At 46.4% G+C, this 57,671-nt stretch carries 48 protein-coding genes, 4 tRNA genes and 2 pseudogenes (1 of these 54 running past the window's edge); 28 read left to right on the top strand and 26 right to left on the bottom strand.

The genetic code is table 11. The annotated features are described in order from the left end of the window. Positions 1–1,361, top strand: partial view of a methyl-accepting chemotaxis protein gene (locus tag AC55NX_RS13170; protein WP_496996160.1) — the 3' portion only. The gene continues 307 nt to the left of window position 1, outside the view; 1,361 of the gene's 1,668 nt are visible here — the last part of the coding sequence; its start codon lies off the left edge, out of view; the stop codon is at positions 1,359–1,361. A 156-nt stretch (positions 1,362–1,517) separates the two neighbouring features. On the opposite strand, the gene purD is transcribed toward AC55NX_RS13170, so the two are convergent. The 5 genes from purD to AC55NX_RS13145 all read right to left on the bottom strand — a co-directional run bounded on the left by purD (position 1,518) and on the right by AC55NX_RS13145 (position 8,867). Continuing rightward, a complete protein-coding gene (purD, locus tag AC55NX_RS13165; protein ID WP_496996159.1) occupies positions 1,518–2,804 on the bottom strand; it encodes a phosphoribosylamine--glycine ligase in 1,287 nt (428 codons plus the stop codon). A gap of 119 nt (positions 2,805–2,923) precedes the next feature. Next, entirely contained in the window at positions 2,924–4,516 is a 1,593-nt protein-coding gene (gene purH / locus AC55NX_RS13160) for a bifunctional phosphoribosylaminoimidazolecarboxamide formyltransferase/IMP cyclohydrolase (RefSeq protein WP_496996158.1), read from the bottom strand. A gap of 225 nt (positions 4,517–4,741) precedes the next feature. Next, entirely contained in the window at positions 4,742–5,944 is a 1,203-nt protein-coding gene (manA, locus tag AC55NX_RS13155; protein WP_496996157.1) for a mannose-6-phosphate isomerase, class I, read from the bottom strand. A gap of 242 nt (positions 5,945–6,186) precedes the next feature. After that, positions 6,187–7,824 (bottom strand): methyl-accepting chemotaxis protein, encoded by a 1,638-nt coding sequence (locus AC55NX_RS13150; RefSeq protein ID WP_496996156.1) that lies wholly within the window; start codon positions 7,822–7,824, stop codon positions 6,187–6,189. Between the two features lie 167 nt (positions 7,825–7,991). Next, positions 7,992–8,867, bottom strand: coding sequence for a LysR family transcriptional regulator (locus tag AC55NX_RS13145; protein WP_496996155.1), 876 nt, complete (start codon positions 8,865–8,867; stop codon positions 7,992–7,994). A 113-nt stretch (positions 8,868–8,980) separates the two neighbouring features. Here AC55NX_RS13145 and AC55NX_RS13140 point away from each other — a divergent pair, with 113 nt between their 5' ends. The 5 genes from AC55NX_RS13140 to AC55NX_RS13120 all read left to right on the top strand — a co-directional run bounded on the left by AC55NX_RS13140 (position 8,981) and on the right by AC55NX_RS13120 (position 15,270). Then, a complete protein-coding gene (locus AC55NX_RS13140; RefSeq protein WP_496996187.1) occupies positions 8,981–10,516 on the top strand; it encodes an NADH-quinone oxidoreductase subunit L in 1,536 nt (511 codons plus the stop codon). Further along, positions 10,513–12,951 (top strand): YbcC family protein, encoded by a 2,439-nt coding sequence (locus AC55NX_RS13135; RefSeq protein WP_496996154.1) that lies wholly within the window; start codon positions 10,513–10,515, stop codon positions 12,949–12,951. The genes AC55NX_RS13140 and AC55NX_RS13135 overlap by 4 nt, the downstream gene beginning before the upstream one ends. Then, positions 12,948–13,916: an L-threonylcarbamoyladenylate synthase gene (locus tag AC55NX_RS13130; RefSeq protein ID WP_496996153.1), complete on the top strand. Its 969-nt coding sequence runs from the start codon at positions 12,948–12,950 to the stop codon at positions 13,914–13,916. Before AC55NX_RS13135 ends, AC55NX_RS13130 begins: the two co-directional genes overlap by 4 nt. A 284-nt stretch (positions 13,917–14,200) precedes the next feature. Then, positions 14,201–14,674: a hypothetical protein gene (locus tag AC55NX_RS13125; protein ID WP_496996152.1), complete on the top strand. Its 474-nt coding sequence runs from the start codon at positions 14,201–14,203 to the stop codon at positions 14,672–14,674. 74 nt (positions 14,675–14,748) lie between these two features. After that, positions 14,749–15,270 carry a hypothetical protein gene (locus AC55NX_RS13120; protein ID WP_496996151.1) on the top strand — a complete coding sequence of 174 codons (522 nt, stop codon included), beginning with the start codon at positions 14,749–14,751 and terminating at the stop codon, positions 15,268–15,270. Positions 15,271–15,379: 109 nt separating this feature from the next. Here AC55NX_RS13120 and AC55NX_RS13115 read toward each other — a convergent pair whose 3' ends face one another. Beyond that, positions 15,380–15,757 carry a winged helix-turn-helix transcriptional regulator gene (locus tag AC55NX_RS13115; RefSeq protein ID WP_496996150.1) on the bottom strand — a complete coding sequence of 126 codons (378 nt, stop codon included), beginning with the start codon at positions 15,755–15,757 and terminating at the stop codon, positions 15,380–15,382. A 75-nt stretch (positions 15,758–15,832) separates the two neighbouring features. Between AC55NX_RS13115 and AC55NX_RS13110 the strand changes: the two genes are divergently transcribed. After that, a complete protein-coding gene (locus tag AC55NX_RS13110; RefSeq protein WP_496996149.1) occupies positions 15,833–16,585 on the top strand; it encodes an SDR family oxidoreductase in 753 nt (250 codons plus the stop codon). Between the two features lie 99 nt (positions 16,586–16,684). On the opposite strand, the gene AC55NX_RS13105 is transcribed toward AC55NX_RS13110, so the two are convergent. Beyond that, positions 16,685–17,575 carry a LysR substrate-binding domain-containing protein gene (locus AC55NX_RS13105; protein ID WP_496996148.1) on the bottom strand — a complete coding sequence of 297 codons (891 nt, stop codon included), beginning with the start codon at positions 17,573–17,575 and terminating at the stop codon, positions 16,685–16,687. Positions 17,576–17,960: 385 nt separating this feature from the next. Here AC55NX_RS13105 and AC55NX_RS13100 point away from each other — a divergent pair, with 385 nt between their 5' ends. Beyond that, positions 17,961–18,419, top strand: coding sequence for a GNAT family N-acetyltransferase (locus AC55NX_RS13100; RefSeq protein WP_496996147.1), 459 nt, complete (start codon positions 17,961–17,963; stop codon positions 18,417–18,419). 66 nt (positions 18,420–18,485) lie between these two features. On the opposite strand, the pseudogene AC55NX_RS13095 reads toward AC55NX_RS13100, so the two are convergent. After that, positions 18,486–18,599, bottom strand: a pseudogene (locus AC55NX_RS13095) (IS3 family transposase); the annotation flags it as partial. Between AC55NX_RS13095 and AC55NX_RS13090 the strand changes: the two are divergent. Both AC55NX_RS13090 and AC55NX_RS13085 read left to right on the top strand, forming a co-directional pair. Further along, positions 18,595–18,819: a hypothetical protein gene (locus tag AC55NX_RS13090; RefSeq protein ID WP_496996146.1), complete on the top strand. Its 225-nt coding sequence runs from the start codon at positions 18,595–18,597 to the stop codon at positions 18,817–18,819. The pseudogene AC55NX_RS13095 and the gene AC55NX_RS13090 sit on opposite strands and share 5 nt — an antisense overlap. Positions 18,820–19,060: 241 nt before the next feature. Beyond that, positions 19,061–19,531: a hypothetical protein gene (locus AC55NX_RS13085; RefSeq protein ID WP_496996145.1), complete on the top strand. Its 471-nt coding sequence runs from the start codon at positions 19,061–19,063 to the stop codon at positions 19,529–19,531. On the opposite strand, the gene AC55NX_RS13080 is transcribed toward AC55NX_RS13085, so the two are convergent. After that, positions 19,469–20,332, bottom strand: a complete 864-nt coding sequence (locus AC55NX_RS13080) for an EamA family transporter (RefSeq protein WP_496996144.1) — start codon at positions 20,330–20,332, stop codon at positions 19,469–19,471. The two genes, AC55NX_RS13085 and AC55NX_RS13080, sit on opposite strands and share 63 nt — an antisense overlap. Continuing rightward, positions 20,329–21,057 (bottom strand): helix-turn-helix transcriptional regulator, encoded by a 729-nt coding sequence (locus AC55NX_RS13075; RefSeq protein WP_496996143.1) that lies wholly within the window; start codon positions 21,055–21,057, stop codon positions 20,329–20,331. Before AC55NX_RS13075 ends, AC55NX_RS13080 begins: the two co-directional genes overlap by 4 nt. Positions 21,058–21,250: 193 nt before the next feature. Here AC55NX_RS13075 and AC55NX_RS13070 point away from each other — a divergent pair, with 193 nt between their 5' ends. The 3 genes from AC55NX_RS13070 to AC55NX_RS13060 all read left to right on the top strand — a co-directional run bounded on the left by AC55NX_RS13070 (position 21,251) and on the right by AC55NX_RS13060 (position 23,583). Then, positions 21,251–21,454 (top strand): hypothetical protein, encoded by a 204-nt coding sequence (locus tag AC55NX_RS13070; RefSeq protein WP_496996142.1) that lies wholly within the window; start codon positions 21,251–21,253, stop codon positions 21,452–21,454. A 168-nt stretch (positions 21,455–21,622) separates the two neighbouring features. Further along, positions 21,623–23,209, top strand: coding sequence for a hypothetical protein (locus AC55NX_RS13065; RefSeq protein ID WP_496996141.1), 1,587 nt, complete (start codon positions 21,623–21,625; stop codon positions 23,207–23,209). Further along, positions 23,206–23,583, top strand: a complete 378-nt coding sequence (locus AC55NX_RS13060; RefSeq protein WP_496996140.1) for a hypothetical protein — start codon at positions 23,206–23,208, stop codon at positions 23,581–23,583. Before AC55NX_RS13065 ends, AC55NX_RS13060 begins: the two co-directional genes overlap by 4 nt. Positions 23,584–23,891: 308 nt before the next feature. Here AC55NX_RS13060 and fis read toward each other — a convergent pair whose 3' ends face one another. The 9 genes from fis to AC55NX_RS13015 all read right to left on the bottom strand — a co-directional run bounded on the left by fis (position 23,892) and on the right by AC55NX_RS13015 (position 33,925). Further along, a complete protein-coding gene (fis, locus tag AC55NX_RS13055) occupies positions 23,892–24,188 on the bottom strand; it encodes a DNA-binding transcriptional regulator Fis (protein WP_021021668.1) in 297 nt (98 codons plus the stop codon). A gap of 25 nt (positions 24,189–24,213) precedes the next feature. Continuing rightward, positions 24,214–25,185, bottom strand: coding sequence for a tRNA dihydrouridine synthase DusB (gene dusB, locus AC55NX_RS13050; protein WP_269431953.1), 972 nt, complete (start codon positions 25,183–25,185; stop codon positions 24,214–24,216). A 140-nt stretch (positions 25,186–25,325) separates the two neighbouring features. Beyond that, positions 25,326–26,210 carry a 50S ribosomal protein L11 methyltransferase gene (prmA, locus tag AC55NX_RS13045; RefSeq protein WP_496996139.1) on the bottom strand — a complete coding sequence of 295 codons (885 nt, stop codon included), beginning with the start codon at positions 26,208–26,210 and terminating at the stop codon, positions 25,326–25,328. Positions 26,211–26,339: 129 nt separating this feature from the next. After that, the gene (accC, locus tag AC55NX_RS13040) at positions 26,340–27,686 is read right to left on the bottom strand and encodes an acetyl-CoA carboxylase biotin carboxylase subunit (RefSeq protein ID WP_496996138.1); all 1,347 of its coding nucleotides are present in this window, start codon (positions 27,684–27,686) and stop codon (positions 26,340–26,342) included. Between the two features lie 14 nt (positions 27,687–27,700). Beyond that, the gene (gene accB, locus AC55NX_RS13035; RefSeq protein WP_496996137.1) at positions 27,701–28,162 is read right to left on the bottom strand and encodes an acetyl-CoA carboxylase biotin carboxyl carrier protein; all 462 of its coding nucleotides are present in this window, start codon (positions 28,160–28,162) and stop codon (positions 27,701–27,703) included. Between the two features lie 63 nt (positions 28,163–28,225). Beyond that, positions 28,226–28,675, bottom strand: a complete 450-nt coding sequence (gene aroQ, locus AC55NX_RS13030; RefSeq protein ID WP_496996136.1) for a type II 3-dehydroquinate dehydratase — start codon at positions 28,673–28,675, stop codon at positions 28,226–28,228. Between the two features lie 549 nt (positions 28,676–29,224). After that, on the bottom strand, positions 29,225–31,174 hold the full coding sequence (acs, locus tag AC55NX_RS13025) for an acetate--CoA ligase (protein WP_496996135.1): 1,950 nt from the start codon (positions 31,172–31,174) through the stop codon (positions 29,225–29,227). A 296-nt stretch (positions 31,175–31,470) separates the two neighbouring features. Then, complete coding sequence (locus AC55NX_RS13020) at positions 31,471–32,094, bottom strand: 3'-5' exonuclease (protein ID WP_496996134.1); 624 nt, start codon at positions 32,092–32,094, stop codon at positions 31,471–31,473. Positions 32,095–32,098: 4 nt separating this feature from the next. Beyond that, the gene (locus tag AC55NX_RS13015) at positions 32,099–33,925 is read right to left on the bottom strand and encodes a DUF294 nucleotidyltransferase-like domain-containing protein (RefSeq protein ID WP_496996133.1); all 1,827 of its coding nucleotides are present in this window, start codon (positions 33,923–33,925) and stop codon (positions 32,099–32,101) included. A 243-nt stretch (positions 33,926–34,168) separates the two neighbouring features. On the opposite strand from AC55NX_RS13015, the gene AC55NX_RS13010 reads away from it, so the two are divergent. Further along, a complete protein-coding gene (locus tag AC55NX_RS13010; RefSeq protein ID WP_311846533.1) occupies positions 34,169–35,350 on the top strand; it encodes a 3-phenylpropionate MFS transporter in 1,182 nt (393 codons plus the stop codon). A gap of 106 nt (positions 35,351–35,456) precedes the next feature. Here AC55NX_RS13010 and AC55NX_RS13005 read toward each other — a convergent pair whose 3' ends face one another. Next, on the bottom strand, positions 35,457–36,785 hold the full coding sequence (locus AC55NX_RS13005) for a 6-phospho-alpha-glucosidase (RefSeq protein WP_476487590.1): 1,329 nt from the start codon (positions 36,783–36,785) through the stop codon (positions 35,457–35,459). A gap of 91 nt (positions 36,786–36,876) precedes the next feature. Further along, positions 36,877–38,433 carry an alpha-glucoside-specific PTS transporter subunit IIBC gene (locus AC55NX_RS13000; protein ID WP_476487591.1) on the bottom strand — a complete coding sequence of 519 codons (1,557 nt, stop codon included), beginning with the start codon at positions 38,431–38,433 and terminating at the stop codon, positions 36,877–36,879. Positions 38,434–38,855: 422 nt separating this feature from the next. Here AC55NX_RS13000 and AC55NX_RS12995 point away from each other — a divergent pair, with 422 nt between their 5' ends. Beyond that, positions 38,856–39,560: a GntR family transcriptional regulator gene (locus tag AC55NX_RS12995; protein ID WP_496996132.1), complete on the top strand. Its 705-nt coding sequence runs from the start codon at positions 38,856–38,858 to the stop codon at positions 39,558–39,560. A 147-nt stretch (positions 39,561–39,707) separates the two neighbouring features. Next, positions 39,708–43,187, top strand: coding sequence for a sensor histidine kinase (locus AC55NX_RS12990; RefSeq protein WP_496996131.1), 3,480 nt, complete (start codon positions 39,708–39,710; stop codon positions 43,185–43,187). A 234-nt stretch (positions 43,188–43,421) separates the two neighbouring features. Here the strand turns inward: AC55NX_RS12990 and gppA are convergent, their stop codons facing one another. Further along, a complete protein-coding gene (gene gppA / locus AC55NX_RS12985) occupies positions 43,422–44,915 on the bottom strand; it encodes a guanosine-5'-triphosphate,3'-diphosphate diphosphatase (RefSeq protein ID WP_496996130.1) in 1,494 nt (497 codons plus the stop codon). Between the two features lie 8 nt (positions 44,916–44,923). After that, positions 44,924–46,246: an ATP-dependent RNA helicase RhlB gene (gene rhlB / locus AC55NX_RS12980; RefSeq protein WP_496996129.1), complete on the bottom strand. Its 1,323-nt coding sequence runs from the start codon at positions 46,244–46,246 to the stop codon at positions 44,924–44,926. 112 nt (positions 46,247–46,358) lie between these two features. Between rhlB and trxA the strand changes: the two genes are divergently transcribed. From trxA to fre, 6 genes and pseudogenes are all read left to right on the top strand, one after another. Further along, a complete protein-coding gene (gene trxA, locus AC55NX_RS12975) occupies positions 46,359–46,685 on the top strand; it encodes a thioredoxin TrxA (protein WP_059123221.1) in 327 nt (108 codons plus the stop codon). Positions 46,686–46,881: 196 nt separating this feature from the next. Continuing rightward, positions 46,882–48,141 carry a transcription termination factor Rho gene (gene rho, locus AC55NX_RS12970; RefSeq protein ID WP_496996128.1) on the top strand — a complete coding sequence of 420 codons (1,260 nt, stop codon included), beginning with the start codon at positions 46,882–46,884 and terminating at the stop codon, positions 48,139–48,141. A 110-nt stretch (positions 48,142–48,251) separates the two neighbouring features. Then, on the top strand, positions 48,252–49,238 hold the full coding sequence (locus AC55NX_RS12965) for a hypothetical protein (protein ID WP_496996127.1): 987 nt from the start codon (positions 48,252–48,254) through the stop codon (positions 49,236–49,238). Positions 49,239–49,386: 148 nt separating this feature from the next. Further along, positions 49,387–50,838: pseudogene (ubiD, locus tag AC55NX_RS12960) on the top strand (4-hydroxy-3-polyprenylbenzoate decarboxylase); the annotation flags it as partial. 11 nt (positions 50,839–50,849) lie between these two features. Next, the gene (locus AC55NX_RS12955; RefSeq protein WP_496996126.1) at positions 50,850–51,119 is read left to right on the top strand and encodes a 2Fe-2S iron-sulfur cluster-binding protein; all 270 of its coding nucleotides are present in this window, start codon (positions 50,850–50,852) and stop codon (positions 51,117–51,119) included. A 15-nt stretch (positions 51,120–51,134) separates the two neighbouring features. Beyond that, positions 51,135–51,851 (top strand): NAD(P)H-flavin reductase, encoded by a 717-nt coding sequence (fre, locus tag AC55NX_RS12950; RefSeq protein WP_496996125.1) that lies wholly within the window; start codon positions 51,135–51,137, stop codon positions 51,849–51,851. A gap of 77 nt (positions 51,852–51,928) precedes the next feature. Here the strand turns inward: fre and pssA are convergent, their stop codons facing one another. Together pssA and AC55NX_RS12940 are read right to left on the bottom strand one after the other, a co-directional pair. Beyond that, on the bottom strand, positions 51,929–53,269 hold the full coding sequence (gene pssA / locus AC55NX_RS12945; protein WP_496996124.1) for a CDP-diacylglycerol--serine O-phosphatidyltransferase: 1,341 nt from the start codon (positions 53,267–53,269) through the stop codon (positions 51,929–51,931). Positions 53,270–53,417: 148 nt separating this feature from the next. Then, complete coding sequence (locus AC55NX_RS12940; protein ID WP_496996123.1) at positions 53,418–53,858, bottom strand: GNAT family N-acetyltransferase; 441 nt, start codon at positions 53,856–53,858, stop codon at positions 53,418–53,420. A 64-nt stretch (positions 53,859–53,922) separates the two neighbouring features. Here AC55NX_RS12940 and murB point away from each other — a divergent pair, with 64 nt between their 5' ends. Then, positions 53,923–54,969, top strand: coding sequence for a UDP-N-acetylmuramate dehydrogenase (gene murB, locus AC55NX_RS12935; protein ID WP_496996122.1), 1,047 nt, complete (start codon positions 53,923–53,925; stop codon positions 54,967–54,969). Continuing rightward, complete coding sequence (gene birA, locus AC55NX_RS12930; RefSeq protein WP_496996121.1) at positions 54,966–55,943, top strand: bifunctional biotin--[acetyl-CoA-carboxylase] ligase/biotin operon repressor BirA; 978 nt, start codon at positions 54,966–54,968, stop codon at positions 55,941–55,943. The genes murB and birA overlap by 4 nt, the downstream gene beginning before the upstream one ends. A 96-nt stretch (positions 55,944–56,039) precedes the next feature. On the opposite strand, the gene coaA is transcribed toward birA, so the two are convergent. Next, positions 56,040–56,963, bottom strand: a complete 924-nt coding sequence (gene coaA / locus AC55NX_RS12925) for a type I pantothenate kinase (protein WP_496996120.1) — start codon at positions 56,961–56,963, stop codon at positions 56,040–56,042. Positions 56,964–57,171: 208 nt separating this feature from the next. On the opposite strand from coaA, the gene AC55NX_RS12920 reads away from it, so the two are divergent. From AC55NX_RS12920 to AC55NX_RS12905, 4 genes are all read left to right on the top strand, one after another. Continuing rightward, positions 57,172–57,247 (top strand) — tRNA-Thr (locus AC55NX_RS12920). A 37-nt stretch (positions 57,248–57,284) separates the two neighbouring features. Continuing rightward, positions 57,285–57,369: transfer RNA gene (locus AC55NX_RS12915), tRNA-Tyr, on the top strand. A 38-nt stretch (positions 57,370–57,407) separates the two neighbouring features. Beyond that, positions 57,408–57,482: transfer RNA gene (locus tag AC55NX_RS12910), tRNA-Gly, on the top strand. A 12-nt stretch (positions 57,483–57,494) separates the two neighbouring features. After that, positions 57,495–57,570 (top strand) — tRNA-Thr (locus tag AC55NX_RS12905). The last annotated feature ends 101 nt before the right edge of the window (positions 57,571–57,671 follow it).

The following is a 57,671-nucleotide window of genomic DNA, read 5'->3' as shown; positions in this document are numbered from 1 at the left end:
ACCGTTTTTTCTTGGGAAATACCGGGAAGGGCATTGGTGAAAATTTCTGGGATATGAAAGATAGCAAAGGTAACTTTCTGATTCAGAATTTGATTAAGCAAGCCAAGAACGGTGGCGGATTTTCGAGCTATTTTTTCCCGAAACCCGGAGAAAAAGTTGCCTCTGAGAAGCTGAGTTATTCTCTCTATGAGCCTCAGTGGGACATGATTATCGGAATTGGATTTTATATCGATGACGTTGAAGCGATCACCGCGCAGATGACTGCAAAGTCCGAGCATGAAATGAAGCGGAGTTTTGTGTGGATGGCATCGATGGGAGCCGGTATGTTGTGCCTTGTGTCGGTGTTCACGATCTTATTTAGCCGTGGAATTTTGGGACCATTACAAAGGTTTGATCAGTCGATTGCCCGATTTGCCAATGGGGATGCCGATTTAACCGCGCGTATGGAAGCTTATCAGGTTCCTGAATATGCCTCTCTGAGCCATAACTTTAACCAGTTTGTCGAAAACCTCCAAAATATCATTCGCCAGTTGAGGTCAAACAGTGATGTGATTAGTAATGAAACCGGGTGTATGCTTGAGCGTTCTAATCAGGTTGATCAGTTATCGAACACACAACGGGAAGAAACGGAACAGGTTGCGACCGCGGTGACGGAAATGACCGCGACCGCACATGATATTTCTCAGAATGCCTCAAGTGCCGCAGCGGCTGCACAAGCTGCCGATGAGAAAGCAAAAGAAGCAATGGCGACCGTTGATTCTGCGGTTGACTCTGTTGCCGTATTAGCCGGGAAACTTGAATCTGCCAACATGGTGATGGATAAGCTCGAAAGCAATGTCAGCAACATTTCTTCTTCATTAGATGTGATTCAGGATATTGCCGAACAGACCAATTTACTGGCCCTCAATGCCGCGATTGAAGCTGCCCGGGCAGGTGAGCAGGGGCGTGGATTTGCGGTTGTTGCTGACGAAGTAAGAAAACTCGCCAGCCGGACACAACAGAGTACCGGAGACATTCATCACATCATTGAACAACTAAAAGGGGCAACCCAAGAAGCGGTCCAGTCGATGCTGGATAGTCGTTCTCAAAGTGAAGATACCGTGGCAAAAGCACACCAGGCAAGTGATGCACTGGCAGAGATCCTCGATTCTGTCAGTATGATTATGGATATGAACACATTGATTGCGACGGCAACTGAAGAGCAAAGTCAGGTGGGCCAGAATATATCTGAACGCGTTGTGATTATCTCCGAGCAAAGTTTACAAGTGGCCGAGGTTACGGATGAAAACCGTAAAGGAAGCCGTGATTTGAGAGACCAGACGCAAGAACTGAAATCACTGGTTGATCGGTTTACGGTTTAGTCGCGGGTAGATACTGACATCTCCAATCGGTCTGTTGGACAGGCCGATTTTTTATGCCTAAACAAAACCACCGCCTTGGGGCGGTGGTCAGAATGAATCAATAATTGTTACCACGAGTGGTATTGATTCAGCCAGATTCTCTCGATGTGGATGTGGCTATTGCTGCTCTCGGGCAATTGCGCGGTAGCCGATGTCACTGCGGTAGAAAACACCATCCCATTGAATCTGTTTCGCTAATGCATAAGCACGCTGTTGCGCCTCAAAGACCGTATTGCCTAATGCGGTAGCACAAAGAACACGCCCGCCATTGGTTACCACTTGGCCGTCTGCTTCGCGCGTGCCGGCATGGAAGACTTTCTCACCTTCCGTGTCTGTTTGCGGTAAGCCTGAAATGACATCACCTTTGTTGTAATCACCGGGGTAGCCACCCGCAGCTAAAACAATACCAATCGATGCGCGAGAATCCCATTTGGACTCGGCTTGATCGAGTTTGCCAGCAATTGCGGTCTGGCAAAGTTCAACTAAATCTGACTGAAGGCGCATCATGATCGGTTGCGTTTCGGGATCACCGAAGCGGCAATTGTACTCAATGACTTTAGGATTGCCCTGACCGTCGATCATCAAACCTGCATACAAAAATCCGGTATATGGATGGCCTTCCGCTGCCATGCCTTCCACGGTCGGATAGATGACCTGTTCCATGATACGGTCATGAATCTCTTGAGTGACGACGGGGGCTGGAGAGTACGCGCCCATACCACCAGTGTTTGGTCCGGTATCTTGATCGCCGACCCGTTTATGATCCTGACTGGTCGCCATTGGCAATACGTTCTTACCGTCAACCATCACAATAAAACTGGCTTCTTCGCCTTCCAGAAATTCTTCGATCACCACCCGGCTACCCGCATTGCCAAAGGCATTACCAGCCAGCATATCTTGAATCGCATCTTCTGCTTCTTGCAGTGTCATGGCAACGATCACGCCTTTCCCGGCAGCGAGGCCATCGGCTTTGACAACGATAGGTGCACCTTTTTCCCGGACATAAGCCAGTGCCGGCTCGATCTCGGTGAAGTTGGCATAATCAGCGGTCGGAATTTGATGGCGTGCCAGAAAATCTTTGGTAAAGGCTTTCGAGCCTTCGAGCTGTGCCGCGCCTTTCGTCGGACCGAAAATCGGCAGATCGGCAGCACGGAAGGCGTCAACAACACCAATCACTAACGGTGCTTCGGGGCCTACAATGGTTAAATCGATCGCGTTTTGCTGCGCGAAAGCAACCAAGCCTGCAATATCTTCAACGTCAATACCGACATTTTTGACCTTTTTCTCCAGCGCAGTGCCGGCATTACCGGGAGCGACAAAGACAGTTTCGACCTGTGGGTTTTGCGCGACTTTCCAGGAGAGTGCATGTTCACGTCCACCAGAACCGATAACAAGTACGTTCATAAAGATGAATTCCTGTGTTCAAGTTGTTTGCCTCCAGCGGAGGCAGCACGTTGAGAATGATAATGAGTCAGAGCCCTGATGAGCGAACCACGGACACTGACTCAGGTTGTGCGTCTGACTTAGTGTCTGAAATGGCGCATACCGGTAAAGACCATCGCCATACCGTGTTCATCGGCAGCAGCAATGACTTCATCATCGCGCATTGAGCCACCCGGCTGAATCACACAAGTAACACCCGCTTCCGCCGCAGCATCAATACCATCACGGAATGGGAAAAATGCGTCGGAAGCCATCACGGTTCCTTCCACTTTCAGATTTTCGTCAGCGGCTTTAATCCCGGCAATTTTCGCAGAGTAAACGCGGCTCATTTGTCCGGCACCGACACCGATAGTCATGTCTCCTTTCGCGTAGACAATCGCATTTGATTTGACATACTTGGCGACTTTCCAGCAGAACAGTGCATCTTTCAGCTCAGTTTCGGAAGGTTGGCGCTTTGAGACGATTTTCAAATCATCGACACTGACCATGCCCTGATCACGATCCTGAACCAGCAATCCGCCATTGACACGTTTAAAGTCATAACCGGTGGTTTTATCTTGCCATTGACCACAGACCAGCAAACGGACATTTTTCTTCGCTGCGACGACTTCAATCGCGTCATCGGCTACGGTGGGGGCAATAATCACTTCCACAAACTGTCGTTCAACAATTGCTTGAGCCGTGGCTGCATCCAGTTCACGGTTGAATGCGATAATACCGCCAAAAGCAGAGGTTGGGTCGGTCTGATAAGCGCGGTTATAAGCTTCGAGAACCGAGCCTCCTAAAGCGACACCACATGGGTTGGCGTGTTTGACGATCACACAAGCTGGCTCGGAGAATTCTTTCACACACTCTAAAGCAGCATCCGTATCGGCAATATTATTGTAGGAGAGGGCTTTGCCCTGAATCTGCCGAGCGGTCGCGACAGACGCTTCTTGCGGATGACTTTCGACATAGAAAGCCGCAGATTGGTGACTGTTCTCACCATAGCGCATATCTTGCTTTTTCTCGAACTGCATATTGAAGGTCCGGGGAAATTTCGAATCTGCATCGCCTTCTTTGTTCTCACCGTAAGAAGGAACCATCTTGCCAAAGTAGTTGGCGATCATGCCGTCGTAAGCAGCAGTATGTTCGAAAGCTGCAATCGCGAGATCAAAGCGTGTTTCCAGCGTGAGTGAATTGCTGTTCGCATCCATCTCGGTGATTACGCGTTGATAATCGGAAGCATTGACAATAATGGTAACATCTTTATGGTTTTTCGCGGCAGAACGCACCATCGTCGGGCCACCGATATCAATGTTCTCAACTGCGTCAGCCAGTGAACAGTCTGCTTTGGCAACGGTGGCAGCAAATGGATACAGATTAACAACCACCATATCGATGGGCTGGATACCATGTTGAGCCATGACTTCGTCGTCTTGTCCCCGACGGCCTAAAACCCCGCCATGAACTTTTGGGTGAAGAGTTTTGACACGACCATCCATCATTTCAGGAAATCCGGTGTAGTCGGAAACTTCAGTCACAGAAATACCTTGTTCAGCTAAAAGGCGGGCGGTGCCACCTGTTGACAGAATGTCAACGCCACGGTCAGCCAGTGCTTTGGCAAACTCTACAATACCAGTTTTGTCTGATACGCTGATAAGCGCACGGCGAATAGGGCGAGCGTTATTCATTGCTTCCTTCTTCCTCAAATTCACAGAGTTGATTGAACGAAATAGATGTCAAATTTTGTGGCGCACATTCTAGCGAATTAATCACTAAAAAGCTCGCGCAATCGTTTGGCATGAGCAAATTAATTCTCAATTCGTTATTTTTTCTGGGAATGAAAGTGAATCATGGCATCGAATTCAGAAGAATTGATGCCATATAAAAGGATACGGTGATATGCGTGGATATGACTAGTTATACACTCTCGCAACCCGACCGGATGCATTAATCCGATAGCTGCGGGCAGCGGCCGGAATAAACGCGGACTGACCTTTATGTAACGTGAGCGTCAGACCACTTTCATGCTGCAAGTGGGCATCTGCATCGATCGCAAAAACGATTTCTGCACTGGTGGTTGTGAGGGTAACGTCGCGCGGGGACGGATAAATTGAGAATTTAAAGTCATTGACCGGGACTGGATAATGACAAACACCCTCAGATTTTTCCGGTGCAATCAGCAGTGTGTCTTGCGGTTTAGGCGCGAATGACGTGCATTTCGCCAATTCCTCAACATCAATGTGCTTCGGGGTCAGCCCCGCTCTGAGCACATTATCTGAACTGGCCATCACTTCCAGTCCGGTTCCTTTCAGATAGGCGTGAGGGGTTTTGGCATCCAGATACATCGCTTCACCCGGTTGTAAAATCACATAATGGAGCAAAAGCGCAGAGAACAGCCCAATGTCTTCGGGATAATCTTGTGCTAAATCGAGAATCAACCGAGCGAGCGGATCATCTTGTTGATGTTGTGCTGCGTAAGCCAGCAATGCCGTAATTGCCTGTGATTTCCGTTCCCCGGACAATGACAGCAAACGAATAAAGAATGACTGAAATCCGGTTGTGCTTTTGTCCGCTTGCAGTTGCTTGACCAACGGTTCAATCGGCTGAAGATTCATCTTCGTCAGCGTCCGGAGAATGTCGTCTAACGGGCGGAATCCGTTCAGTGCGTGATAAGGTGTTAAGGCATACACCAGCTCAGGCTTGTGATTGGGATCTTTGTAGTTACGCTCGGGAGCATTGAGGGGGATGTGTTGTCGGTTCTCGCGTTCGAATCCTGTTTCCGCATCTGTTTTGCTCGGATGAACCTGAATCGAAAGCGCTTTGTCTGCCGCCAACACTTTAAACAAGAATGGCAACTCGCCATAAGCCTGATGAGTTTGTGCGGATAAACACAACGATGGATAGTGTTCAATGAACTCAGCAAGAGAGTAGTGTTGCTCACCTTCGATAAGCTGAGAGCATCCACCCGGATGCGCCCCCATCCAAATTTCAGCCTGAGGCAAATGTTCCGGATTTGGAATATTAAACAGATTGTGGATGGCGTGCGTACTTCCCCACGCATAGTGTTGAATCACATTTTGCATTAAATAGAAGGGGAGTATGGCTTTATCGTTCATGGTCATCCTGAATAAGTGACTGGTTTATAAAATAGGTATTAAATCATATTTATGGTATCCGACTTTGTACTTATATCAAATGTATGCCAATCATTGGCAGAGACATTTTTGGTGCGAGATGTCAGAACAGACCATCAGCGCATCAATTGTACTCGGTAATTGTACTCGGTAATTGTACTCGGTTTCAGTGATGATCGGCCGATTCAATACTGAATGCTTTGCCCCTTGACCGCCGGGAGTGGTTAGGTTTTGAAAACACTAAAACTCTGACTTAAGGATTGGCTGTCTTGGAGCAGTCTCTGGCTGGTGTTGCCAATATCCTGTGCGCTTTCGGTGATTTGTCGGCTGTGCTCGGCTAAATTGGTTATGTTATGACTGATATCCTGACTTGCCGAAGATTGCTGCAGACAGGCTGCTGCAATATTTTCGTTGAGTGCCTGAATCGTATGGATTTGCTCATTGATGTCATTGAGCATCTCTTGTGCTTTACGGGTTTCTTGTTGCGTTTCGAGCGACTGTTGTTTGGTTTGAGCCATGGACGAACTTAAATGACTAGCTCGTTTCTGCAAGGCCGTAATGATTTCTTCAATTTCATCAGTACTCTTTTGCGTTCGGGTTGCAAGGGTTCGCACCTCGTCAGCGACGACGGCAAATCCTCGCCCTTGTTCACCTGCGCGAGCCGCTTCAATTGCAGCATTGAGTGCCAGGAGATTGGTCTGTTCAGCGACACCACGAATGACATTCAACACTTCACCGACGTTATCCGCATCTTTAGTCAGATATTGGGTATTTTGTTCGGTTTCAGTCAGTAATTCAGACAAGGAGGTCATATATTGGGAGGCGTTGATGAGAACTTGACTACTCTCTTGGCTCTTTTGACGGGCAATTTGAGCGGAGCGGGCTGCTTCATCCGCCGCTGTTGCAACATCTTGCGTGCTTGACTGCAACTGGTTCATTGCAGAGGCCACGGAATTGGCTGCTTGTAATTGCTGTTCCGATTTTTTGATAGACTGTTCGGCAACCGCGTTGAGGTCTGTTGCGGAATGGGTGAGATTGGTAGAAATTGGCTTAATGTTTCGGATCGCGTCACAAATTTTAACGGTAAAGCGGTTGAATGCGGTTGCAATCTGGGCAAACTCATCTTTGCCATTGACGGGGAGCTGGCGGGTTAAATCTCCTTCTCCCTGAGAAATATCATTCAGGGCTTGACGGGTTGTATCGCAGGGGCGCGTGATACTGCGGATGATCAATGCTGATAATACGCTCAGGACCAACACAATCAACAATCCAGACCACAAGGCCATTGTTGTTCTCTCTGCAACCAGTTGGTCGACATCATCCACATAAATCCCCGAACCGATGATCCATCCCCAAGGTTTGAATAGTTTTACGTAAGAGACCTTTGCTACATCGGTCTCTGAACCGGGTTTGGGCCACATGTAATGGACTACGCCACCGCCTTGATTCTTGGCAACTTGCACCATCTCTAAAAAGAGCGCTTTTCCGGTCGGATCTTTGGCCTGAGAAAGGTTTTTGCCATCCAGCTGCGGTTTAAAGGGATGCATGATCATTGTGGGAGTGAGGTCGTTGATCCAGAAGTAATCATTTTTGCCATAGCGAAGATGTTTGATGGCTTGTTGTGCTTGTTGTTGTGCGACTTGACGGGTCAGCGTTCCCTCAGTTTCTAATTGGTGATAGTAAGAGAGCAAGCTATAAGTGCTTTCAATTAAATGTTGTGTCTTAATTTGCTTCTCTTCCATGAGATCATGCTTATATTCTATTAAGAGTTTGGTAAATAACATCATGATTAATAAAATATTTGCGAAGAGTAGCAGATACAGGCGTGTTCTTATTTTGGTTTGGCGTAGGCTGAAAAACATAACAACAATTCCTCTCTTTATAGAAATAGTGTTCCAACTTAGGTATATCAGAAAATTGTTGTGTAAATGTAAATAAATTACTTTTTTGTTAAGCGGGTAGCGAACTGATTCACTTTGATGCATTTAAGTTGATTCAACCTCTTCACCGCGGTATCACTGGCCGTGTGTTAAAGAATTTTAAACAACTTTTTCAGGATCGGCAGTTCCACATGGCGTTTGGCCGTAATGGCATAAAAGCTTTCGATGACAGAATCTAAGGTGGCATAGCTTTTCAGGGTTCCGGCCTGAATTTCATCCTGTACCACGACTTCGGGAATCACCGCGACAGCTCCGGCATCCCGGGTCAACAGTCGCAACATCGCCATATCATCAACTTCTGCATAAGGGGTGACTGACAACCCATGTTGCTCGCAATACAAATCAAACTGAGTACGGATCTCACTGTCCGGTCCCGGTAACAGTAATTTGGTGTGCATCAGATCTTGTGGAAATCGTAACGTCCCGAATTCCGGTGTATTGGGCCCGACCAGACAGACCCCCTGTTGTGCAATTAACTTACACCGCCATGGTGTCGTTGAGTCGGAGGCGACAGGGCGGTTGGAGAGAATCAAATCCAGCTTATGCACGCGAAGCTGTTCCAGCAGATCGTCAAAGTTAGAAGAGCACAGTGCCAGTTTGACGTTATCCCGACCAATCACCGGACGCAGAAAGTTCTCCTGAAAGTTCCGCGAAAGCGTTGCCACCGCACCAATCCGCAGCTGTTCGACGCGGTGTTGTTCACCGCTTTCCATCATCGACAGTAACTCACTGCCCAGATTAAAAATACTCTCGGCATATTCCAGCACCAGATGCCCCACATCAGTCAGTAATAACGTGCGTCCTCGACGATGGAACAGGTTATGGCCGAGCTGTCCTTCTAATTGTTTGATCTGAGAGGAGAGGGCCGATTGAGAGACGTTGAGCTTTTGTGCGGCGCGGGTCAGATGTCCCTCTTTGGCAACAGTCCAGAAGTAGTGCAGATGATGAAAGTTGAGGTTTCTCATTCTATTGTTCACTTAAAAAGAACGGTTTGTGAATATCTATCTATTTTACATCTCATTTTACTTGCTGCAACAATACGCCCCAATTGATACACATTTTCAGGAGAGATGATTTGATAGATTTGATACCGGGCGACGATTGCATTGCTGCCCTGTACGGACTCGGCTTCTTGGTCTGCCTTGTAACCCGTAAGCATGATTGGGCGGTTGCCCGCACCACATCACGCCTTGCGTTACTCGCGAGTATCGGCGTTCCCTTAGGTTCAGGATTGCTGACCCAGACGTTACCACCGGCTTTACCGACCCTGATGGGGTTACTGATTACGTTACTCGGGTGGGTGATTATTGATTATGCCTCTCGTTACCTCGAAGGAGACTCCGGCCAGCGTCGCTTTGTGCGGGCGATGTTATTTACACTCGGCTCGGTCGCCTTGCTGGTGAAAAGTGACAACCTTTTACTGATGATGTCGGCATGGAGCGCAAGTAGTATCAGTCTGCATTTTTTGCTCACACATTACCGGGATCGTAAAGCGGCAAAAATCGTGGCGCATAAAAAATTTCTGGTCAGCCGCATGGCCGATGTCTGTTTAATCGCTGCGTTGTTCCTGATGTATCAAACGCTGGGGAGCTTCTCGCTGCCGATACTCAATCAGCAACTTGGGCAGATGACGACACTCCCGCCGGAATTAAATATTGCGGCTTGCTTATTTGCTGTTGCTGCGATTCTCAAAACCGCGCAATTACCCTTGCATGGCTGGTTGATTCAGGTGATGGAGGCTCCGACACCGGTGTCAGCCTTACTCCATGCCGGAGTGGTCAATATGGGTGGCTTCGTGCTGATTTCGCTGGCAGCGCTGCTGAATCTTGCCCCGCTGGCACAGTCAATGTTGGTGATTGTCGGTAGTACCACGGCTTTACTGGCCGGATGGGTGATGATGACACGCATCAGTATCAAGGTGCGTCTGGCATGGTCAACCTGTGCGCAAATGGGATTTATGCTGATGGAAATCGGCCTTGGACTGTACGAACTGGCACTGCTCCATCTGATTGCCCACTCCGTTTACAAAGCGTATAGCTTTCTCAGTGCGGGAGAGGCGGTTGCTCAGACGGTGTACCGGGATTACTTCCCGCAAGCGGTTCGCATTCAAGGCGTTTTCGGGTCGGTATTACTCTCTGCTGCGGTGGTTATCGGCATGCCGATGCTATGGCAGCAGTGGCTACCGAGCTTGTCGTTACCGCTTTCTGCCAGCGTGATTCTGATCTTGGGCTGTGCACCGCTGTTTTGGTGTGCAGGCAATACGGCACGAGCGGGGATGGCGATCGGTGTGCTGCGCAGCAGCTTGGTCTTACATCTGTACCTGTTATGGCACAGCGTATTTGCGCATGTTGCACCGCCAGCCGGCCCTGAACAGATAGGATTACTTGGATTTGTCGCGGTGATCTTCGCCTTGCTCTATCTTGGTCAGATCGGGATTCGTTGTTATCCGCACAACCGCATGGTGAAACGCCTTTATCCCTGGGTCTACAACGGATTTTATCTCGATGAGACGTTCACCCGTTTCACCTTCAAAGTCTGGCCGATAAAACTGACGCTTGAACAAGCTCAGACGCAGGTCAACCGCAAGCATTCCATCGTCGGAGAACCCGTATGACAGCATTACTTGGTGATGAACCTAAGATAACCGATACGCTGAATGCAGCGATTGAGACGGCGTGCGACAGTATTGCGCCCAACTGGCCGCTGGATCGGATGATTGCCGTGAACCCGTATTGGTCATTGATTGACCGTCCTTTCTCGGAGGTGGCACATCATCTTGCCCAGTTTGCGGGCTCACCGATGGCAATGCCGTTGGATTATTACCGCGAGCGCTGGGAAAACGGCACCATTAATCATGCGGATCTGGCGCAAGCGCTGGCATCATTCAAGTTGGCCAAAGGTTGGGACGTTGCAGCAGCAACCGCTACATTGCAAGCGGATGATCTTCCTCCGACGCCGGCACCTTTGCTGTGCGATATGCTTGACAGCCAGCGTCATCTGAACCACGAGCCTGCGTGGTGCGATACCATCACCCATCAGATTGCTCAGTTTTGTGCCGCTTATTTCGATCAGGATCAGGCCGACTGGCACCCGCATAGTGAGGTGGGATTGTATCAAAGCTGGCGTGATACCCTGTGTCACGATCACAGCGTTGCGTTACTGATGAAAGCAGCCCATATTCCTCATCGGGCTACAGAGATGGCGACTACCCCGCGTGAGCAAATCCGACGGGTGTTAATGCTGTTAGATATTGATCCCGAGCAGTGGCAAGACTATTTGCAAGCGGTAATCTACCGGGTCAGTGGCTGGGCGGCATGGTGTGCCTATCTCAAGTGGCAGGCGCAGTTATCGCAACAAAATGACGAGACGCTGATCGATTTACTGGCAATTCGCTTAAGCTGGGAGTGGCTGGTGGATGATCAAGCACGCCATTCCGGATCAGTCTGGCAGCGTTGGCAGCACCGTTGGCACCAACATTTTCAGCAATATCAGCCAGAGATCATCAACCGGCGGCTGATTTGGCAACGGGCGCATGAAATCAGCTATCAGCGTCAGCTCAGCCAAGCCGTCACCCAGCCGACCCCGATGCGCACACATGCCCCGAAAGTTCAGGCGGTATTCTGTATTGATGTGCGTTCCGAAGTGATTCGGCGTCATTTGGAAGAACAAGGGGAGGATATTCACACCCTTGGATTTGCAGGATTTTTCGGTTTGCCGGTCAGTTTTACCCCGCTTGGCACCGAAATAAAACGCCCGCAGCTGCCCGGATTGCTGGCTCCGTCATTGACCATAGGCGAGAGTGTCGGCTGTGGTGAACAAGATGCGAAGCTGGCCGGGCAAAGACAGGCGGCATTGCAGCGCGAATCGGGTTGGTCGTGGTTCAATACCATGCCGGCCTCCACCTTCACACTGGTTGAAGCTCTGGGGTTAGGCTATGTCGGTAAACTGATTAAACGGGCTCTGCCGCTACACGGACATTCGGCTAAAGCACCGGGACTGTCGGCCACCAATGCCAACCCGCTTCGCCCGACATTACTCGCTGCTCCTGAACAACAAGTGACGCTGGCTGAAAACATATTGAAAGGGATGGGGCTCACCACCGAATTCGCGCCCATTGTCCTGTTGATCGGTCACGGCAGCGAAAGCGCTAATAATCCACAGCGTGCCGGTCTGGACTGCGGTGCGTGTTGTGGTCAAACCGGTGAGGTGAATGTCCGGGCTTTAGCCCAAATGCTGAACCAGCCGACTGTTCGTGAAGGTTTAACGCAACGTGGTATCCAAATACCTGACTCAACCCGCTTTGTGGCCGGATTACACAACACCACCACAGAAGCGCTGTCGCTGTACGATACCGACATTTTTGATGAGCAGGTTCAACTCACGCTGCAAACATTGCAAAAGCAACTGGACGCTGCATCTCTTGCAGCGCGGATGGAGCGCGCACCACAATTAGGATTGACACATCATTCCCGGAGCACGCTCCAAAAGCGGTTCAACCGACGTGCCAATGACTGGGCTCAGACGCGGCCTGAATGGGGGCTGGTCAATAACGCGGCGTTTATTGTTGCTCCGAGACAAAGGACTCGTGGTATCAAGCTCGACGGACGAACCTTTCTCCATGAATACCACTATGAGCAGGATCCGGATGCAAGCGGGCTGGCGCAGATTATGACCGCACCGATGATCGTCACCAACTGGATTAACATGCAGTATTACGCTTCAACGGTGGATCATCACCGCTATGGCTCCGGGAATAAAACCTTACATAACGTGGTTGCAGGGAGACTGGGTGTATTTGAGGGCAACGGCGGAGATTTGCGCATCGGCCTGTCTCGTCAGTCGCTGCACGATGGTCAACAGTGGCGCCATGAGCCGTTACGCTTAACGGTGGTGATCGATGCGCCGGAAGCAGCGATTGAGTCGGTGATAAGCCGCCATCCGATGGTCAAACAACTGGTCGATAACCAGTGGCTTTATCTTGCCCGGTTTGACCAACACCAACTGGCTTTCTTCGATAATGGCGTATGGACTGTGAGAGACCGGACATGAAAACAGAGATTCTCAACGCACAAATTCCGGCAGCGCTACAGCGTGCCGGAGAACTTTTAAAGGCCGGTCAACTGGTGGCTGTGCCGACCGAAACCGTTTACGGACTGGCGGCTGATGCGAGTAACGCGGAGGCGGTTGCGCAGATTTTTACCGCCAAACAGCGGCCGAAAAATCATCCGCTGATTACCCATATCGGTCATTTGGAGCAACTTGAACGGTGGGTCAAACATGTGCCGGATTGGGTGGCACCGTTGGCTGATGCTTTCTGGCCCGGCCCGCTGACGCTGATTTTTGAACGCCATCCTTCGGTCTCTGATGTGATCACCGGCGGGCTGCCGACCATTGGGGTCAGAATGCCCAATCACCCGGTGTTACTGTCGTTGTTACAGCAGTTCGATATGGCGGTTGCAGCCCCGTCTGCCAACCCTTATCAAAAGCTGAGCCCGACCAGTGCGGAACAGGTGATCCACGGCTTGGACGGCAAAATCTCAGCCGTTCTTGATGGGGGAAACTGCGATGTCGGGACTGAATCGACCATCTTGCGGGTTGGTGAGCATCAGGCTGAAATTTTACGTTGCGGGCCGTTATCCGCCGCAGATCTCCAGCCTTATTTGCCGTTTCCGATCAGCGTGCCGCACAGCCACACCGAATCGGTGTCGGGCAATCAGAAAGTGCATTATCAACCCAATGCCAAAGTTATCATCTGCCCGACCGAATCACTGGCAACCCTGCTGCAAGCGGCACCGCAGACCTCCGGTATTTTAGTTTATTCGCCGCTACTCCATCAGCTCGATTGCCCCCATCGCATCGTCGTTACCGGTAATCACCATGACTATCGCAAGGCGCTTTATGCCGCATTGCATCGTTTAGATCAGACGGGGGCCGAACAACTGCTAGTCGAGGCGCCGCCTCGTTTACCTGAGTGGGCAGATATCTGGGATCGATTAAGCCGCGCGGCTGGTTGAGGTGGGGGGAGCGGGGGGAATTGTGGTACGGACATTGGTTCCAAGTACCGTTTTTGTTGTTAAGGAGATAAAGTACGGTGTTCGGGTACTGTTTGAATCTATACTCTATATTATTCAAAGTGACTCACTTTTAAGTTTCAGGAGCCTTTTTGTTTACACTATATGGCTAGATTTGACTATTTTTTGAAGTTGTGCTTTGTTTTATAACAATTAGGTGTACTTCATCTAGATCTCATTGTTGACATTGCCATTTGATTATATTTCTCAGGTATAAAGGATTTATAGTGAAAAAAAGCATCATTTTTTTGATTTTATCTCTTCCTTTCAATGTTAACAGTAAACCTTTACTTCCATATAAGATTTTATCTGGGGATGAAATTATTATGGAAATAGATGGAGATGGTTCAGTTACTAAAAACAAAGGAACTAAATTTTGCAATGAAATTCAAAAATCCAATAATATTAAATTGGATGATTTTAACCATAAATTCAATCAAAATATAAAAACATCTCGTCATATGGGAATTTTGTGTAAACAAAGTGTGAAAGTAATAGAGGAGCAGTCAAAGTTTCTAAACTATTATTGTGGTAAACGTGATTTTTCTGAAGAAATTTCTGAACTGTGTGAAAGTTTTGAAAATCAGTTTTTAAATGCTGTTGATAGATTGAATTATTTTTCAGGTATATATTTTTCTACTGTAGTTGATAGGGAGAGAGAGAAGATAATTAGTGATAAAAAAGAAACAATGAGTTATTGATATCTTATGAAACGCAAAAGAAGGAATTGATTTCATTTTGTGAGGAACAATATATTCCTATATATGAAAATGATATGTTAGGTATAGAAAAGTTTAATAACTACGATAAAGGAATTAAAGATACTGATGTAGTTAATATTTTGCTTGAATATAAATTTTTATCATTAAACTTACCTGAGATATGTAAGTCACAAATTAGATATAGTAATTTGATTAAAGAAGTTCAATTAGCAAAGAATTACCTATTATCAAAAATTGAAAAAACTAAAGATCCACATAAAAGTAATAATCAACGATATGTTAGTGTTATAGATTCTTCTTCTATAGATGTATATACAAATAAAATGGCTTCTTATGCAACGTTAATTGGTAGAGCTAGTGCTTGTGGAATTGATCCAGAAGTTGAATTGTTAAAGGTTGGGAAATGGATGGATAATTGGTTCGAACTGTTCAAACTTGATAATAAAATGCGTTCGATGTATCAAATTATATTTATTAATGGTGCAAAACTTCATGCAAATCAACAGATTTCTGGTGAAAGTCCAGATAACTGTGAACAGGTTATTAGGGCTTACAAGAATGTCCATTGGCCATAAAATTATTATTGGTTTTACACCGTGTGATAAGTTATTTGAATGTTTTTATATAATTAGTCGTCTAACTCAATTTAATAATGATTCAAAAAAACAATGTTAGTGATCCCCATCAAATTGACTGATTGGATGTTTGAAACAGCTGTTCTCTGTATTCTGTCATCCAGTGAGCTAAAGAATCTAAAGTCGGCTTTAGGGTTCTCCCCAAATCCGTTACACAATACTCGACTCTGGGCGGCATTTCCGGATAGACCGTCCGCGTCACGAGCCCTAGATTTTCAAATGACCTCAGTTGCTTGGTTAATTCCTTTTGGGTGATTGGACCGATTGCACGCTGTAACGCCCCGAACCGTATGATATCGTTTGTCACAATCAGCCGATAGAGAATTGGGATCGCCCACTTACCTGAAACAATATTTACAAAATCAACCATAGGGCAGGATGACTCGCGATTTGCGGCGTTATTTAAATTTTTTTCTTTGGTATCCATTTGGTACCTACTATTTAATTGAAACTATGATCGTCATAATGCCCCTGAATGAAGGTAAATACAATCGAGGACATCATGACATTAAGACTACAAAATAAATATGCGTTGATAACCGGAGGCTCTGCCGGGATCGGTTTGGAAACGGCAAAGCAGTTTTGTTTAGAAGGCGCTCACGTTGCTATCACGGGGCGGAATGAAGCCAGTTTGGAAAGTGCAAAAAGCTATTTGGGTGACAATGCCATTACGCTTCAAAGTGATTCTGCCGATATACAACAACAGCAAGCTTTAGCGGATGAAATCAAACGACAATTCCCGAGACTCGATGTGATTTATATCAATGCCGGAGATGTGACACACAAGCCATTCGATGAATGGGATGAAGCGGCTTTTGACCGGGTTATGAACACCAATTTAAAAGGGCCTTTCTTTCTCATCCGGGCATTATTGCCGTTATTGTCTGATTCAGCTTCGATCATTTTATGCGGGAGCGTTTCAGCACAAATCGGATTACCGCAAAGTAGCATTTATGCTGCCAGTAAAGCCGGGCTTATCTCGCTTGCCCGGACATTATCGGGAGAACTGAAACATCTGGGAATTCGTGTGAATACACTGAGTCCGGGGCCCACATTGACAGAGGCATTTGACAAATTTGGCTTACCGGAAGATGAACAGGCGGCTCTGATCGATCAGGTCAAAAAGCTTGTGCCATTGAAGCGCTTAGGGACACCACTTGAACTAGCAAAAGCAGCAGTTTTTCTCGCCTCTGATGAGTCTTCTTATATGCTCGGGTCTGAACTGCTTGTTGATGGCGGTGTCGGGAATTTATGAGGTTCCCCTTGCAGATAAACAAACGCTTTCATCGCAACATGTTAGCTGGCTTCTGCCCGCTTTTTTATATGGGGTGCTGACTCGGTGTTTACGTCACGATTAGACGTTTAATTCTTTTTGTAACCACGATTTAAATGCATTGACTCTCAGAACCCGTGAAGATGAAGGGTCGCTAATGACAGAATAGCGAATTCCGGGGTTTAGCCCGATATTGAATGGCTTAACTAACATACCTCGTTCAACAAAGTCTGCCGAAATACTTTCAGTCGCCAGACATGCGCCGTGTCCGGCGACGACTGCATTGATCGCCATATCAAAGGTACTGACTTCCATCCATTGAATCCCTTCTCTTTTGGCACTGACATTTGCAATGCGAAACCATTGCTCCCAGCTAAAAGGAGCAGCGTGAAAATCAATTAACCAACAGCTCAGGAGTTGCTCTGGACTATCGAACTTCATTGATTCCGCGAGTTGCGGAGAACAATAAGGGTAGATGTCTTCTTCAAATAGTGTCTCTTGATCTAAATCCAGATGCTTTACATTTTCATTTCCTTGCCAGATTAATACATCCGTTTCGGTGTGGCGAATATCGATTTCTTTCACGCTTTGTACCCGAATTGGGACATGTGGGAACGCCATAGTGAACTTCCACAGTCTAGGCATTAACCAACGTGTGGAGAATGAACGAGGCGCACTGACGTTCAGCATGCCTTCGAGTGGTTCATTTTGAATTCGGTTTAATCCAGTGATGATGTTTTTAAAACCGTCATTGACATGCTTTTGAAGTATTTGTCCCTTATCGGTCAAATGCATTTCACGTCCACGACGGATAAATAATTTACATCCCAGACGGTCTTCAAGTTGTCGTAGCTTTTGGCTGATGGCTGCCTGTGTGACATGCAGTTCTTCAGCCGCTTTACTATAGCTTTTCAGACGAGAAGCCGATTCGAAAAAACGCAGTGCTGAAAGATAACGGAGTCGATTGTCCATAAGTTGTACTTATAGTTCCTGTAATGAATCGTTGTTCGTAACGGAAGTGATTAACATCGATAATAGCGGCATCTAATCAGTAATCAAGAGTAATACGATGCTGTTAACCGTACTTTACAAAAATAGTTTTCTTATCAAAATATTGAAATTTATATATTTTAATGTTTTCCCTGATAAGGATAGCCATAAGATTACCGATATGAATAATCATCTTAAAAAAGATATTGGATTATGCCCTGAAGAGCAAGATGATCACCATCACTCAAGGTTTCTATAATCTGAAATAATGGGAGAGTTAGCTTAGCTTCAGATGACAGATTCAGTGTAATGGTTGATTATAGGCGTTGGTTCATCAGTAAAGGTTATAAGTGGAGATAAGCTAATTATGGATATTATTATTGATGACTTATCGAGTGATGCTGTCATTAAACTGCTCGAAGAGCACCTCGCTGATATGTACGCGACTTCCCCCCCGGAAAGTGCTCACGCTCTTGATGTCGATAGCCTTCAATCTCCTGAAATTACATTGTTTAGTTGTTGGGTTGACGATGAGTTACAAGGTTGTTTAGCAATGAAACAACTAACGCCAGAGCATATCGAACTGAAATCTATGAGAACGTCTAATACGGCCAGACGGTCTGGTATTGCGAGTCATTTACTGACGCATGTTTTGAGTATTGCGAGTGAAAAGGGGTATCGGCGGGTAAGTTTAGAGACTGGGTCTCAGGCGTTTTTCAAACCAGCCAGAAATCTATACAAAAAATTTGGGTTTCGTTATTGCGGGCCTTTTGCCGATTATAAGGAAGATCCCCATAGCCGCTTTATGACAAGAGAGCTTGGTTAATCCATAAATATGTTGATATTTCATGCGCTCTATCCCTGACAGAACGCTATGAGAAGCAATGTTGGGGAAGAACCCTTCACAAGCCGCGTTATCTGCACAATGGCCTACAGCGCTCATGCTGCTGGTTAGGCTCTTTTGCTTGAGAAAGCGCTGATAGTCTCCGCTGGTAAATTGTGTGCCTGTGTTCTGTGAGCGCCAAGCACAGGTATTTAAACCCTACTATGAGCTTTCTGTTGACCAAACCACCGGAGCAGTGAAAACCAGCCAATATTGTGATAACGAATTGGTCAGGGCTTTAAAAGGGGTGATGACTGCCGGACGTGAATTAATCACCCGTGTTTTTGCGTGGCGGATTGAGTCCGGCCTTGCACCTTCTTTTAACTTGGAGTTCTGTGAATAAGTGTATTTTGCGTTAATTCATAACAGTTTTAAGTGAGTATCAATAGTCTTTAATACCAATAGGAAAAGTGAATAAATTTGAAAGTGTGATCATACTATCGCTACGCAAGTAACGCATATAGAGAAAAGTAAAATCACAGATAAGTGTGTGATTTTAGATCGTAAAAGTGCATATCTGAGTTGATTCAGTATCATATTCAGTGGTAGATCTACATAGAATATTTTACATATGGAGAGCCAATATGACCATTAGTGAGCAAATCAATACGTTTATCAAACTGAATGAAACATTTATTGCTATAAGAATCACTGATCCGGATACAGAGGAAAGAGAGATCCTATCAAACATGCCTGATAGTTATAAGAAGATTTACTATAGCAACCATTATAATGAAATTGATGATACTTTTGATTTTACAGAATCTAACCCAACAGAAATTAATTATCCGAATACCGAAGGAAATTACAGTTCTGATTATATTCGCATAATGGAATCACACGGTTACTACAATCTGGCTTCATTCTCAGCTAAGGGGAAAAAAGAACTCAGCTGTATTGTCACTGTTCCCAAAAAACCGCATGATCCTCAACATACTTTCAATGCAATTAAAAAAGATTTAGTTAATGATATAGAAAAGATTGTCACTAACCTAAGCAAGATCGCTACTGTTTCTGATTTCAACTTTTCTACCATTACGAATGTCAATCAGTGATGTTGCGATAATTAGTAAAGTACCAATAACGAGTTTCATTGTGTCAAACTCACCATGCCACAACACGACATTGACAATAATTCCAGCAGGAATTAATAAATTGTTCATGATCGCAAGCTGAGTTACAGAAACTCGTGTTGAACCTTTATTCCAGAGATAGTAACCAATACCAGAGGCAACCACACCCAAATAAAATAGTGTCATAATTTCCGTTGGTGTGGTTGGTAACTTACTTTTATCTCCCAAAATTATGAATGCAACCAGAGAAATGAAAAATGCGCCACAATAAAAATAAGGGAAAACAGTTGATTGCTTTATTCCTGTAGGGATATTTTTCTTATATAAAACTTGTCCCAGACCAAAACAAAAGTTGGCTCCTTGAATAAGAAAGAAACCTTTTAAAGTCGCCTCTTCGATGTTGGTCTGCCGGATGACGTAGGCCCCAATAACGGATATCATAACTAAAAACAAACTCTTAAGAGAGAAACCATCATAAATCAATTGATTAATAATTATTATGTATATTGGCGTAAATATAGTAAATAATAGTATGTTACTAACACTAATAAATCGGAATGCATTAAAATAAAAACAATACATGACTCCTAACTGGATTGCACCAATAAATATGAATTTTACATGCTGTTTTGAAAAGTTATTTCTTATGAAAGGTAAAAATATCAAAAAGGAAAGAAACGTTCTAATTACAACAGATAAATAAGGGTCAACATGAGTTAACGCACTACCAATCAGTGAAAAAGAGAATGCCCAAATAAAAGTGGCAGCAATTAAGTAAGTCACGATATCCACCCCATACTTAAAGCTGTCATCGCAGCATCAATTGTTTTATTTGCTTGCAGTTTAACTCTACTATTTTTTAAATTACTCTTTACTGTATTAATTGTATATCCAGTTAAATTTGATATTTCTATCATACTTAAGCCTTCTTTTGCTAGTGATAAACAAACCAACTCCCCATAATTAGGTTTTTCTATTTGCTTGTCAGTGAACAATTTATCAATAAAGTAATCGCCTGAAATGTTTATTGGAGACATTTTTATTTCAGATAAATCTTGAGATATATCATGTCTATATTTACGAATCATGAACTTTGAAAATTCAATAATACGACTATCAAGGCTATTGTTAAATTGTGGATAATGAGAACTTTTACATCCTAAAACGTAGGATACTTTTGTTGAACCAATAATACTTGACCTAGCATATACATTATGCACAGAAAATTTAGATTTAATCTTTTCAGAAAAATTCCGTTCTTTTTCATCTCTTCTCATCATAAATAAACCATGCTTCTGATTACGAATCATAGGATCTTCATAGAAAAGATTTTCATCTCTGTAAATTAACTTCATATCACAAGGAAGATTGGAAACAACTGATAAGTTTCTGGATGTTTCAATATAGATAGAAATGTAATCCATACCTAGTTGCTGTAAGAATTCTCCATCTTTTCGAATTTCATTGTCTTTTTTTATTGAAGTTGAGTTTATTGATTTATTTGTCATGTTTAATATCACTTTTGATTGGGATGCATACCTTTAAAGTTACCTACTTTTGGGGGTTTCATATAAAGAAATAGTAACCATAATAAAATCAACAAATGGATTTAACAACGTCGCAGATAAACATAAACAACTCGTAATATTTAATCAACCGTTAATTTTATTTACATTTAAATCAATAATACTTGGCTAAATTATGAATCATGACCACTTTAAAACAAATTTAATTGACTCAGACCAGTCTGTTAAAAATTTTATGGCATCTCTTTATGAAACCTTCAGCGCTCAGCTAAAACAGCAAGATGACCCACGGGTTAAAATTGAATACTTTGGTGGGGTGATAGAAGTTCAGCTCGTCTCTTTTGACGGGGTTTATGAACGATCAAAAGCTGAGAAGTAGCATCAACGTGATTACTATTCATCAATAAGGCAGTAAATCCCCCTATTTATGGAATGTAAACCATATTAACTATCTGATTCTATTGATAATGGTTCATCTGTTATTGCTCTGTTGTACAATACTCCTCTTATATCGATATGAACTGAATTCATACACAAACAACGTCAAATGAACTATCAAACTATTCAAATCTACAACCTGATGGCGAATGAATTTGCTCAGGTTGAAGGGGATTTTTCATCCCTGCACGAATCGGATATCAAATCCGTGACGCCTTCCGGAATGCGCTGTTCTGATTTTCTTGAACAACTTCGCAGCGGTCATCAAGTCTTACTCACTGATACGCCATCCATCCCCTTATTGATTCGGGATCGGGATGAATGGGGCAATCTATACTGGCGGGTCAATCCTGTGATTGAATCTAATATCGACTTGTTGGCTCATCGAGCTTATACAGCCAGAGTTGAATTAGTGAATCATGGCATCGGTTCATTTTATTCAGGAAGCGTGAATGCGTTGGTTTATACCGAACCTTACATTGAATCAGAACCTGTGAAATTATCCCTGAAAGAACGCTATGATAAGCAATGTCGGGAGAATCATCTCAATAGTGAAAAAGTGTGGGCAATGCTTCAAGAGCGAAAGGCTCAGGAGAAGGCACAAGAACAGCAATTTTCTCTGGGGTGGATGCAGGTTGAATCAACACAATCTCAACAGGAGTTGTGGGCGAGTCTGTTCACCTCTGACACGACCACGACACAAAAACAACTGGTTAAAAAGTATAATGCCCATCTGAATGAACCGGTTCGTCAGGGTGAGATTGTTATATTGCCGACCGTTGAACCTTCCAGTGTGAAAGAAAAACAGAGCTTATCTGATTTGCAAGAAGAAGCAAAAGCGGCCAGTACCGAATTGGCGAAGCTCAGTGATGAAGAAGTAGCAACTGTTTACCGTCACTTTGAATTGTTAGATTACTATGCTTCGAATGGTTTGAAATATATTCAGGACAATGGATTGCCTTCGGATCAATATGCTTATGCATCGGTTGGTGTAAGTGTTGTTGCTACAGGGATTGAAAGTCATTTAAAGCATGTCAGCGGTATTATTCAGGACATTAATAACCTCTATGTAACGCAAGTGGCTATGGCAAGCCGTACAGGTGGAATTAATTATGGTTCTTTTATTGCCGAGCGTGCGGCTTTACTCAAGAAGTTGGATCAATCATTTACCCGTTTTTCGAGTCGTGCTGTAAAAATACCAGCTTATCGGCAGGTAAAAAAATCACTCAGACTCTCTACAAAGTCGGTGATTCACCATGCTGATGAAATTATAGAGAAAGGTACAGTGCCTAGCCTTGGCAAGCGGATTGCGAATATATCTAAAGGTGTAGCAAGTGCAAAAAGTATTGGATATGTTGGGTTGGTTTTGGGAGTTGCAAGCGGTGTTAATAGTGTTTATGAAGCATGTACTGTCGATGGTTCTGGCGAGTGCGGAAAAACCGCGACAAGGGTGATTGGAGGGTTCCTTGGTGGTTGGGGAGGCGGTGTAGCCGGAGGGTATATTACTACAGGTGTTACTGTACTTGTACTTGGTGCGTTAAGTATTACATCTGCGCCTGTTATAGCTGTTGCTACCGTTAGTGCAGTTGTAGCCGGTGGTGTCGTTGGAGGCGTCGGTGGCGGTGCTGCCGGAAAAGCTTTAGGTGATGTATTCTATGAATATGTTGTAGAGCCAGTGAAGGAAATCTTTGAATGACAATAAATGAATTCGTCATATTTTTCAGAATATTTTTTGGCCTTTGGGTTGGCCTCTGGGCAATTCCTTTTCTGTTCTTTTCTATTCGAACCGCTTTAGGCGGATATAAGCATATTCTGTTTCTGGACGAACAACTGGCTTCTGAGAGATTTAAGAAAAGGAATGACTCTGCGTTGATTGCGGGGTTTGATTACACCTTTCAGGCAATTGGAACAAGATTTCACTGTTATTGTATTCTGTTCCCCTTTATTCGAAACCGAGCCACAACAGACAGGAAGAGTTTTTGGTTAGTGATGTGGCTTCATTCACTTTGGTTTTGGAGTCTGTTTTTCTTCATCATTTTAGTGGTGATTTCGAAAATAATGAATATATAGAACAAAAGACAGCATACAGTTCTCTGGTCATCTCTATTTGACACCTTCCCCAACAGAACTAATCTACCTGTGCACTGGCAAAATTCAGTGCCGGGATTGGAACCTGAAGAATCCCCACATAACTTCTATCCACATCAGGCACTTAAAGGTATTCGCGCCCCTTGTTTTGTGATCTAATTTTATCGACCAAAACAAAACAGAACACGGAGCACAAGATGAGCGAATTTCAGATTATATCAATCCAAACAAAAACCCGAAGCGGATTTCTCTACTTCGGGCTTTAAATTCAAATGGTTAATGAACAGTGATTAGTTCATGCCGTACTTTTTCAGTTTCTTGCGAAGTGTTCCACGGTTGATACCCATCATGGTTGCTGCGCGGGTTTGGTTACCGCGAGTGTACTGCATGATCGTATCGAGCAGCGGCTGCTCAACTTCAGCTAGAACTAATTCGTATAATTCACTTACTTCTTGGCCATTTAACTGGGAAAGATAGTTTTTAAGAGATGCTTTAACGGAATCACGCAGAGGCTTCTGGGTGATTTGGTCTTGTGAAGTAACGGTAGTAACGGTTAAAGCTTCTGAAGTCAGATTTTGTTCGAACATATTCGGTCTAGCTCTTCTCTTAATTTTATGATGCAACGTTATCAAAATAACCTTCGAGTGCTTCCAGTTGCAGCGGGGCTGCTTCTATGGCATTGAAGGTCCGACGAAACCCACTTGCCTGTTCATGTTCTTTGAGATACCACCCCACATGTTTCCGTGCGATTCGTGGCCCCAGATACGCTCCGTAAAACTGATGGAGCGCTTGTACATGACCAAGCAAAATGCTTTTGACTTCCTTAACCGGAAGCGCAGGCATTGTTGTGCCGGTTTCCAAAAAATGTTGGATTTCCTGAAAAATCCAGGGTCGTCCTTGTGCCGGGCGACCAATCATTAATGCGTCAGCGCCGGTATATTCCAGTACATATTTGGCCTTTTCCGGACTATCGATGTCACCATTGGCGATCACCGGAATCGAGATGGCCTGTTTGACCGCTCTGATGCTGTCATATTCTGCCATGCCGCGATACAGACAAGCCCGGGTCCTTCCATGAAGGGCGAGTGCCTGAATGCCGCAGTCTTCGGCCAGCTTTGCGATGTGAACACAGTTCTTATGCGCTGTATCCCAACCGGTCCGTGTTTTTAGCGTCACAGGCACACGAACGGCCTGAACTACCGTGGTGAGGATATTCTCAATTAAATCCGGGTAGCGTAACAGGGCGGAACCTGCCAACTTCTTATTCACTTTTTTTGCCGGACAACCCATGTTGATATCGATGATTTGCGCACCGTTTTCAACGCTGAATTGCGCAGCTTCTGCCATTAACTGTGGATCGGAACCTGCGATCTGAACCGAACGAATCCCGGATTCGCCCTCATGGACCATGCGCTGTTTCGACTTTGACGTTTTCCACAATGCCGGATTGGATGACATCATTTCACTGACAGCCATGCCGGCACCATAGCGAAGACATAACTCGCGAAAAGGTCTGTCGGTGACGCCAGCCATAGGAGCAACGATCAGACTGTTCTTGAGTTGGTGGTTTCCGATTTTTAACACGTCATTACAGTTATAAGGCAGCAAGGGCGCGCATTTTACGCATTTTTTAGCGGTGTGAAAAGACTAATATTTGAGCATTTACAATTTGTTTTTGTAAATCGTCTATTTTTCAGTCAATTAGTCAGTCACATTCGCGATGGTTATTTTTTTCGACCAGAAATCCGGCACCATTCGTTATTTTCAATAATGGGGTCAATCCCAAACTGGTTGCGATAGAAGTCGGCAACGCCCTCTGCCTGTGTCTCTAACACGCCTGACATCGCCAGTTGTCCACCCGGGCGAACCAGAGACTGAATCACCGGAGAAAGCTCTTTGAGCGGGCCGGCCAGAATGTTTGCCACCACGATATCTGCACTGAGATTGTCAGGTTGATTTTGCGGCAGGTAGACCTCTAGCTGGTTTTCAACACCGTTGCGCTGAGCGTTATCTTTGGAAGCGAGTAAGGCTTGTGGGTCAATATCGATACCAATCACTTGCTTGGCACCCAACTTGATTGCTGCAATCGCCAGAATGCCGGAGCCGCAACCGAAATCAATCACGGTTTTTCCGCTGAGATCCAGCCCTTCGAGCCATTCCAGACATAAGGCGGTTGTCGGGTGCGTACCGGTGCCGAATGCCAGACCGGGATCAAGCATTACATTGACTGCATCCGGATCGGGGATCTCTTTCCAGCTCGGGCAAATCCACAGACGGCTGCCGAATTTCATCGGGTGAAAGTTGTCCATCCATTCCCGTTCCCAGTCCTTATCTTCAATCTGTTCGACTTTATAAGAGAAGTCCGCAGGTAAAAGTTGACTGGCCTTGATTTGTGCCAAGATGGTATCGGTATCCGCTTCTGCATCATAGAGCGCGAGCACATCGGTATCTCCCCAGAGGCGAGTTTCCCCCGGAAGGGGTTCAAAGACGGGGGTGTCTTTCGCGTCAAGAAATGTGACGGATAACGCGCCTGTGTCTTCCATCAACATATCACCGATGGTTTCGGCATTGGCGCTGTTGGCATTGAGTTTAATTTGAATCCAAGGCATGTGATTGACTCTTTCCGTGGGTTGAATGGCCGAGAGTGTAGCAGATATTCATTTTTTGAATAGGGCTTGCCCTGAACAAAAAAACCTCCCCGAGGGGAGGCTTATATTGTTATTTATCTGTCGAACGGATTAGTGATTGATGCCGAGTTTCTTCTCCAGATAGTGGATATTGGCGCCACCATGCTGGAAGTTTTCATCATTCATAATCTTCAGTTGAAGCGGGATGTTGGTTTTGATCCCTTCAACAATCATTTCGTTGAGTGCATTCTTCATCCGCGCGATCGCAACATCACGGTTTTCACCATAGGCGATCAGTTTACCGATCATCGAATCATAGTGCGGAGGTACGGTATAACCCGAGTAGATGTGGGATTCCCAACGAATCCCCATACCACCGGCAGCGTGGAAGCGCTCAATTTTACCCGGTGACGGGAGAAAACGTTCCGGATCTTCGGCATTGATACGACACTCAATCGCATGACCGCGCAGTTTGATATCATCCTGCGTAAATGACAACGGTTGGCCCGCCGCAACACGCAGTTGCTCTTTGATCAGATCGACACCGGTCACCATTTCGGTAACAGGGTGTTCAACCTGAATCCGAGTGTTCATTTCAATGAAATAGAACTCGCCGTTTTCATAGAGGAATTCGAATGTACCCGCACCGCGGTAGCCGATTTCAACACAGGCGCGTGTACAACGTTCACCGATGTATTTACGCATTTCTTCGGTAATGCCCGGTGCCGGAGCTTCTTCGACGACTTTTTGGTGACGACGTTGCATTGAACAGTCACGTTCGCCCAAGTGGATTGCGCCACCCTGACCGTCGGCAATTACCTGAACTTCAACGTGACGTGGGTTTTCCAGGAATTTCTCCATGTAGACCATATCGTTGTTGAAAGCCGCTTTCGCTTCGGTACGGGTCATAGTGATGGACTGAATCAGTTCAGCTTCACTGCGAACCACACGCATACCACGACCGCCGCCGCCACCGGATGCTTTAATGATCACCGGATAGCCGATGCGTTTCGCAATGGATTTATTTTTCTCGACATCATCCCCGAGTGGGCCATCTGAACCCGGTACACAAGGCACGCCCGCTTTCTTCATCGAGGCGATCGCAGAGACTTTATCCCCCATCATGCGGATGGTTTCAGCTTTCGGACCGACAAAAATGAAGCCTGATTTTTCAACTTGCTCAGCAAAATCTGCATTTTCAGACAGGAAGCCGTAGCCCGGGTGAATGGCAACTGCCCCCGTGATTTCTGCTGCTGAGATAATGCGTGGAATATTTAAGTAGCTATCAATACTACGTGCCGGCCCGATACAGATGGATTCATCAGCAAGTAAGACATGTTTGAGGTCCCGGTCTGCTGTGGAATGGACAGCGACCGTTTTGATCCCTAGCTCTTTACAGGCGCGAAGAATACGGAGTGCAATTTCACCCCGGTTCGCGATGACAACTTTATCTAGCATAAATCTGACCTCAATTATTCAATGATAACGAGAGGCTGATCGAACTCGACAGGCTGACCGTTCTCAACAAGGATTGCTTTGACGATACCAGCTTTATCGGATTCGATCTGGTTCATCATTTTCATGGCTTCAACGATACACAGTGGTTCGCCGACAGCGACTTTCTGGCCAACTTTTACGAATGGTGCTGAATCTGGGCTCGGAGAGCTGTAGAAAGTACCGACCATTGGTGAAAGCACTTGATGACCTGTCGGTTGTGGTGCTTCTGCCGGTGCACTGGCTACTTCTGCTACCGGCGCCGCTACAGGTGCAGGTGCAGCAACTGGGGCAGGTGCATATTGTGCATATTGGATTGGCGCTGCTGGTGCACTGTGACGGCTGATGCGTACGGATTCTTCACCTTCAGAAATTTCCAGCTCAGCAATGCCTGACTCTTCAACTAATTCGATAAGTTTTTTTATTTTACGAATATCCATTGTCTTTTCTCTTTGATCTTGTGAATAAGACAACCCGAACAACTGCCGCGGGATGTCGAGTGTTTATTTTGCCTGCAGTTTTGTGATAGCTGCCGACAACGCAAATTCATAGCCTTGAGCACCTAAACCGCAAATCACCCCCTCTGCCTTGTCTGACAAATAAGAGTGGTGACGGAAAGGTTCCCGGGCATGAACATTAGAAAGATGTACCTCAATAAAAGGAATATTGACCCCCAAAAGTGCATCCCGCAGTGCAACACTGGTATGGGTGAATGCGGCAGGGTTGATAATGATGAAGTCAATGTTCTCGTATGCCTGATGAATGGTTTCGATCAGTTCATACTCACGATTCGATTGCAGGTGCTCTAGTTCAACACCAGCTTGATCGGCCTGTTGACGGAGTCGATCAATGATCTGAGGTAACGTTTGAGAACCGTAATGTGCCGGTTCACGCAGGCCCAGTAAATTCAGGTTAGGACCGTTTAGCACAAGAATGCGTAATTTTGTCGTCATTGTGTCGCCATCTTACTCAATAATGAGGTCTTATTTACATATTCCCATATTTTAGGTTTTTTCACACAATTTTTTTTCAAGAAAATCAAAAAATGGTGAATTGGTCCTGATTATAGCTAATTCAACACAAATGGCAGCAAATTACTGGTCTAATCACCGTTTCGGATAATGTGAAAGAGTGTTGAGCCCAAGGTTTACGCGCTTTGCGGAAAATTGATAATTATGTCGTTATCGTCTTATGACCATGAAGATCAGAAATGGTTTTGTCGAAACCACAACAAACCAGTCTATAGAGGTATGGCACAGAGAGTCACGGGACAGAAAGAACATCGGCGAGAAGAAACCATTACATTGGTTTTTTCGTGCGAGCAGAATGGTGATTTAGCGATAAAAAGGCATTGAATTCAGAAACTGTGATGCGCATTCAAATGAGCAAGTTGGGGAATGACTGGTAAGACCGAGCCTGAGTCGTTTGGGCTGGGCTTAAAAAGGAAGCCATCGGAGGGATGGCTTCGCGGTTTAGAACGTTCGTTTGCACTTCAGGCAGTTTTAACTGAGTGCTGCTTTTTCTGCAATCAGCTTATCCACCACACTTGGGTCTGCGAGGGTTGAAGTATCGCCAAGATTGCTGGTGTCTCCGGTAGCAATCTTACGCAGAATTCGGCGCATGATTTTCCCGGAGCGGGTTTTAGGCAGAGCATCGGTCCAGTGCAGCACATCCGGTGTGGCGATTGGGCCAATTTCTTTACGCACCCATTCTTTGACTTCTTTATGCAGTTCAGAAGAGGGATAGATACCATCATTGAGTGTGATGTAGGCATAAATCGCCTGACCCTTAATATCGTGTGGAATCCCAACGACAGCGGCTTCAGCAATTTTATCGAATGCCACCAGCGCTGATTCGACTTCTGCGGTACCCATGCGGTGGCCGGAGACATTGAGGACGTCATCGACCCGTCCGGTAATCCAGTAATAGCCGTCTTCATCGCGGCGGGCACCGTCACCGGTGAAATACATCCCTTTGAAGGTGGAGAAATAGGTCTGTTCAAAGCGGTCATGATCACCGTATACCGTGCGCATTTGTCCGGGCCAAGAGTCGAGAATCACCAGATTCCCTTCGGCTGCACCGTCAATGAGATTGCCGACGTTATCGACCAGTGCGGGTTGGACACCGAAGAATGGTCGTGTGGCTGAACCGGGTTTCAACTCGGTTGCACCGGGAAGCGGAGTGATCAGAATGCCACCCGTTTCTGTCTGCCACCAAGTATCGACAATCGGGGATTTTTCATTGCCGATAGTCCGATAATACCATTCCCATGCTTCCGGATTGATCGGCTCGCCCACTGACCCCATGATGCGCAAACTGTCACGTGAGGTGCCGTCGATGGCTTCATTACCTTTGGCCATCAGTGCCCGGATTGCTGTCGGTGCCGTGTAGAGAATATTCACCTGATGTTTATCGACCACCTGACTCATTCGGTTAGTGTTCGGATAGTTAGGTACGCCTTCAAATAAAATGGTTTTCGCGCCATTGGCAAGCGGGCCGTAAACCAGATAGGTGTGACCGGTGATCCAGCCGACATCCGCGGTACACCAGAAGACTTCGCCGGGCTGATAATCGAAAACATATTTAAAGGTCATGGTGGCATAAACCAGATAGCCGCCTGTGGTATGTAACACGCCTTTGGGTTTGCCCGTGGAGCCGGAGGTGTAAAGGATGAACAGCGGATCTTCTGCTTTCATCGCTTCTGCCGGGCAGTGTTCTGATGCTTTGGCTGTGGCTTCGTGCCACCAGATATCCCGGTGATCATGCCAGTCGATACTGCCGCCGGTGCGTTTGAGAACCACCACTTTGCTAATGGTTTTGACTTCAGGGTTGGTGAGGGCTTCATCGACATTCTTTTTCAGTGGTACCGCCCGTCCGCCCCGGACGCCTTCATCTGCGGTAATCACCATTTTTGCGTCGGAGTCGATAATGCGCCCTGCGAGTGCTTCCGGAGAGAAACCACCGAAGACCACCGTATGTACCGCACCGATGCGAGTACAAGCCAGCATTGCCACTGCAGCTTCCGGTACCATCGGCATATATAGACAAACGACGTCACCCTTACGGATGCCTTGATCTTTCAGTACATTGGCAAAGCGGCAGACTTCTTGATGGAGTTGATTGAAGGTGAGCGTTTTATCTTCAAGCGGGTCATCGCCTTCCCAGATGATCGCCACCTCATCGCCACGCTCTGCAAGGTGGCGGTCAATACAGTTGGCCGAGACGTTCAGGGTACCATCTTCAAACCAACGGATACCCACATGGCCGGTATCAAATGAGGTGTGCTTGACTTTGGTGTAAGGGGTGATCCAGTCAACGATCTGCCCGTGTTCTCCCCAAAATCCCTCGGGGTCGCTTACTGAGCGTTGGTACATTGATAAGTAAGTGTCGTTATCCGCGTGGGTATGTTCTTTAATATTGTTCTTGACCGGATAAACATGAACATCACTCATAGCTTCTTCTCCTTTTGAATGCAGGGACCGCTCCGGTTCATCATGATTGATTGGGCTTATAATAAATATTTCCGGAGGATCTGAAATTCTTGTACCCAAATATGAACTCGAACTCACCCTATCGGAGTGCTTTGAGGTTACCTAGGTGTAATAACTCTTGTTCAGATACCGTGATTGCACAATTAGACTTTAGGCTAAATGAGATCTGTGAGTAAAAAATCATTGCGATTCAAGGTGTCACACCAGTGGGGGCTCTGTTTGTTGTGAATGGTTGCGGTGGAAAACGACAATAACATTCAGGCGGAAGAGAACGATGGCAGATCACCTTGAGTCAAACGGACAAATACCAGCGCCGCAGAGAGCGCATCTTGTAAGGCGTCATGTTTATTTTGCAGCGGCAGATCCAAATGATGACAAATCGCTTCCAGACTGAGGTCGCAGTAGGCATTGGGCAGCATTTTTTCCAGTTGTTCATGATAGAGCTGACTCACTTCAATCAGGCGATTCGGCAGCGGAAAACCCAGATGTTTGCGGCAGGCGATATCGAGAATGGTTTTATCATAACGGATGTGATAGCCAACCAGTGGCCGGTTACCGATAAAATCCAATAACTGGATCAGGGCTTGTGCTTCGGTCAGACCATCACTGAGATCCTGATGACGGATCTGGTGAATACGGACTGAATCGGCATTCAGCGTTCTGGGTGCACACAGCTTCACTTCAAAGGACTGACTGGTCAGAATACGGTTGCCGATAATTTTGGTGGCGGCAATGGAAACCAGTTCTGCCTGTTGCGGATTGAGACTGGTTGTTTCGCAATCCAGTGAGACGAATTCCTGATGGTCCGGTGGTAAGAACAGGCTCCGGTAAGCGGAATCTTTGAGTTTGTAATACCAGTATCGGCGTGAGATTCGGTTCATGGGCTTATTCTCTAATCTGATAGTGGTACGACAACCACTGCTTGAATTTTTTAACAATATGCAAGCTGTGACGTAATAAGTCCCGTTCGGTGCTGTCGAGAGATTTGATGTCCAGATGATTATTGCGCTCCGGTTGTTGAAGCTGTTGAGTGAGCCGGAGCTTAAAGAAGAGTTTCAGCGCTTCACTCAGATTGTCTGCGGTCTGTTGTTCCAGCACCCGTTTTTGGGTGAGTGCTTCGATACGCTTAAAGGTGTTTTGCTCTGCAATGCGGTACTCCAGACTCAGGGCCCGGATGCCGTGGACAATCGGAAAAATACCGCCTTGTTTGATATCGAGCCCTGATTTGGAGGATTTCACGTTGCCGAATAAGGTCAGTGGCAGGGAGAAATTCAGGGCAGGACGGGTGAAAGCTGACAGGATCAGTTCTTGGTCGGCCATCAACCCGGAGAGGTGCTCCCGAATGGGGTGCAACAGCGCCCGATTGCCGGCGACGGCCTGTGCGTCAGCCATAATAGCGATATGCATAATTTGTTCTGGTTTGGCTTGAGTGACCCATTGGGAAAGAGCGGCTTGCCAGTTCCGTTGAGATTTCACCCATTGTGGATTGTTGACCATCACTTTGCCCGGGCAGACAGGATAGCCGAGTTGGAGAAGCGTATGGGTCAGTTTGTCCATCACACGCTGACAATCCGGCCAATCGATATCATCTTTGATGATTAATGCATTATCCTGATCGGTTTTGAGAATCTGTTCACCACGCCCCTCTGAACCTAAGACCAGCAGACAGCACTGTTGTTGCATCACCGGCGGCACCGTGAGTTCAAAGGCTTTCTCTATAATCTGTTCATTGACTGCGGCGATCAGTTCCATCATGAAACGGGTTCTGATGCCATTGCTGACGAGGTTTTCGACCAATTTGTGTTGTTGGTTGGAAGCGATAGTCAGCTCTTCGATACTGGATGCTCTGGCAATGCTCAGGGTCAGCACGTGGGAGTGGGTGGAAAAGGTGCTGAGAATCTGGGTCATATCCAGCATGCCCACCGCTTGGTTGCCGTCACACACCATAATTCGCTTGATCCGGTTGCGGATCATCATCACCATCGCATTAAAGAGAAATTCCCCATCATTAACGTGAAATACCGGGAAGGTGGCAATTTGACCGACCGGCGTGTTGACCGGCTGAGCGTCTAATGTCAGAGCATGGAGCATGTCCGTCCGGGTGACAATCGCATACGGATGTGCATGTGTGGTTTGCGTAAGTCGCACGTCGTTCTCTGGCAGTTGCACTAATGCTGCATCGCTATTGTTGTCTTTGAGCAGCCCGGCGACATCAGCGATGGTTTGCTCCGGAGTGACGATGATCGGCGGATGATAAATCGCCCGATCCACTTTGGTCAGAATAAACTCGGCGAGGTTTTGCTGCTGTTGGGCATTTTCCAGCAGAGCCTGACGGGTGGCGAGGTTACTATCGAAATACGCTGCAAATTGCCCGTTCTGGTGATAAAAATCGACAAAAACCGACTTGGGTAATTGATAGACCAGTGTATCTTCCAGTGCGATGTATTGATGTTTAACCGTTCCGTCAAGCAGGGCACGGACATCAAAAATATCTTCGCTCGCGTAGTGAGCAAAGACTTCCTGACCATCTTCTGAGCGCTCTTCAACCACTCCTTTGATGAGAATGTGCAGATATTGTCCACTTTCACCGCAGCGCAGCAAGGTGTCCCTCGACCGAAAGTAAGCGACATCCAGCGCAGAGAGAAGCTGCTGTTGTTGCGCCGGAGTCAGGCGATCAAACGGGGGTGACTGAAGATTGAACTTATCCGGCATAGCAACCTTTCTGGGCGAGGGTATCTGATTTAATTTTGGCTGAAATCTGATTTGCCTCCAGACGACTTTGGTCTAATGCCATCAACGATGCCTGAATGGATTGAATTGCGAGGGGAAATATCAGACTTAGAGGAAACAGAGTGTTGAGCAATATTCCCTTTTTCTTATATGGCATTCAAAGCATAATAGGCGCAGTTAGTTACATCATCCGTCATCCGTCGCTTTTTGCATCAGTAGGTCGTTATGCTCAGTATTTCTCCGTTCCGCTGGATTTCTCAGTATTATTTCGGTTTTTTCTTTGTCTATGGCATCTATACGCCATTTTGGGCGTTGTGGCTCAAAAGTGAGGGGGTCGCATCAACCGATATTGGTCTGATTATGGGGCTCGCATTCGGTACCCGCTGTCTGGCAAATTTACTGGTGACGCCGAGAGTCCACCGGGCTGAATGGTATGTGCCGATGCTGAGAGTGTTGACGCTATTGGCAATCGGGTTTATTGCTGCACATCTTTTTGCTGTACAGCATTTGCTGTGGATTGCGCTGGCAACTGTCCTGTTTAATGCTTGTTTCGGGCCGATCATTCCGCTGTCGGACACGTTAGCGAATTACTACACCAATATGAAAATGCTCGATTACGGCCGCACTCGTTTGTGGGGCTCCGTTGCCTTTATCGTCGGTTCGCTGGTGGTCGGCTGGATTGTCGCGCACTGGGGGAATGACTGGATTCTGTATACGGCTTTATTGGGCATGAGTGTGACGTTTTTAATGAGCCTGCGTGCGCCTAATCCTAATCCGGCGACGCAAACAGAAACTGAGGTGGTACGTCCTAAACTAATCGAAATGCTCAGAGACAAGCATGTGATTAAGTTTTTAGTGCTGGTGTCGTTGATTCAGGGCAGCCACGCGGCTTATTACAGTTTTAGTTCCGTGTACTGGAAATCAGTCGGACATTCAGAAGAAATCATTGGTTATCTGTGGAGTTTGGGTGTCATTGCGGAGATCTGTATTTTTGCGCTCAGTCGTCGCCTGTTCGGTCTGTGGTCGATCCGCGCGATGTTTTTGCTCTCTTCCTGTGCGGTTGCCGTGCGTTGGGGATTAACGGCTTTCACCACGCAGCTTGCAGCACTGGTGTTCATTCAGTTACTCCATAGCCTGACATTCGCGGTCGCACATCTGGCGACCATTCGTTACATTCAACAAGCAGTACCGGAGAGAATGGTCGCATTGCAGTCGTTGTACAATGCGATTCCTCTGGGAGCGGTGATTGCGACGATGACGGCAATCAGTGGTTGGGGATTTGAGCACTGGGGCGCTCAAGTTTTCTGGGTGATGGCGCTGATGGGGGTTGTGGCGCTGTTTGTCCGGCTCGAACCGAGTGATTCGGTGCGGCAACACCGTTTAAATTCCATGCCCGGGCAGGGGTAATGAAAGTCTCTTTACGTCATGTAAAGAGACTTTGAGTTGCCCGTATCACGGGCAACGTTCTGGCATAGATCTAACCTAAAAAGCCATTCACCACATTGTACCGGGGTTATTTTAGTGTCGGCCAGAAGTCTTTATTGGCTTCAATCAGGTCGTCTAAAATAGCCTTGGCCACGGAAGCACTCGGGACGGTTTTTGAGAGCGTTATCGCTTGCCACAGTTTCTGATAGGATTTTTCGATCCAAGCTTCAACAACCAGTTTTTCGACGGCAACCTGTTGGCTCATCATGCCGTGTTGGAAGGTCGGGATAGCTCCGACCCGCAGCGGTTCCGGTCCGTTACTGCCGACCAGACAAGGAATTTCAACCATCGCATCGGTGTTGAAGTTTTCAATTGAACCTTGGTTTTCTACGATCAGTAACATGCGTTCTTTGGTGTTAAAGGCTATCGCCCTTGCCAGATCAACAATATAAGATGCGTGTTCATCGACTTCTAAGGCACATCCAGCGCCAGTTTTTTGCTCAATCACCTTACGACATTCGCCGAAGACATGTTTTTCTCTGCCTTCCATCACTTCATTGGCCCGGGTGTGTGTTGGATCGGAATGAGCTACAACCTCATCCGGGAACAGATAATATTTCAGGTAAGTGTTTGGCAACGTTTCTGTGTCGAGAGCATACACATCTTTGGCCTTGGCAAAGGTATCATTCCAACTGGCTTCAACATGTTGACCGGCTTCCGGAGTCGGTGGCACATAACCATGCTGGGCGACATAAGCTTTGAGCTTCGGCATTAAGTCTTCCCCTTGCTTATTGGTAATCGTTTTCCACCAGCCGAAGTGATTGAGCCCGTAGTACATCACATCGAAATCTTTACGGGACGAGTAACCCAGAATATTGGCCATCCGATTCTCGATGCCGATCGGCATATCACAGATATTCAGAATTTTACTCTGAGGGCAGAGTGCCCGGGTTGCTTCTGCCACAATCGCCGCCGGATTGGAGTAGTTCAGCATCCATGCATTCGGCGAATATTGTTCCATATATTTGACCAGTTCGAGCACGCCCCCGATAGAACGCATTCCATAAGCGATGCCACCCGGTCCGCAGGTCTCTTGACCGAGTACGCCATGTCGCAGCGGAATTTTCTCATCCAGTTCGCGCATCGGATATTTGCCGACGCGAATATGTGCCATGACAAAGTCAACGTCGGTAAATGCGGTTTGTGGATCTGTGGTATAGGAAAAGTCGATTTGCGGTGCTTTCTCTTGCAATAAGATTTTACAGGCTTCAGCAATGACTTCTTGCCGGGCTCCGTCATTGTCATAAAAGGTCAGACGACGAATCGGGAAGCGGTCGATGTTCTCCAGAAGCATCAGTACGATGCCGGGAGTAAAGGTGCTTCCACCACCGGCAATGACGATTGAAAACTGTTTCATGTTGATCTCCTTTTGGTCATATTTTTATGTGCTTTAAATGTGTTTGTTCATGTCTTTGTTGAGAAGCAGCGATTCTTTCAAGCTGCGCGTTTCAGATATGCAGTAGCCCCTCACACTCTTCTCTGACTTGGGGGACGCTGAGCCCGATAATAATTTGTATGGCTTTGCCGTTGCGGACGACACCGTGTGCGCCCATATCTTTGAAGATTTGATCATCGACAATCAGCATCGGATCGATGACCGTCACTCGCAGACGTGTGGCACAGTTATTGAGTTGATCGATATTCGTTTGTCCGCCAAGAGCCTCGATAAGGCGACTGGCAAGGCTGTCGGCCGGATGTGTTTCGCCACTGGTCTTCGCTTTGTAATCCGATTTTTTGTACAACTTCACTTCACTGTTTCTACCGGGAGTTTTCAGGTCGAACCGGATGATCAGCATTTTGAACAGGAAGAAATAGATGACGGTGAAACAGAGTCCGACCGATATCTGGGTCAACATGACGTAAGCATGATGGTTGTACATCGGGAGCCAGTTTTGTGAGACGATTTCGATCAGCCCGCCGCCCATATTGCCGACAACACCGAGGCTATACATGATGGCTGACATGGTGGCGGCCAGAATGGCATGAATGACGAACAGAAACGGCGCAACGAACAGGAAAGTAAACTCAAGCGGCTCGGTAATACCGACCAGAATGGATGTTAAGGTGGCCGGAATCAGCAATCCGGCGATTTTGCTTTTATTCTCTTCATCGGCTGTCATGTAAATGGCAAGGGCAATCCCGACTGAACCGAACAGTTTTGAATTACCGTGCAGAGCAAAACCACCGGCGGGGAATAGCGTTTTCAACGGTAATGTCGATTGGCTGAATTCCTGAATGTGTTGTGCCCAGTTCATCATGATACCGTTTTCTACGGCAACCGGGCCGAAGATGAACGGGCCATAGATAAAGTGGTGTAATCCGGTCGGGATCAGCAGACGTTCTAAAAATGTATATAGCCAGACGCCCAGTGTGCCGGATGCCAGCATCAGTCCTTGCAGAGAACTGATAGCTGCCTGAATTTTTGGCCAGATCATTAATGTGGCCCACGCACAGGGGAGCATGGCAAAGAAAGCAAGAATGGCAATGAATGCGGTTCCCTGAAAAATACCGAGATAATCCGGTAATTTGGTGTCAAAGAAACGGTTATGCAGGTACGTCACCAGACCGGCGATAAATATGGCGCCGACGATACTGGTATCGAGAGTTTTGATACCACCGATCAGGGTCAGGCCGCTGACCCCTCCGGGAGCCTGAGAAAAATCAACACCGAAGTAACTGCCCCAAACGGCTGCCATCGCTGCAATAAAGTAGTTGTAGGTCAGATAGGAGAGAAATACCACGAGGCAGGCCCGGGCATGCGCTTTTTGCGCCAGACCTATCGGCAGGGCAATGGCAAAAATCAGTGGCATGTTACGGAAGATGGTCCATCCGCCTTCTTCCAGTATGTTCATCAATTGAAAAAAAGTGCCGTTGGTATCGGCAAGTGATCCCATAAAATCAGGATTTTTGAGTACGATGGACAGCCCTACAATAATCCCTGCAAAAGGGAAGAGGAGGACAGGTGTAAACATCGCCCCACCGAATCGCTGTATTTGACTTAACATGGTTTACCCTTCCAGTATGCTATCGCTATAAAGCGAAGTATTGGTTCCTTTTATATCCTCCGAATTTGAAGCTTCAGTCTTCACTGAACGAGTCGTGAAGGGGTGTGCATCGGGAGACTGGTTGGTCATCCCGCTGAAACATCAATGTTTCGGGAATATATTTTCACGTCGATTTGGATTGTTTTTTGTTTGCCGGCGAGTTCAGAATAGAAATTAATAGTTGAGAATTATCTGTACAGGGAATTGGAATGTGATATTTATCACTTATAAGTGTGTGGATGTTTTGTATAAGTAAACTCTATTTATTAGACCTATTTAGTTTTTATTTATTTTAAAAATCGAATATTCATTTTAATTTATTGATATATATTGTTTTTGTTTGTTTCTGTGAAATAGACAACCAAACAATAATAGGTATAAAAGTGATCTATATATTAATCGCCAATGACTTGAGAAAACGAATTAATTCTGATGAATTTTGTTTGAACCAGCCATTACCAAGAGAAGTGACGCTGGCCGAAGAATATCAGGTTTCCCGGATGACACTCCGGCGTGCAATTGATTGTTTGGTTGAGGATGGACTGATTGAGCGCCGTCACGGTAGCGGAAATTTTGTCATCGATAAAGAAGTAGCTCATGAGAATAAAGGGCTCAACAGCCTGACTGAGCTGAGTCAGAAAAATAATAAATCGATAGCGAGTCAGGTACTCAGCTTTTCGATGATTCCGGCTCCGGTCAGTGTCGCTCAGCGACTCAAGATTCAACATGGTGAATTGGTCTATTACATTATTCGTGTCCGTTATCTTGATGAGCGGCCGGTACATTATGAAGAGTCTTATCTTCCGGTTAAACTCTATCCCACTTTGTCTGTTGCTCATCTGGAAAAATCAAAATTTGATTATATTGAGAAAGAGGCAGGATTCGTCATTGAGGGAAACTATTTTACCTTTTTGCCGATTTTAACACCGGCTTCAATTGCCACTTACCTGAAGGTCGAAGAAGGCACGCCGACAATGCAAGTCACTTCAATCAGTAATGCGCCTGACGGAACCATTCTCGACTTTTCCATTACGACTGAAAATATCCACCATTATCAGTCCACCTATTATTTCCGGAGAACCCGGTAAGCAACCAATCTATGCGGCTGGGATCTCATTGGGTTGTCACCGTGCTGCAACGTCAATGATTTTCGGTATAAAATTGTTTGGATTTCAGTGACTCAGAAAATTAAGCCATCTATTCTTACTTTCTGACTTGGCGATAAGGAGCACTTCATGCAGTCATGGATTGTCATTCCGGTTTTATTTCTTTATTTAGGACTGCTGTTCTTTATCGCTTGGTATGGTGACAAAAACCTGAACTGGCTGGCACGCTTCCGGCCTTGGATTTATAGCTTATCGATTGGGGTGTACTGTACTTCGTGGACGTTCTACGGCACAGTCGGGCAGGCTACTAATCATGCTTGGTCATTTTTACCGATTTATCTCGCCCCCATTCTCGTCTTTGTGTTTGGCTGGCGGATATTAGCCCGCCTGATGTTGATTGCTAAACGCGAACATATTACCTCCATTGCTGATTTTATCGCTGCACGTTATGGCAAATCTCAAGGGCTTGCTGTGGCTGCAACGCTGATTGCGGTTGTTGGCATTCTGCCTTATATCGCCCTGCAACTTCGTGGTGTGACGATGGGAATCCATGTCGTGACGTCAGATTTTCCTTTCCCTGAGCAGTTGACGGAAAGTCATATTTCTTGGTTTGTGGTGGTGGCACTTGCAGTGTTTACCATGTTGTTCGGGACGCGTCATATTGATAATACCGAGCACCACCGTGGGATGATGATGGCGATTGCTTTTGAATCGTTGGTCAAGCTGGTGGCTTTTTTATGGGTCGGCCTGTTTATCGTCTATATCGGTTGGCATCAGACTTCATTCAAACTGAGCGATATCGTGCTTGAATCGTTCGTTACCCCGCACTGGCCGACCCTGATGATTCATCTGGTGTTGACTATGCTGGCGATCATTTGTCTGCCGCGCCAGTTTCATACCATGGTGGTTGAGAATGAAAAACCGCAGGATCTTCATATGGCCCGGCGGATATTTCCGATTTACCTGATTCTGATGGGACTGTTTGTGCTGCCGATATCATGGGTCGGCAAAGGGATAATGGATGTTAGCTTGGCGGATACATTTGTGATTAGTATCCCCAAGGCGGTTGACTCTGATTTCATGGCGATGATTGCATTTTTAGGGGGAACATCGGCAGCAACCGGGATGGTGATCGTCTCGACCATTGCACTGACTATTATGGTTTCTAATGATTTGGTGGTGCCTTTTTTGCTCCGGCGGATGCGGTTTTCTCATCAGGGCCATCGTCATTTTTCCCGCTTGTTACTCAGAATCCGGCGCGGCTTGATTTTAGTTTTACTGGCTTGTGCGTGGGGATTTTATCGCGTTTTGGATGCCGTACCGTCGCTGTCTGCGATTGGATTTCTCTCTTTTGCTGCGATTGCGCAGTTTGCCCCGGCGTTGATCGGTGGGATCTACTGGCGTGACGGCAATAAAAAAGGCGTCTATGTCGGTTTGGCGGTCGGATTTTCACTCTGGCTGATTACCTTAATGGTTCAGACCCATTTATTGGCCGGTGATGCGCAGTCTAACCCGCTCATTTGGCTGATTAGTCCTCCGGAGGCGATTGCCGGTCTAGGTATATCAAGGTCTGACTGGGGGATGATCCTCAGCGTGGTGCTCAATACACTCTGTTATTGGAATATTTCTATCATCACACGTCCGAGCCTGAGTGAGCGCTTACAGTCTGCCACATTTGTCGGTACGCCATTCCCCGATAACGAAAATATGACGCTCTACCAGAGCCGGGTGTCGGTCGCGGAACTGGAAATGCTGGTCGCCCGTTTTGTCGGGCGAGGGAGGATGAAAGCGGCTTTCGAGCAATTCTGGGTTCAGCAGCACAAGCGTTATTTACCCAATCAACAGGCGCCAGCGACGCTGATTCGTCATGCTGAACGGGTGTTGGCCGGTGTATTTGGTGCGTCCTCAGCGAAGTTAGTGCTTGCTTCTGCGTTGCAGGGGAAAAACATGCACCTTGAAGAAGTTGCCGCGATTGTGGATGAAGCGTCAGAGCTGTATGACTTCAGCCGCAGCTTGCTTCAAGGTGCTATCGAACATATCGGGCAGGGATTGGCGGTGGTCGATAAACAGTTACGTCTGGTGGCCTGGAATCAGCGGTATCTGGAGCTGTTTTCTTATCCACCGGGCTTGATTCAGGTTGGCCGTCCGATTGCTGATATTATTCGCCACAATGCACGGCAAGGGTTGTGTGGCCCCGGAGATGTGGAAACTCATGTTCGCAAGCGGGTCGAACACTTAGAGAAAGGTACCCGACATACCTCCTCGCGGGTCAGACCGGACGGGAGAGTGGTGGAAGTGCAAGGTAATCCGATGCCCGGTGGCGGGTTTGTCATGAGTTTTACCGATATCACCGCATTCCGGGAAGCGGAAGATGCTCTCAAGCAGGCCAACGAGTCGCTGGAAGAGCGTGTCCATCAACGGACACAGGAGTTGGAAAAACTGAATCGCCAGTTAGTGCAGGAGACACAACGGGCGGAACGCGAATCTCGTTCAAAATCACGGTTTCTGGCAGCGGTGAGCCATGATCTGATGCAGCCGCTCAATGCCGCCCGGCTATTTGCATCCTCTCTGTCGGAGATCGCCCGGGAAGCCGAGGTCCAACGACTTTCAGCACATATTGCAAGTGCACTGGGGGCGGCCGAGGAATTAATCGGGGATTTGCTGGATATCTCCAGACTCGAATCAGGAAAACTGGATATCAATATTCACAGCTTTGCGGTTCATGATGTGCTGGTGAATTTGAATGCCGAGTTTCATGCGATTGCCAAACAACAGGATATCGATTTTACGATGGTCCCTTCGTCGGTGGTGGTTCAGTCGGATCCGAAGTTGCTCCGACGGATTATTCAGAACTTCCTCACTAATGCGTTCCGCTATGCGCCCCATGGGAAAGTCGTGCTCGGCATTCGTCATGTCGGTACGCAGATCCGGATTGAAGTATGGGATAACGGGATCGGGATCGAGCCGGATAAGCAGCATGAAATTTTTGAAGAGTTTAATCGTGGCGGGCAGGTTCGTTCTGAGCAGGGGCTTGGGCTTGGATTGGCGATATCGAAAGGGATTGCTTATGTGTTGGGACATGAAATTTCAATGCGCTCGTGGCCCGGACATGGCAGTGTTTTTTCGTTATCCCTGCCGCGCTCACATCCCCGGGAAGTTGCCGATAAAGTTGCCCCTGCCGTGAATGATGTGACCGATTTGTCGCAAATTAAAGTGTTATGTGTGGATAATGAAGTCGATATTTTGGTGGGGATGTCGGATCTGTTATCTCGTTGGGGATGTGATATCCGCACTTCAACCAATTTAGTCGAGAGCCTGAGAGCATTAGATGATGCATGGATACCGGATGTCATCTTGTCCGATTACCGGTTGGATCAGGGGCGTACCGGATTGGAAGTCTTGCAACAGTGTCGTCTACGCCTAGGCCGTCAGTTTGAAGGGATTATTATCAGTGCTGACCGGACACAAGAGATGATGGATGCGATTCAGTCAAACGGATTTAGTTTTTTACCCAAGCCGGTGAAGCCTTTGAAATTACGGGCGGTACTGAATCGAGTGCGACAGCAAAGCGATGCTCGTCATCAAGGCAATAGTCCATCAAGGCAATAGTCCATCAAGGCAATAGTCCATCAAGGTCATGATTCATCAGGGACCTGATCTATCAAAGCCATCATGCAGCAATTGAAGATTGAACGTTCTGAATCGTGAGGCATTCTGCGTGTCGGATGCGGATAAAAGCAACCCGGCCAATTCGGCCGGGTCAGTGAGCAGAGGCTTTCTGTACAAGTCTTTCTGTAACAGATGGTTTGCTGCTGATAGTGAGGCCGCAAACCATCTGATATTTTAGGGATGGGCGATCACTTCCAGTGGCCATCCCATATCGGTTTGCCGGTTTGCTTCGATTTCCAGCTCTGCTTTAGTGAGCGGGTTGGCATCGAGCCATTGGGCATCGAGAGATAATTGGAGTGTATCTTCCGAGCACTCCAATTTCACATGAGGTTCGAGCGCCGAATTGCGTCGATGGCTGAGTAAAACCGCAAGACGTAAGAGCCTGAGTAAGCGTTTACTGCTGGCTCCTGAAAGGGCATATTGTTCTGGCATTGAGGTGATATTGTCGCGATAACGACGAACCAATTCCCCCAGACAATAACGCTGTGCGCGGGTAAAGCCGGGCAGTTCCGAGTGCTGGATCAAATAAGCACTGTGTTCACCGCCTTTTTTGTAATCCACCGCTAAACCGATTTCGTGTAACTGTGCCGCGGCTCTGAGCAGTATTTCAGCCTGCGGTTCGACGATCCATGCTGTGCCACCACACTGGTTAAACAATTTACTGGCGAGGTCTGAGACTTGAGCTGCGTATACCGTATCGATTTGATAGCGACTTTGAATACTGTGGATTGTCCGCTCGCGGATATTATCCTGACGTAATCCATCAATCATTTCATAAATCAGACCTTCCCGAAGCGCACCGCCTGCCAGTGTCATGGCTTCGATCTGGAATTCCTCAAATATAGCAATTAGGATCGACAGACCGCTTGGGAAGACCAGCGCTCTTTCTAACGTTAATCCTTCGATTTCCAGTTCTTCGAGATGATCCGCCCGCATCGCCTGATTTTGTAGACGCTTCAGTTTGGTCAGGGTAATGACTTCGTCCATCCCTTGAGCCAACATGATCTCCTGTAACGCTTGCACCGTACCGCTGGCACCGACACAAATGTCCCAGCCGATGGTGCGGTATTGTTGCAGGATCGGCGTGAGCATTTTTTTCGCGTCTTCGATCGCATGTTCAAAGTTTTCTTTAGAGAGCTGACGATCTCTGAAGTGTTTTTCGAGCCAAGTGACACAGCCCATTTTTAAACTGGTTAAGGCTTTGGCCTCGAAGCCTTCACCAATAATCAGTTCGGTACTTGCGCCACCGATATCAACCACGAAGCGACGTCCGCTTCCGCCGGAGGTATGGGCAACCCCTTTATAAATGGTGGCCGCTTCTTCTTCACCTGAAATGGTTTCGATCGGATGGCCGAGTATCTGATTGGCCTGACGCAAAAATACATCGACATTGATAGCAGTCCGAAGGGTTGCCGTCCCGACAATGCGAATATTTTCTTTGGGAATATCCTGTAATCGTTCTGCGAACAGGCTCAGGCAATCCCAACCACGTTGCATCGCCTCCTGACTGAGTGAATTGTTTTCATCCAGTCCGGCTGCAAGTCTTACTTTACGTTTAATTTTGGCCATCGTCTGTATACTGCCTTCAACATGACGGACAATCAGCATATGAAAGCTGTTTGAACCGAGATCGATGGCAGCATAGAGTGGTGAAGATACGGCGCTCATAGATTCACTCAGCTATTTCTATTCTGGTGGTTGTTTTGTTGCGGACGTTTTCTGGATGAATTATTACCACGTCCATTCTGACGTCCAGACCGCGAACCACCGGTATTGGTTCTTCTTGATGTTTTGGATGAAGCAAGTCTTAACGGACTGGGTAAGTCAGTCAATAGTGCTGATGCATCATAATCAGAAACCGGAATGGAATGTTCGATATAGGTTTCTATTCCCGGCAAATTGATAGCATATTCTTCACAGGCGAAACTAATCGAATGGCCGCTCTCTCCGGCTCTGCCCGTCCGACCAATCCGGTGGACATAGTCTTCACTGTCGTCCGGTAAATCATAGTTAAAGACGTGAGTCACCTGAGGTATATGCAGTCCTCGCGCAGCCACATCGGTCGCGACTAAAATATCCAATTGACCCTGAGTAAATTGCTCCAGAATGCGCTCGCGCTTTTTCTGCGGTACATCACCGGTCAGCAGCCCGACGCGATGACCATCGGCAGCCAGATGTCCCCAAACCCGTTCACACTTATGTTTGGTATTGGCAAAAATGATTGTTCTGTCTGGCCACTCTTCTTCAATGAGGGTTTGCAGCAAAGCCATTTTGTGCTCATTCGATGGGTAAAACAGTTCTTCCTTAATTCGGTGTCCGGTTTTTTGCGCCGGTTCGACGACAACATGTTCCGGATTGTTCATGTGCTCAAATGCCAATTCCTGAACCCGATAAGAGAGGGTAGCGGAAAATAACATGTTCAGTCGGTTCTTCGGTGGTGGCATTCGACGGAACAGAAAACGAATATCCTTGATAAAACCGAGATCAAACATTCGGTCCGCTTCATCAAGAACGACAACTTGAATATGGTTCAGGTGAAAGACTTTTTGCTTGTAGAAATCGATAATCCGACCGGTTGTTCCGATAAGAATATCAACACCTTGTTGTAGTTTTGACTGCTGTTTATCGTAACTTTCACCACCATAGGCCAGTGCGACTTTTAAGCCGGTACTTTGGACGAGTGGTTCTGCATCGTTAAAAATTTGTATCGCTAATTCACGAGTTGGTGCCATAATAATCGCTCGTGGCTGAGTTGGCTCCCGTTCTTCTTGAGCAGGTGCAGTTAGCAGATGATTAAAGGTTGCAGTAAGAAACGCAAGCGTTTTACCAGTCCCTGTTTGGGCCTGGCCTGCAATGTCACGGCCGGAGAGCACTACCGGCAGCGCCAAGGCTTGGATAGGAGTGCAATAAGCAAACCCTTTTTGTTCCAAACCTGCTGTAACTTGAGGGTCTAATCCCAAGTCGGCGAATTTTTGCTCTGTGATGTGTGTCTTTTTCATCTCTATAGAATATCAGCTTAAGCTTGCAATACGGAAGTAAATACATTCCAATAGAGCATCAAAATTACTGGTTGTTATGCAACTGGTCCAAGAAAATACATTGGAGTTAAAGATGAGTGATAAGATTTTGCAACTCACCGATGACGCGTTTGAAAGTAGTGTAATCAATGCTGAAGTCCCTGTACTCGTTGATTTCTGGGCAGAATGGTGTGGTCCATGCAAAATGATTGCGCCGATTTTGGATGAAATTGCTGATGAGTACGAAGGTAAGCTCACGATCGGTAAATTAAATATCGATCAAAATGCGGGTACGCCACCAAGATTCGGTATTCGTGGTATCCCAACATTACTTCTGTTTAAAAATGGTAATGTGGCAGCAACAAAAGTTGGCGCGTTGTCAAAGACTCAGCTCAAAGAGTTTTTAGACGCCAATTTATAATGGCTGAAAACCGTACATAGAGATATGTACGGTTTTGCACATGGAAATAAAACAAAATCTAGACTAGTCTGATAAATAGTGCTAGGTTATCGCACACTAATGAATCATATGTTCACTTCTTGGTCAATCCTGAGGCCAAATCCATCTTAACACTACTAAACAGATCCTAATTTTGACTAAACAAGTATCCACCACAATGAATTTAACAGAATTAAAGAACAAACCTGTGTCTGAGCTCGTGCAGCTGGGTGAGAGCCTGGGGCTTGAAAACCTCGCGCGTTTAAGAAAACAAGACATTATCTTCTCTATTTTAAAAGCTCACGCAAAAAGTGGTGAAGACATCTTTGGTGATGGCGCATTAGAAATTCTCCAGGACGGCTTTGGTTTTTTGCGTAGTGCAGACAGCTCTTATCTGGCTGGACCGGACGATATTTATGTGTCACCGAGTCAGATTCGTCGTTTCAACCTGCGTACAGGTGATTCGATTGCTGGGAAGATTCGGCCACCGAAAGAAGGTGAACGCTACTTTGCATTACTGAAAGTCAATACCGTCAATGACGATAAACCGGATAACGCCCGAAATAAGATTTTGTTTGAAAACCTGACACCGCTACATGCCAACGAACGAATGGTGATGGAGCGAGGCAACGGTTCGACTGAAGATATTACCGCTCGTGTCTTGGATTTAGCATCACCGATCGGAAAAGGTCAGCGTGGATTGATTGTCGCACCACCGAAGGCTGGTAAAACGATGCTGCTGCAAAACATTGCTCAAAGCATTGCTTACAACCATCCCGAGTGTATTTTGATGGTGCTGTTGATTGACGAACGTCCGGAAGAAGTGACAGAAATGCAACGTCTGGTCAAAGGTGAAGTGATTGCTTCTACTTTTGATGAACCGGCATCTCGCCACGTTCAAGTGGCAGAAATGGTGATTGAGAAGGCGAAACGTCAGGTTGAACACAAGAAAGACGTTGTGATCTTATTGGATTCAATTACACGTTTGGCGCGTGCATATAACACGGTTGTTCCTTCTTCGGGCAAGGTACTGACTGGTGGTGTGGATGCGAATGCGCTTCACCGCCCTAAACGTTTCTTCGGTGCGGCTCGTAATGTCGAGGAAGGCGGCAGTTTGACAATTATCGCGACAGCGCTGGTTGATACGGGTTCGAAGATGGACGAAGTCATCTATGAAGAGTTTAAAGGAACAGGGAATATGGAATTACACCTGAACCGTAAGATTGCAGAAAAACGTGTATTCCCTGCGATCGACTTCAACCGTTCAGGAACGCGTCGTGAAGAGTTGCTGACTAAAACCGACGAGTTACAGAAAATGTGGATTTTGCGCAAAATTGTTCACCCGATGGGAGAAAGCGATGCGATGGAATTCCTCATTGATAAACTGGCGATGACAAAGACCAATGATGAGTTCTTTGATGCCATGAGACGCCAGTAACAAAGACTGTTCTGACAATGAAAGCGCCACCGGAAACGGTGGCGCTTTTTCTTGCATTTCACAAAATATGCACCGAAAATGAAAATTAGATGTTACATGGAGGTTAACACATGCCACAAGGAACGTGGGTATCGCAACTCCTGCTCTGTTTTTGTTTCATTTGCTTTTCGGTTTCTGCGCAATCATTGGATGCACAAAGCCGCAATCAACTGTTACAAGCCCCCACAATTCAGCACAAAGTGGCTGCGTTCAAACAATTAATTGTTGATGACAAAATCGATTCGCTCAATTTTGCTTTGCAACGGCTGGCCTTGCCTCAGCAAGAGGCGGTTCGTTTTTTACTACTCCGGGCACTCGAACAAGAAAAAACCATCTTTTCTGCACAAGTGGAGCGCTTTGTCGAACAACAGCGTTTGATTCCACCTGTTTATTATCTCACCAACCAAGGTGAAGGATTCGAATTTTCTACACCAGCATTTGATTATCCTTCGGTTGCCAGTCGCTTAGTCAAAACCTGGCAACAGGAAAAAAGTGTCCTCGACTTCGTGTTAAAAGTTGAACGGCATGAGCTGCCTTTACAACAATGGTTGTCCGAAAATGAACGCCAGCGTCATGCCCGGGAATCCTTGTTGATTCAGGAGCTGAACAGCTTATCGGAATCGGGACTGAATGATTTGGTCAAACAGGTTGTCGATGCCAGTATACGGAGCTGGTTGCCTTCAACGCGAGTCATGGTCGCACTGGCGCGAGCCAGTCAAAACCAAGATGTGTATCGGTTATTGTGGTTGATGAAATCAGATAATAACTCTGAAGCGGAATTGACCCGCTTGTCTGGTTTGAAGGATGATTTTTCTGTGCAGCAAGTGATGGCGGCGAGTAAGAACCCGAGTTTGAGATCACAGGCAATTGAGGCTCTGATTCGCCTTAATCCAATGCCTGAACAGGTCAAAACGTATTTGGTTCAGGAGCTGAGTCAGGAAGAAGCCCCCTATGTTGCACAGGTCTTAGTCAATGCCGGATATGGCAATTGGCTGGATGAATTAGTCAAAGCAAACCGTCAAATGAAGCTTCGTGTACTGAGCCAAGCATTGAGATAGTCATGCCACTATTTGTAGCATATATAGCATAGCGTACCTGTATTATGGCAACACCACTGAAGAGCATTAACACAATAGAAAAAAGAAAATTCAGAGTTGTTTCGTTTTTGTTATACTGCCTCCGATATCACATTCAGGCAGAAGTCTTATGATTTTTAAGGATTTACGCGATTTTATCGACTATTTGGAAAAGCATGGTCAATTGAAACGTATTCAGCATCCGATTGACCCTCAATATGAAATGACCGAGATCTGTGATCGGACTTTAAGAGCGGGCGGTCCTGCACTTTTATTCGAAAATCCGGTAGGTTATGACATACCGGTACTGGCAAATCTGTTCGGTACACCACAACGCGTTGCGATGGGGATGGGACGAGTCGATGTCAGTGAGCTGCGTGAAATCGGTCAGTTGCTTGCTTACCTGAAAGAGCCTGAGCCGCCCAAAGGTTTTAAAGATGCGCTCAATAAGCTCCCGGTCTTTAAGCAGGTATTGAATATGCCGGTGAAGCGTTTGAAAAAAGCGCCCTGTCAGGAAATCATCTGGCAAGGCGATGATGTTGATTTGGATAAAATTCCAGTGATGCGTTGCTGGCCGGGTGATGTGGCTCCGTTATTAACCTGGGGACTGACGATTACCAAGGGACCGACGAAAAAACGGCAAAATTTGGCGATCTACCGACAACAGAAACTCAGTAAGAATAAAGTGATCATGCGGTGGTTTCAGCATCGGGGTGGTGCACTGGATTTCCGGGATTGGCAGGTTGAGCATCCCGGGGAACCATTTCCGGTTTCTGTGGCTTTCGGTGCTGATCCGGCAACAATTCTGGGTGCAGTGACGCCTGTGCCCGATACGCTTTCCGAATATGCATTTGCCGGGCTGTTGAGAGGCAGTAAGACCGAAGTTGTCCAATCAATCAGCAATGATCTCGAAGTGCCGGCCAGTGCTGAAATTGTACTCGAAGGATATATTGATCCGAATGAGTATGCAGACGAAGGACCTTATGGCGATCATACAGGCTATTTTAATGAAGTTGAGCGCCATCATGTCTTTACTGTCACCCATGTGACAATGAGAAAGCAGCCAATCTATCATAGTACTTATACGGGAAGGCCACCGGATGAGCCGGCAGTTCTCGGGGAAGCATTAAACGAAGTTTTCGTGCCTATTTTACAAAAGCAGTTTCCGGAAATTGTCGATTTTTATCTTCCCCCTGAAGGCTGTTCTTATCGAATGGCTGTCGTCACGATCAAGAAGCAATATCCCGGCCATGCCAAGCGAGTCATGATGGGAGTTTGGTCTTTCTTGCGTCAATTTATGTATACCAAATTTGTGATTGTCTGTGATGATGATATCAATGCGCGAGACTGGAAAGATGTCATCTGGGCAATTACCACGCGGATGGATCCTGCCCGGGATACAACGATGGTTGAAAATACGCCCATCGATTCTCTGGATTTTGCATCACCGGTTTCAGGGCTTGGCTCTAAAATGGGATTGGATGCAACCAATAAGTGGAAAGGCGAGACAGCCAGAGAGTGGGGTAAAGAGATCCGTAAAGATCCGGAAGTTGTCAGCAAGATCGATGCGATCTGGGATGAGTTAGGAATCTTATGACCTTTACGGTACGCTTGTTGCCCGAAAATATTGAATTTACCGTGGAACGCGGCCAAACCGTGTTGGATGCGGCAATTCGTCAGCAAATCCCTTTCCCACATCGTTGCCGGGTCGGTGCGTGTGGGATGTGTTTGTGTAAAAAACTTTCGGGAGCAGTTTCCTATCAACTCGAACCAATGCTGACGGAAGAAGAGCAGTCTCAGGGATGGATATTTTCCTGTCAGGCTTATGCTCAAAGTCATTTAGTCCTTACTTGGGATGAGTAAGGAAGAGGAATCAGAATGATCATAACATGTAAAGTAAACTCAGTTCAGCCTTTAGCCAGTAATACCTATCGTATTCTTCTCCAACCGGAGTCACCCGTTGATTTCCATGCGGGTCAGTACCTGATGGTGGTGATGGCAGAGGGAGATAAACGTCCGTTCTCGATTGCCAGTAGTCCATGCCGGAAAGGTGGTGAACTTGAATTACATATTGGTGCCGCTGAACATAACGCCTACGCCAGTGAAGTCGTTGATGCGATGAATGCAGCGTTGCAGCACGATGATGAGATCACCATCGATGTACCTCATGGGGATGCTTGGCTCAAAGAAGATACGACGCGTCCTTTGTTGTTGATTGCCGGTGGGACAGGATTCAGTTATGTACGTTCGATTCTGGATCACTGCCTGAACCAGAATATTCAGCGTGATATTTTTCTGTATTGGGGAGCAAAAGATGTTCTCCAGCTTTACGCATTAGACGAATTACGTGATTTAGCCTCTCAACATGGCAGACTCACGTTTACACCGGTTGTGGAAATATCAACCGATCCGCTTTGGGACGGGAAAGTCGGCAATGTGTTGCAAGCGGTCAGTACTGATTTTGAATCATTGGCAGAGTTTGATATCTATATTGCAGGTCGCTTTGACATGGCGGGTGCCGCCCGGGAACAGTTTACTCAGAATAAACATGCGAGAAGTGAACGTATCTACGGTGATGCATTTGCGTTTATCTGATTTGATCTGTCATGATGTGCACAAAAAAGCCTCCGGACGGAGGCTTTTTTGTGGGTGAAACGGATTCGGAAAACGATCTAAAGAATTTGTTTTAAAATCCGGTCGGCTTTTACCCGACGAATCCGTTTCAGCAAGCGTTGAACGCCGGCCGGATAGTTTTCGAAATCGTCCAGCTGCTTATAAGTACAGACTAACTGCGTGTGCTGCAGAATATTGTCGAACTCTTGTTCAAACTGGGTCTGAAGGTGGGCATGGTGATCCTGAATCAGAATGCCGTTTTCCAGATCAAGTTTCCATGCTCTGGGATTGAGGTTATTGCCGGTGATAAGCATATAACGTTTATCGACCCATACCCCTTTCAAGTGAAAACTGTTGTCATCATGTTTCCACAGATGAATCGATAATTGCCGACTGGCAATTCTGGCTTCGTTCGCTTTCGCAAAACGGCGCAAATTCAATTCATATAAATAGGGCAATCCACCGATGGTCTTAAATGTCTCTTCTGGTGGGATATAAAAATCATTCGCGGTTTTATCACCGACGATGATATGAATTTTTACCCCACGCTTGAGTGCTTTTTTGACCTGATTGGCAATATTATTCGGGAAATTAAAATAGGGTGTGCAGATAATAATTTCTTCTTGCGCTTGGGCAATCAGGTGACTGATATATTGATTCAAACGATTACTTCGTTTACCAAGTCCAACCAATGGGGTCAGGCCGATCTGTTCCGGTGTGACTGGCTGATCAGGCACCTGATAAGTTGCTTGTGCCAACTGGGTCCGGAACTGGCGAATCATTGTTTTCAAATCTTTGGTTGCCGGGCGTGACGGATCGGCCAGATTATTGACTGCCGGATGAGACAATAAATGATCATGAATAAAGGTGACCATAGAATCGGCAAGATGTCGGTTGTGAAATGAGTGATAGCGGTCAAAGCGGTAACGATTCTGATAATGCAGATAAATGTTGTTCAGACTTGCGCCACTATAGATAACTTCATCATCGACAATGAAGCCCTTGAGATGTAATACACCGAACACTTCCCGCCCTCGGACCGGGATACCATAAACCGCGATGGGATGTTCACTGTCTTGGGCAAATGATTCATACATCACAGCATTTCCCTGAGACTGCTTCGCACCGATCAGGCCTCGTTGAGCGCGGTGCCAGTCAACACAGACTACAATATCGAGCTGAGGGTTTCTTCGTTTGGCTGCATAAAGCTCAGAAAGAATTTCCTGACCGGCATCATCAGCTTCAAGGTAGAGTGCAACAATATAAATTCTGTGATTGGCTTGTCGAATCGCCTGAATCAAGTGATGCCGAAATTGTTCTGCAGAGTACAGGACTTGAAAATCTTTCGGCTCTAACGCAATAGTGGGTAGCTGTTCGAATAGATTTCTACGAGCAATCATCGTGGATGCGGTACCTTCAATTCAAGTGGATGCGATATAGCAAAGCCCTGATACTATCAAATTCGATGAATGAATGGCTATATCTAAGTCACTTCAGACCGATCATTTCCGGCTTGTCAGAAAAAAATGTACAGAAAGTGATGGGGTTTTACTCCTGAAGCGACGGGAAATATCGCATCGGAAATATATCTTTGCCTTGATGGAGATAACGTTGATAGAGATGATTGATTTCTATCGGCAGCGCCTGTGGTGATTGAACTTCAAAATGATGTTGATGATAAAATTTTTCTAAATGGCGATAAGCAAAACAGAAGACATGCTGATTGAGCACATGTGATTCACAGTAGTTCAATAGCTGATGACCGATGCCTTGAGCTCGCAATTCTGTAGCCACGGCCATTCCCGTTAAAAGCAGATGTGAAGTACCAATAGGACGAAAGCGCACTACGGCACATAGTTGATTGGCAAGGCGCGCAGTATAAATGCGTTCATTGCGTTTTGGTTTTGCTGTCGGGTAGTGCTGTTTATAAAAGCGTTGCACCAAAGGAAGTTTGAGTGGATCTAACATTTCGAAAGATAAATGATCCATAGGATATCTGAATGGTCTTCATCTGATATAGAATAGTCGTAGTTTATGTGATTTAAAGAAAGCCATGCAAATATATCTCAACGAAAATCTCAGTGCTTATCATACGTTTGGTATTGAGCAGTCCTGTCAGGTGTTGGTGACAGTTGATACTGTTGCAGAACTCATTGATGTTTATCGTGATCCACAATGGCAATCGCTACCGAAAATGGTGCTCGGTAAAGGCAGTAATGTGTTGTTTACTGAGTTCTATGAAGGTGTTGTGATTCTCAATCAGCTACGGGGCATTGATGTAAGGGAAGATGAAAGTCACTATTTTCTGCATGTTCAGGGTGGGGAAGACTGGCCTGAATTGGTGAAATGGAGCGTGTCGCAGCAGATCCCCGGATTGGAAAATTTAGCCATGATTCCCGGATGTGCCGGGAGTGCGCCAATTCAGAATATCGGTGCTTATGGCATCGAGTTTCAGGATGTGTGTGACTATGTTGATTATCTTTGTCTCAAGACGTTTCAAGTCATTCGTTTGAATCGTGCCGAATGTTTATTTGGTTACCGTGATTCGATTTTCAAACATCAGCTTTATCAGCAGGCGGTTGTTGTCGGTGTCGGACTCAAGCTTGCAAAAGCATGGCAACCTCGTCTGAAGTATGGGCCATTGCAACAGTTAGCGAGCAACTGCTCACCCGCCGAAGTATTTGACTGCATCTGTGATATCCGCATCCGTAAACTTCCCGATCCGTCATTGATTGGTAATGCCGGTAGCTTTTTTAAGAATCCGGTGCTGACGGAGGCGCAGTTTCGGACACTGGCCGCGAATCATCCTGATGTTGTGAGTTATCCAGCTTCATCAGGTGTGAAGGTCGCAGCCGGCTGGCTGATCGATCAATGTGGTTTGAAAGGGTTTCAAATCGGTGGGGCTGCAATTCACGCACAACAGGCGTTAGTCCTGATTAACCGTCAGCACGCAACGGCATTGGACGTGGTTCAGCTGGCAATCCATGTATACCGTTGCGTCTACGAAAAATATGGTGTCGCTTTGGAGCACGAAGTGCGATTTATCGGGCGCAGCAGCGAGGTTTATTTGGATATGTGGCTGAAGGAGCAACAATTATGAAAGAACATCATGCCAAGTTGACAATCCTGTCAACCTTAGCCGATGGTGGTTTTCATTCCGGTGAAGCATTGGGGACCGCTTTAGGGATCTCCAGAGCTGCCATCAGCAAACATATCCGCGGGATTCAGGATTGGGGGGTTGATATATTTCGCGTGCAGGGGAAAGGCTATCAGCTTGCCCAGCCTATGCAGTTATTGGATCAACACTATATTCAGAACCACGTTTCTACGCCGGTCCATTTACATCCGATCATTGATTCGACCAACCAGTACCTATTGGATCGCGTCGGCGCATTAACCTCAGGAACGGTTTGCCTTGCTGAATATCAGCAAAAAGGCCGGGGACGGCGGGGGAGACACTGGGTCTCTCCATTCGGGACGAATCTGTATTTCTCGATGTACTGGCGACTGGATGCAGGTATGGCTGCTGCAATGGGGCTGAGTCTGGTGGTTGGCGTCGCAGTTGTTGATGCACTGAAAACGCTCGGTGTTGATGAGATTAAACTGAAATGGCCCAATGATTTGTACTATCAGGATAAGAAACTGGCCGGTATTTTGGTTGAAGTGTCAGGGCAAGCCGGTGAAGCTGCGCATCTCGTCATCGGTATGGGTATGAATTTATCCATGGCACCGCAGACACAACAGATTGATCAACCCTGGAGTGGTTTGTCTCAGGTGATCGGCAAAGATCATATTGATCGTAATGCGCTGGCGGTTGCATTGATCCAGTCTTGGACCCGCACATTGGAAAACTACGAGAGTGAGGGGATGAAGAACTTTGTCGAAAGATGGAATCAAGTCGATAACTTCATCGATCGTCCCGTTAAACTATTAATGGGAGAGCGTGTGATTACGGGGATTGAACGGGGTATTGATGCCCATGGTGCCGTGTTATTGGAAACAGAACGGGGCATTGAAAGTTATGTTGGCGGGGAGATTTCTCTGCGCAGTAATGAGCATCCTGCCGAGTCCTGAATCATGTCGCGATTGAGATAATTTCAGTCATGGGGCCTATGCTTGCTCTGGGTAACATGTCATGTGAGCCTCACTCAACACGGTTTCGCAGCAGAATTACTGTCGCAGCAGAATTTCTTCAACGGTGTGGTTGATGCCCTTACGGAGTATCAGCTGTGCTCTTTCCCGCGTTGGTAAAATGTTTTCCTGCAAGTTTTTCCCATTGATCGCTTGCCAGATATTCCTTGCAATAGAGTTGGCTTCCGATTCACTCAGTTTGGTGTAGTGACTAAAATAGGACCCCGGTCTTTTAAAGGCACCATGGCGGAATTTCATAAAGCGTTCGATGTACCATTTTTCAATGAGAGATGATTCTGCATCGACATAGATGGAAAAATCCAAAAAGTCTGAAATAAAAACGCGATGTGGGGCATGGGGATAATCCATCCCGCTTTGTAAAACGTTGAGACCTTCAATCAGCAAAATATCGGGTGCATGAACCATTTTCACTTCATCAGTGATGTCATAGGTCAGATGAGAATAAACCGGGGCTGAGATGTTCTTCTTGCATGCTTTGACATCAGAAACAAACTGTACCAACCGTTTAATATCGTACGATTCCGGAAATCCTTTTTTCTGCATAATGCCTTTTTCTAATAGCACTTCATTGGGATAAAGGAATCCATCAGTGGTAATGAGTTCAACTTTAGGATGGTTGTCCCAGCGAGACAATAGCGCTTTAAGCAGCCTTGCTGTTGTGCTTTTCCCGACCGCCACACTGCCTGCGATACCAATAATAAAAGGTGGTGCAATGTCAGTATGACCTAAAAATTGATTTAAGACGGTATTGCGGCTTTGTCTGGCTGCAACATAGAGGTTCAGTAACCGCGCTAATGGTAAGTAGATTTCAACAGCTTCTTTCATACTCAATGATTCATTGATGCCTTGTAGCTCAACTAAATCATCTTCTGACAAAGTCATGGGAACGGAATTACGAAGATCCGACCACTGGCGTCTGTCGAATGAGAGATAAGGATCCATAATCTTTCCAACGGTAGAAATCGGATAAAAGAGCAACATACCTCAAGAAGAAGATAAAGCAACAAAGAATGGCTATATATTTCGTCAGTTCCTACGAAAACTGCTTGAAAAAACAACAAATAGATAAAAACGAGATAAAATTGTATTTTTTTTTCTTGAAATACTTGCAAGCAAAGAAATCATTCAATAGAATTCGCCCCACTTATGCGCCGACTTAGCTCAGTAGGTAGAGCAACTGACTTGTAATCAGTAGGTCGCCAGTTCGATTCCGGCAGTCGGCACCATCTTCTCTTTGTAATACAAAGCGTTGATTTAAAATTTGGAGGGGTTCCCGAGTGGCCAAAGGGAGCAGACTGTAAATCTGCCGGCACTGCCTTCGATGGTTCGAATCCGTCCCCCTTCACCATATTCTTAAGGAAATAGCTCTTAGGGTTAAATACGTGTGCGGGCATCGTATAATGGCTATTACCTCAGCCTTCCAAGCTGATGATGCGGGTTCGATTCCCGCTGCCCGCTCCAACCTTTCCGAGTGCTGATATAGCTCAGTCGGTAGAGCGCACCCTTGGTAAGGGTGAGGTCCCCAGTTCAAATCTGGGTATCAGCACCACTCTAAGCAAATATTTCCTTTTGTTATATACTTTACTACCAGTAAATTTTGGTTGCGTGGTCATGAAAGCCACCTTAATCCGTACCTAGAGGGACAACTGA

This window comes from Vibrio rubrogenes (assembly GCF_059641415.1).
This window is presented reverse-complemented; position numbering and strand designations above follow the sequence as displayed.

Coding starts and splice junctions, on each gene's coding strand:
- purD (WP_496996159.1), bottom strand. CDS start 2,804: ATGAACGTACTTGTTATCGGTTCTGGTGGACGTGAACATGCACTCTCC.
- purH (WP_496996158.1), bottom strand. CDS start 4,516: ATGAATAACGCTCGCCCTATTCGCCGTGCGCTTATCAGCGTATCAGAC.
- manA (WP_496996157.1), bottom strand. CDS start 5,944: ATGAACGATAAAGCCATACTCCCCTTCTATTTAATGCAAAATGTGATT.
- AC55NX_RS13150 (WP_496996156.1), bottom strand. CDS start 7,824: ATGTTTTTCAGCCTACGCCAAACCAAAATAAGAACACGCCTGTATCTG.
- AC55NX_RS13145 (WP_496996155.1), bottom strand. CDS start 8,867: ATGAGAAACCTCAACTTTCATCATCTGCACTACTTCTGGACTGTTGCC.
- AC55NX_RS13135 (WP_496996154.1), top strand. CDS start 10,513: ATGACAGCATTACTTGGTGATGAACCTAAGATAACCGATACGCTGAAT.
- AC55NX_RS13130 (WP_496996153.1), top strand. CDS start 12,948: ATGAAAACAGAGATTCTCAACGCACAAATTCCGGCAGCGCTACAGCGT.
- AC55NX_RS13120 (WP_496996151.1), top strand. CDS start 14,749: ATGTTAGGTATAGAAAAGTTTAATAACTACGATAAAGGAATTAAAGAT.
- AC55NX_RS13115 (WP_496996150.1), bottom strand. CDS start 15,757: ATGGATACCAAAGAAAAAAATTTAAATAACGCCGCAAATCGCGAGTCA.
- AC55NX_RS13110 (WP_496996149.1), top strand. CDS start 15,833: ATGACATTAAGACTACAAAATAAATATGCGTTGATAACCGGAGGCTCT.
- AC55NX_RS13105 (WP_496996148.1), bottom strand. CDS start 17,575: ATGGACAATCGACTCCGTTATCTTTCAGCACTGCGTTTTTTCGAATCG.
- AC55NX_RS13100 (WP_496996147.1), top strand. CDS start 17,961: ATGGATATTATTATTGATGACTTATCGAGTGATGCTGTCATTAAACTG.
- AC55NX_RS13085 (WP_496996145.1), top strand. CDS start 19,061: ATGACCATTAGTGAGCAAATCAATACGTTTATCAAACTGAATGAAACA.
- AC55NX_RS13075 (WP_496996143.1), bottom strand. CDS start 21,057: ATGACAAATAAATCAATAAACTCAACTTCAATAAAAAAAGACAATGAA.
- AC55NX_RS13070 (WP_496996142.1), top strand. CDS start 21,251: ATGAATCATGACCACTTTAAAACAAATTTAATTGACTCAGACCAGTCT.
- AC55NX_RS13065 (WP_496996141.1), top strand. CDS start 21,623: ATGAACTATCAAACTATTCAAATCTACAACCTGATGGCGAATGAATTT.
- AC55NX_RS13060 (WP_496996140.1), top strand. CDS start 23,206: ATGACAATAAATGAATTCGTCATATTTTTCAGAATATTTTTTGGCCTT.
- fis (WP_021021668.1), bottom strand. CDS start 24,188: ATGTTCGAACAAAATCTGACTTCAGAAGCTTTAACCGTTACTACCGTT.
- prmA (WP_496996139.1), bottom strand. CDS start 26,210: ATGCCTTGGATTCAAATTAAACTCAATGCCAACAGCGCCAATGCCGAA.
- accC (WP_496996138.1), bottom strand. CDS start 27,686: ATGCTAGATAAAGTTGTCATCGCGAACCGGGGTGAAATTGCACTCCGT.
- accB (WP_496996137.1), bottom strand. CDS start 28,162: ATGGATATTCGTAAAATAAAAAAACTTATCGAATTAGTTGAAGAGTCA.
- aroQ (WP_496996136.1), bottom strand. CDS start 28,675: ATGACGACAAAATTACGCATTCTTGTGCTAAACGGTCCTAACCTGAAT.
- acs (WP_496996135.1), bottom strand. CDS start 31,174: ATGAGTGATGTTCATGTTTATCCGGTCAAGAACAATATTAAAGAACAT.
- AC55NX_RS13020 (WP_496996134.1), bottom strand. CDS start 32,094: ATGAACCGAATCTCACGCCGATACTGGTATTACAAACTCAAAGATTCC.
- AC55NX_RS13015 (WP_496996133.1), bottom strand. CDS start 33,925: ATGCCGGATAAGTTCAATCTTCAGTCACCCCCGTTTGATCGCCTGACT.
- AC55NX_RS13010 (WP_311846533.1), top strand. CDS start 34,169: ATGCTCAGTATTTCTCCGTTCCGCTGGATTTCTCAGTATTATTTCGGT.
- AC55NX_RS13005 (WP_476487590.1), bottom strand. CDS start 36,785: ATGAAACAGTTTTCAATCGTCATTGCCGGTGGTGGAAGCACCTTTACT.
- AC55NX_RS13000 (WP_476487591.1), bottom strand. CDS start 38,433: ATGTTAAGTCAAATACAGCGATTCGGTGGGGCGATGTTTACACCTGTC.
- AC55NX_RS12990 (WP_496996131.1), top strand. CDS start 39,708: ATGCAGTCATGGATTGTCATTCCGGTTTTATTTCTTTATTTAGGACTG.
- gppA (WP_496996130.1), bottom strand. CDS start 44,915: ATGAGCGCCGTATCTTCACCACTCTATGCTGCCATCGATCTCGGTTCA.
- rhlB (WP_496996129.1), bottom strand. CDS start 46,246: ATGAAAAAGACACACATCACAGAGCAAAAATTCGCCGACTTGGGATTA.
- trxA (WP_059123221.1), top strand. CDS start 46,359: ATGAGTGATAAGATTTTGCAACTCACCGATGACGCGTTTGAAAGTAGT.
- rho (WP_496996128.1), top strand. CDS start 46,882: ATGAATTTAACAGAATTAAAGAACAAACCTGTGTCTGAGCTCGTGCAG.
- AC55NX_RS12965 (WP_496996127.1), top strand. CDS start 48,252: ATGCCACAAGGAACGTGGGTATCGCAACTCCTGCTCTGTTTTTGTTTC.
- AC55NX_RS12955 (WP_496996126.1), top strand. CDS start 50,850: ATGACCTTTACGGTACGCTTGTTGCCCGAAAATATTGAATTTACCGTG.
- fre (WP_496996125.1), top strand. CDS start 51,135: ATGATCATAACATGTAAAGTAAACTCAGTTCAGCCTTTAGCCAGTAAT.
- pssA (WP_496996124.1), bottom strand. CDS start 53,269: ATGATTGCTCGTAGAAATCTATTCGAACAGCTACCCACTATTGCGTTA.
- AC55NX_RS12940 (WP_496996123.1), bottom strand. CDS start 53,858: ATGGATCATTTATCTTTCGAAATGTTAGATCCACTCAAACTTCCTTTG.
- murB (WP_496996122.1), top strand. CDS start 53,923: ATGCAAATATATCTCAACGAAAATCTCAGTGCTTATCATACGTTTGGT.
- birA (WP_496996121.1), top strand. CDS start 54,966: ATGAAAGAACATCATGCCAAGTTGACAATCCTGTCAACCTTAGCCGAT.
- coaA (WP_496996120.1), bottom strand. CDS start 56,963: ATGGATCCTTATCTCTCATTCGACAGACGCCAGTGGTCGGATCTTCGT.